Raw genomic sequence first — 47559 nt, forward strand, 5'->3', positions numbered from 1 at the left:
CCGCCGCAATTTCGAGCTGCTCAACGCCAATTTCGAGGCCGAGGGCGTCCAGTATCAGGACATCACCGACAACGAGACGCTGGCCGGGTTCATCATATGAGCGCCCGGGCGAAGATTTTCGTTGCGTTGTTTTCCGGCATCAATGTCGGCGGCAACCGCATCGTCAAGATGGCGGAGTTGCGGTCGTTCTTCGAGGAACTCGGCTTTGGCGACGTCGCCAGCTATGTGCAGAGCGGCAACGTCGTGTTCCGTTCGGCAAAGGGCGATGTGGCCACGCTGACCAAACAGCTGGAAGCGAAATTCGAGAAAAAATGGGGATTTCACTCGCGCGTCATGGTGCGCGATCTCGGCTGGTTCGAGCGGCTGGTGGCGGAAAATCCCTATCCGGAAATCGCCGGCGAGCCGACGAAGCTTCACGCCTATGTGTTGGAGCGCCCGCCGACCGCCGACGAGGTCGCGCGGCTGGCCGAAAAATGCACCGGTCCCGAACGGTTCGAGATCAGGGGCGACGTGCTTTACCTGCACGCACCGGAAGGCCTCGGCAAATCGGTATTTGCCGACCTCATCCCTCGCACGCTGAAAGTGCCCGCCACCGCGCGCAACTGGCGCACGGTGCTGATGCTGCTGGCGATGGCCGGCCGCAATGGCGGAGCGTAGTCGCCTACGCTGCCGAAGCCTTTCTCCAATCGAAGGTCAGCTCTTCGCGGAAAGCGAAGCGTTTGATGTGGTCGGCGACGACCGTCTCCAGGCGCTCCAGCGAGCCGGCTTCGTCAGCGGTCACCGCGATATGCAGCGCTGCCGGGTCGGCATCGAGAACCGTGCGGCCCAGTGAGAGATCGATCGTGCCGTGGTTCGGATCGAACTCGACGGGAAACTTGTGCGCCCAGTGCTTGCAGAGCTGCTGCAGATAGCGGCTCGCATGTTCAGTGACGACATCGGCATGGCTGGTCGGCATGAATGAATTCTTCCCCAATGCGGCCCGTTACCAGCTTCCGGTATTGGGCATCGACGCCCAGGGCTCGGCCTTGGCCTTGGCCGGGCCTTTCTGCAAAAGCTCGATCGAGATGCCGTCCGGCGATTTGACGAAGGCCATGTTGCCGTCGCGCGGCGGCCGGTTGATGGTGACGCCCTTGTCCATCAGATGCTGGCAGGTGGCGTAGATGTCGTCGACCTCGTAGGCGAGGTGGCCGAAATTGCGGCCGCCCTTGTAGTCTTCCGGATCCCAATTGTAGGTGAGCTCGATCAGCGGCGCCTTGTCGGTGATGCCGCTTTGCTCGTCTTCGTCCGCTGCAAGGAAGATCAGCGTGTAGCGCCCCTGTTCGTTTTCGTGGCGGCGCACTTCCTTGAGGCCAAGCTTGTTGCAGTAGAAATCGAGCGAGGCATCGATGTCGGCGACACGGACCATGGTGTGGAGGTAGCGCATGTGGTTTTCCTCGAAATGTTGCTTTGCGGCGGAACATAGGGGCCACCCGGCCAAAGGGCAATTCCCGATAGCCGCTCCTGCCGGCAAACAACAAATCCGGTATTCCCGCAATGAACCGTGAAAAAACGCAGCTCAGGTCTTGCACACACCGGAAACGGAAGTGTTAATCTAACGTCAAGAATCAGTTGCGGTATTCTTGGAAAAAGGGGGCGTTGTTATGGGGGAAAAAGCCTCTTTCATGGGGCGGGACGGAACCGGTCACGACGCCTTGCAAAGAGACGAGAGCGGCGACACGGCCGGTCTTGTCGAGATTGCTGGCGCTATCAAATGGTTTGACGTGGCCAAGGGTTACGGTTTCATTCTTCCCGATGACGGCTCTTCCGGCGATATTCTCCTCCATGTGACATGTCTTCGAAAAGACGGTTTCCAGACCGCCTTGGAAGGTGCGCGCGTCGTCTGCCTTGTCAAGCAAGGTGAGCGCGGATTGCAGGCGTTCCGCGTACTCTCCATGGATCTCACCACCGCGACCCATCCGGCGGAGATGCAGGAGCAGCGCACCCACGTCTCGGTGACGCCGGAAAGCGGCCTCGAACGGGCGCTGGTGAAATGGTTCAACCGCACCAAGGGGTTTGGTTTCCTGACCCGGGGCGAGGGCACCGAGGACATTTTCGTCCACATGGAGACGCTGCGCCGTTACGGTATTACCGAACTCAGGCCGGGGCAGGTCGTGCTGGTCCGCTTCGGGCGCGGCGACAAAGGCCTTATGGCTGCCGAAATTCACCCGGATATGGGGACCTTGCCCGTCTCGCATTAGGGTGCGTTGATATTCAGGCCTTACTCAGATCTTTTCGAACGTTTGCGCTGCCCCTCACCTGCCTGCCGGCATCCTCTCCCCGTATAGTGACGGGGAGAGGGGCGCTGTCATCAATGATTTCGCCAATTTCCGGCCGTTGTAGAAATGTATGCCACCGTTGCGGCCGGCCCCTTCTCCCCGTCACTATACGGGGAGAAGTGCCTGGCAGGGCGATGAGGGGCAGCGCTGAGATCAACAATTGGTGGGTCGCAAGCGCAGGGAACTATATACAGGCTGGAACCACCTGAATTTCAACATACCTAGGACGATGGCCGAGGAGTCTGAATGACTTACAGGAACTGGCTGACAACGGGCGTAGTCTGCGCCGCGATCGCCTTTGTCGTCGCCGCAGGCGCTTTCTTCCATTCGCAGCGACCGGCTTCGGCAGACAGCCGGGCGATGATCCTTGCCGTCGACCCGCAGCCGCTGGTCGCGGTGACGAAAGGCGGCGAACGCTCTTTTTCGATCGAAATCGCCGACACCTCGGCCGAGCGCGAGGCCGGGCTGATGTTTCGCGAGGAGATGGCCGACGATCATGGCATGCTGTTCGTGTTCGAGGAGGCTCGGGATGTCAGCTTCTGGATGAAGAACACGCCGATGCCGCTCGACCTGATCTTTGTCGATCAGGACGGCAGGATCCGGGCGATCAAGCAAGGCGAGCCGCAATCCGAGGCGATGATCTCGCCCGGCGAGCCGGTTCGCTTCGTGCTCGAGCTCAAGGCGGGCACGGCCGCCAGGAGCGGCATCGAGGACGGCGACCTGTTGCGTCACCCGGCAATCGGCACTGCGCACAACTGAACGCGCAGGATCCATCGCAGATGCAGTTTTTCTCCCATGACGGTTTTGACCTTGCCTTCCTCGACCGCCAGCCGGCATCGGGGCAGGGCGATCCGGTGCTCATGATCCACGGCTTTGCCTCGACCCATTACGTCAACTGGGTGTCGCCCGGCTGGTTCAAGGCGCTGAACGATGCCGGCTACCGCGCCATCGCCTTCGACAATCGCGGCCACGGCGCCTCGTCGAAGAGCTATCAGGAGGCCGACTATACGCCGGCAAGAATGGCCTCCGACGGGGCAGCGTTGCTGAACCATCTCGGCATCGAACGCGCCCATGTCATGGGCTACTCGATGGGCGCGCGGATTTCCGCCTTCCTGGCGCTTTCCGATCCGGACAAGGTGGCGACGCTGGTCTTTGGCGGTCTCGGCGTCGGCATGGTCGACGGCGTCGGCGACTGGGATCCGATCGCCGCCGCCCTTCTGGCCGACGATCCAGATAGCACCAGCCATCCACGCGGCCGCTCGTTTCGCGCCTTCGCCGACCAGACCCGCAGCGACCGCCGGGCGCTGGCCGCCTGCATTGCCACCTCGCGGGAATTGCTGGCCGAGGCCGACATTGCGCGCATTGCCCAGCCGACGTTGATTGCCGTCGGCACCAAGGACGATATCGGCGGTGCGCCCGACGAACTGGCCGCCTTGATGCCGAACGCCAGGGCTTTCCATATCGAGGGCCGCGACCACATGCTGGCCGTCGGCGACAAGTCCTTCAAGCAGCGGGTGCTGGAGTTTTATGCCGATAATCCGCTGTGAGTACATCGGTGGTTGAGTTGGGGTGACCCAAGGCCTGAAGGATGCAGCGGCTCAGGATAAAGCCGATCCGTAGCGATCCTTCGCGCCGGCATCAAAGGTGCAGCAGCAGCGCTCACGCCCCGAGCGCTTCGAGCGAACGCGCCATGTTTTGCCGAGCCTGAGCCTCGAACCGCTGCCTGAACTCCTCGGTGTGGAAGATGTGCGGGCGGGCGAGGAAGCCCTTCAGGACAGCACTGCGGCCGGCACGCCACATCGGCTCTTCCACCCAGCCATATTCGCGGCGAACCGCCTGTTCATAGGCGTCGAACGCATCAGGCGGCGCCCCCAGGATCGCAAGGTCCATGTCGAGGAACAGCGCTGCGTCGCGGGCGGCATTTTCGTCGGCAAACTGCGGCAACTCATGCGTGGCGGTGGCTGATATCATCGCGGTGATGCGGCCAAGGCGCTGCGCATCGGTGCGGCCGGCGAGCTTTTTCTCGGCAAGGGCGGCACTCCTCGCCTCGTTGTCCTTGGCCCGGCTGTCATAGATGGCGTCGTGGAACCAGATCGCCGCCTCGACCGCCTCGGGGTCGTGCAACGATGCCCGATAGTGGCGAGCCAGCGCCACCATCGCCGAGATATGGGCAAGGCTGTGATAGTGGCGGCCTTCGGCCTGGTAGAGCGCGGAAAGCTCGCGCTTCAGCGGCTCGTCGATCAAGGCTTGGTTTTCCATGGCCGCTTGAATTTCCGTGAACCAAATCCATTTGACAATGCACTAAGGAAAATTGAGTTCAACCGTGCTATGATCTGGCTTATAGAGCATGTCGCGCAAAACTGCGCAGCGGTTTTGGTGCCAAGCCGGAGACATTAGGCCGGAGACCATTGATGAACAGCGTTACGATTGCCCGCCCGACCATGGTGAAGCCGATCGACCCGATCTGGCGCTCGATCCGCGACGAAGCGATGGAGGCGGTCAACCGCGATCCGCTGCTGGCGGCGTTCCTCTATTCGACCATCCTCAACCAGGAAAGCCTGGAGGAGGCGGTCATCCATCGGCTGGCCGAGCGGCTCGCCCATCAGGATATCGGTTCCGATCTCATCCGCCAGACATTCAAGGCGATGGCGGCCGACGACAAGGATTGGGCATCGACGGTGCGTGTCGACATCCAGGCCTATTACGACCGCGATCCGGCCTGCGACCGCTTCATCATGCCGGTGCTCTATTTCAAGGGTTTTCATGCCATCCAGACGCACCGGCTGGCGCATTGGCTGTGGAACCAGGGCCGCCAGGATTTCGCGCTCTACCTGCAGAGCCGGTCGTCCTCGGTGTTCCAGACCGACATCAACCCGGCCGCCCGCATCGGCAAGGGCATCTTCCTCGACCACGCCACCGGCCTCGTCGTCGGCCAGACGGCGGTGATCGAGGACGACGTGTCGATCCTGCACGGCGTGACGCTGGGCGGTACGGGCAAAGCCGGCGGCGACCGCCATCCAAAAATCCGCTACGGCGTGCTGATTGGCGCCGGTGCAAAAATCCTCGGCAACATCGAAGTCGGCCATTGCTCCAAGATCGCGGCAGGCTCGGTGGTGCTGTCGCCGGTGCCGCACAACAAGACGGTTGCCGGCGTGCCGGCCCGCGTCGTCGGCGAGACCGGCTGCGACCGGCCCTCGCGGCAGATGGACCAGCTTTTGCCGTCGCAGTCGATGGACCACGTCGTCAGCTTCGATATTTGAGCGCTCGGGCAGGGGCCCTTTGCAAAGGCGTCTTTCTCCCTCACTATACGGGGAGAAATGCCCGGCAGGGCAATGAGGGGCAGCGCAAACCTCAAGCGATTGCCCTGTCTCTCTCGCCGGCTTGCCTTTACATCGCCATTGTCGACGTGCCAGAAGCGCGCTCAAACGAGCAAGACCGACGATCGGAGAAGACTTTTGAAGCCGGACGAAATCAGAAAGCTGGACGCCTATTTCAAGCGCGTCTTCCAGAACCCTAAGCTTGAAGTGAAGGCGCGGCCGCGCAAGGATGATTCGGCCGAGGTCTACGTCGGCGACGAATTCCTCGGCATCGTCTTCAAGGACGAGGACGACGGCGACTATAATTTCTCGATGGCGATCCTCGACATCGACCTCGCCTGAGCCGGGAGGCGATCGGTGCCGGCCGACCTTGAGCCAGCTTGCTCGCCGCACCCTCTTCTTCAACGTTGGCGATTGGCGAAAGAAGAACGAATAGCCAATCTCCCCCTTTGAGGGGGAGATGCCCGGTAGGGCAGAGGGGGTGCTGTCCCGCCGACGTCGCGCAAATTTCTGCGCTGCTGCGCGATCAAAAGTCACTGAGCAGATTCTCGCACGGTTCGCTTCATCATCATCCTAATGCCCGGCCTTCAGCATTCGCGCAGCCTTGGCGGCGATGGCTGCGTCGAGCGCCTGCCAGTCGCCCAGAAATTCCATGGGAAAGCGGTAGGTGAGGCTGAGATTGTCGCCGACCAGAATGTCGAGTTCGCAGGGCGCCAGCGATTGCGCAGCACTCGGGCCGCTCAGGCAGCGGGCCACGAACGGGTCCTTGCCGCGGCGATTGCCGACCGCCAGCACCTCGTTGAAATAGCCCGATTTTTCATTGAAGCCGTAAAGCGTCGTGCCGCCCGGACCGGGCGTGCCGGGCTCGACGATCAGGGCGCTGTAGATCGGCGCGAAGCGGCCGCTCATGTCACGCGACATGACCTGTCGTTCGAACGACAGAAAAATGATGCTCCTGCTGGGTCCAGTGTGGTTGAAATCGTCGCGGGCCGCCTCGCTATAGCCGTCCATTTCGGGATAACGCAGATAGAGGTCGAGGCGCGAGGCGATGCCGTCGCGCCGCGCCTGGTCGAAGCGGATGACATTGGCCGGCACGGCGATGACGTTGTTGCCGATCACCACCTCGTGGACTGTCGTGTCGTCGGTATATCCGGCCATGGCGATCGAGCGGCCCAACCATTTGCCGCCAAGGCTGATCGTCATCGAAAGCACTGCCAGCGCAGCGAACACGTAGAACACCCGCTTCATCAGCTTGGAATCGACGACGGTGAGTTGCGGACCGTTGGCGGTGGCTGCCTGCTTCATCGCGATCCCCGATTATCGCGTGGCACGGCTCTTGCGGCACGCCTGTCGAAACACGACTGTGCGATTTCATGGTAAATGGAAGGTGAAGATGGGTCCGGTTGGACACACACTCGTTGCTTTTAGTGTTGCCTGACGGCGCTGATCTCTTGCGGTTGCACGGCGACGATCTTTGGCGTTGGGCGTCGTGCTGATCGACATTGCATCCCAGGCAGGCACTCACCTAGGGTCGACCGATCTTTCAGCCTGAGACGATTCGGAGGAGAAAAATGCCGCTCTATGCGATCGATGGAAAAGCCCCTGGTTTCGAGCACGCCGACAGCAATTGGATCGCGCCCGACGCTACCCTGATCGGCGACATACAGATCGGCCGCAACGCGGGCTTCTGGTTCGGCGTCGTCATCCGCGGCGACGACGAGCCGATCATCATCGGCGCCGATACCAATGTGCAGGAACACACGGTCATGCATACAGATGTCGGTTTTCCCCTGACCATCGGGCAAGGCTGCACGATTGGCCATCGCGCCTTGCTGCATGGCTGCACGATCGGCGACAACAGCCTGATCGGCATGGGCGCCATCGTGCTGAACGGCGCGAAGATCGGCAGGAATTCGCTGGTCGGCGCCGGCGCCCTCGTCACCGAAGGCAAGGAATTCCCCGATAATTCGCTGATCATCGGCTCGCCCGCCCGCTTAGTGCGAACACTGGATGATGCCGCGGTGGCAAGCCTGCGCGCTTCGGCCGCCCACTACGTCGCCAACGGCAAACGCTTCAAGGCGGGGCTGACGAAGACCTGAGGCCAGCCTTGGTCAAATCTTCGGCTATATGGTTCACCGGCATCGTCGCCCAACTCACCGTCCATTGGAGCCGCGCCTGGTCATTGCATCGCGCAGCAACGAAGCGCCGGCTTCAAAGCCGGCATTGTCGGCGTCCTCGAGGGCTGTCGTATAGTCGTCGATGCGGGTTTCGAGCGATGGGTCGGCGCCCGCCGCCAACAGCAGGCGGATGGCATCGACGCTACGGATGGCGACCGCATAGTGAAGCGGCGTCCAGTCGTTTACGCCCCGCATGTTCAGGTCTGCGCCCCCATCGATCAGGGTTCGGACTATTTCCAGTCTGTCAGCCCGGTCGGCGAAGAGTGCCGCAATGATTGCCGGAAAACCGCCGTGGTGGTGATAGTTCGGGTCCGAGCCCGCATCCAGTAAGATCGAGATGAAAGCGGCGGGGCTCCAATAGATCGCATACTCCAGTGGATGCCCAAGGCCGAGTTCAAAGGGCATCTGCTCGTCGAACCAGCCGGGTGAGCCGCCGAGAGCCACACCGAGGGCCTCGAAGTCGCCCGCCTTGAACGCGTCGTCGATGGCCTTGAACAGGCGGTGGCGCTCGCATCGATCTTCCGGGATTTCCAACATCGCAGCAATCCGGAGGTTGAATTGGCCGCCATATTGCTCCCATCCGCCGCTGCCTGAAAGCCCCATGGGCGGGTTGCGATTGGAGAGCAGGTCGATAGCTTTGCGCAGCCGTACGCCGAACTTATCGCATCGACATCAAGTTCGTGATCAGACCTGCCTTGATGTCGAGTGCGGGTCGATGGGCCTCCGGATGACCGATGTCGTTCAGCTGATCGGCCGTCAAGTCGGCTAGTGCCCTGCGTCTTGCGACGGTCCGTCGCCACCCCCTGAAATCGGCGATCATCATTGTTACGCTTTTCAGGCTGGGTCCAAACAGATGTCTTTTCGACGTGCGGGCGGCGCGAGTTTGCGTGTCAGCCATTTTTAGTCTCCCATTTCGAGATTTGCGGATGAGAGCGTGCCACGCGGGTGTTTTCGGGCTGTTCGGCTGTGCGTAAAAAAAACCGAAAAGCCCGACGAGCTGCCGTTAAATCGGTGTTAAAACTATCCTCCGAAATGTATTCCGCCGCGGCGGTCAAAGTCTGGAGACCATCTGTGCGCATCAGGTTGCTGGGCGGCCTCGAGGTTACTTCGCCGGAGCGCCGGCCCGTCCGTTTCGCCACGCGCAAGACTTCGCTTCTTTTTGCTGCCCTGGTGCTGGCGGGCCACCGCGGCCATCGTCGCGAGCAGCTTTCCGAGGCCTTTTGGCCGGGACGAAGCAATGGCCAGGCCCGCAATAGTTTGCGGCAAGCGCTGGTCGACATCCGGCGCTCGTTCCCGACCAGCAAGGATGCCACCCTCTACATCGATGGGGATCAGGAAGCCATCGCGCTGATTGCCGGTCCGGATGACGCGGACATTTCGATCTTCGACCGGAAACTGGAGCAGGGCGGGGCGGCCGATCTCGCCGTCGCCGCCGACCTCTACCGCGGTGGGGTGCTTGCGGGGGAAGCCATTCCTGAGGAACTGGATGAGTGGTTTGGACCCTATCTGGACAGGTATCAGCGCAAGGCCCTGCAGTTGGTCGATCGGCTGAGCCTCGCGCTGCCGATACCCGGCTCAGCGGAAGAGACGGCCTGCGAAGGGCTCGCCGAGAGATTGCTCGCCTCAGATCCTACCGCGGAGGCCGCCCATCGGGCGCTGATCCGGATCCACGCGCATCGCGGCCACGAAAACGCCGCCTTGCGCCAGTTCGAACTTTGTCGGACTGCCCTGAAAAAGCAGCTGGATGCTGAGCCGGAGGCGCAGACAAGCTCGCTGGCGGCTTCTCTGCAGTCCCGCGAACGACCTGGGGATCAGCAGCCGGGGCCAAGCTCTGGCGTCGCGGCGCCGGCACAGGTGCTGGCAGTCCTAACGAGACACGGCGACCAGCCGTCAATTGCGGTGCTGCCGTTTCAGAATCTAAGCGGTGATATCGAGCAGGAATATTTCGCCGACGGAATGGTGGAGGACATCGTCACCGCCCTGGCTCACTTTCGTGCCCTGTTCGTAGTCGCACGGAATTCGAGTTTTACCTACAAGGGACGGTCGATAGACATAAAGCAGGTCGGGCGTGAACTGGGCGTGCGCTATGTGGTCGAGGGAAGTGTGCGGAAAGCGGGTGAGCGCCTGCGCATCACCGGACAACTCCTCGACGCTTCGAGCGGCCTCCACCTGTGGGCTGACCGTTTTGAAGGTACTCTAGCCGAGGTTTTCGATTTTCAGGACCAGATCGCCTCGAGCATCGTCGGCGCGATCACCCCAAAGGTCGAGGAGGCCGAAATTGAGCGCGCCAAGCGCAAGCCGACTGAGGACCTCGACGCCTACGACTATTATCTGCGCGGGTTGGCGTCCCACGACCGAGCGGTCAACACCAAGGAAACCATGGATGACGCTCTGCGGTTCTTCATGAAGGCGATCGGCTGTGACCCGGTGTTCGCTGCCGCCTATGCCCGGGCGGCGCGCTGCTATGCGGCGCGAAAGAGCAACCGCTGGATGATCGATCGCCTAGAAGAGACTGCCGAGGCGACCCGACTGGCAAAGAGAGCGATCGAACTTGGATGGGACGATGCAATTGCCCTTTCGTACGGCGGATACGTGCTCGGCTATGTAGGCGGCGATGTGGAGGAAAGCGCGGCGTGCGTCGAACGCGCGCTTGGCCTGAACCCGAACTTGGCTGCGGCGTGGGGTTACAGCGCCTGGGTTCAAGCGTGCTTAGGTGAGCCGGAGAAAGCCGTCGAGCGCGCCGCGCAGGCAATGCGCCTCAGTCCGTTCGATCCTCGCTTTTTTGTTTGGGAATTTTGCACTGCACTCGCTCACTTTTGTGCCGGGCGCTACAACGATGCTGCTGAGTGGGCGAAAAGGTCTTTGCGCTCGCAACCAAACTACGCGAGTGCGACGCGTGTGGCGACGGCAAGTTACGTCTTGGCCGGTCGGCTTTCGGAGGCCGAGAAGATGATGGCCCGCCTGCGCGAACTCGACCCTACGTTGCGGCTTTCGAATCTCGCTGAGGTGCTGCCGCCGTTTTGTCGACCGGACGATCGCAGCAGATATATCGAAGGACTTCGCAAGGCGGGCCTGCCCGATTAACGCGGTGTCAGCGTGAAGCGAGGCAAACGGCTTCGGCACCAGATGGCCGACGTACTGCCGATGGATGCTAACTATAAGGTGACGGTTGACCGTGGAGGCCTGTGACCTAGCTTAAAGCTTAGCCGGACCGTCCAGAGCCGGAAATGGTGGGATGGTGCGCTACCGTGGGAGAACTCTGGGGACGTTGAGATGCAGAGGTGCAAGTCGGCTTTTCAGAGCCTGTGCGCCCTTGGCGGCCGACAATCGGCGGCCACGGCCTGTCAAGTTTCGTTTCAAACAAAAGTCATCTGCGCCGGCACGCCTATCAACGCGCGACCGCCGCTCCGCCATGCAACAACAATTCGAGCACTGGAGGGACCTCGAAGCAAGTGACAGCTTCGAACGCGACCAAAGGCTTTAGCCAGCACCAAGGCGAGGGGCCAACAACGCTTCACGATCTTAAGATTACACCCAAAACCGCACAGGCACGGCAATGCCAAATCATCTTGCCGAAATTTACGCAAACAGCGCAGATCTCGCCGTCCTGGGCGGGATAGCAGCATTTGCCTCGATGGGCCTCTATCTTGTGCTAAGGCGTATCCTTATCGGGGTGCAACGGCGTCGCCTCAAATCAGATGTGAGCGAACGCGGATCTGACCTCCCCGAGGAGGAGGTGTCTTGGGATTGGGAAATCCCGGTCGACCTTGCAACCGAGCCTGCTTCTTCTTCTCAGATTGCCGTGCCCTCAGACGCGGCAGACCTGGATATTCGGCGTCAGGATGCCAATTGCCTTCGGTTCGGGGTGCGAATCGAGTATTTCGACGTGATCTCCGAAGCTTGCGAGAGCTCGTCTGTCACCCAGACCAACGCTGTCGCTTCCGCGACGAACATAGCGCAATCCGGCCGACTTGCGACATCGATCAGGGAAATCGCTGGCTATGTTCATAGGCAGGTGGCGGCAAATCTTGCCGCCCTAACTAGTCCAGTATTGACGGCTCTGAGCCGTATGCCAACACAACTCGCCCTCGCGGAGAATCCCGACCCCACCACGGCGACGGCCTCACCTCCTCGCATTCGCAGGCCGATCGGTCTTGTGCCCCGCTTTGGCGTCGCAGCAATCTGTCTGGCCGTGCCGCTTAGCTATGCGATGACGAGACAAAACTGGGTCGAAAGCGCCCCCGCCATTTCGCTGGTCCAGGGCAACGTCAATCCGGAGCTTTCGCGATCCTTCGAGCTTCCGGCGAGTGCTGCATTGGATGTGCGTAGGCCAGCCCAGGGAGACGAGCGCACGAGTGTCGAATTGCTCAGCCCGGATCTCACGGCTGCCCGGGCGCAAGTCGAAGCAGCTGGTGCTCAGGCAGCCGCAGCGAAGGAATTGGACGGCCAGGAGCGCCGGGCGGCGGAAGGTGAGCGCGCCAGGAGCGCCGCTCTGCAGCGAGCGCTGCTCGAATCGCGCAAGGAGATCGACGCGCTGAGGACAAGCATGGCAGCCGCCGCCAACGCACGCCAGGAGCAATTGCGCAACGAGCTCGCGGCAGCCCGTACAGCTGACGCATTGCGGCGCCTTGCGGGAGATGCCCGCACGATGCTGAGCGAGGCCACCAACTATGTCTTTACGGAGATGCCCGCTGCTCACCTGGAGCGTCAGCGAGCCGGATGGGTGGCGCGCGATCTATCGCGAGCGCAGGCGCAAAATGAGCGGCTTGAGACCGAGGCCGCCGAGGATCGCGCCAAGGCCAAGGCTTCGCTGGCGCAAGCGAGCGGAATGCTCGATGACGAACGCCGAAAGTCAGACGAACTTCGTGGCGAGCTCTCCAAAGTGAAACTGTCCAATGCTGCGCTCATGGAGCGCGCGGACGCGGCTGAGCAGGAATTGACCGGTGCCGTCACAGCGAGAGAACGAGTGGAGCAGACGGCAGCCGAGACGGAGCGGGCGCTGGCGCGACAACAGGCGGCAGCAGCGTCGACGCGTGAGGAGCTGAAAAAAGCTCGCCTCGAGCGCGACGCGGCTGAACAGGAACGAGCCAGGGCAGTCTCAGCGAGAAAGCGTGCCGAGCAGACTGCAACCGAGACATCGCAGGCTCTGGCAAGAGAACGCGCTGCAGCAGTCTCGACGGGGGAGGAGCTGAAAAAAACTCGCATCGAGCGCGACGCGGCTGAACAGGAACGAGCCAGAGCAGTCGCAGCGAGAGAACGAGTGGAGCAGACTGCAACCGAGACGGCGCATGCTCTGGCACGAGAACGCGCTGCGGCAGTCTCGACCCATGAGGACCTCGATAAAGCTCGCCTCGAGCGCGACGCCGCCCGAGCACTTTTGCTACAGGTCGCCAAGCTGAAGGAGGCTTTGGACAAGCAACGTGACGTCACTGTTTCTCTTTCCCGCGACCTGGCCGCCGCGCGCGCGGACAATGACAGGCTCAGGGCTGAGCGTCGCAGCGCCAAGATTGAGCCGCCGCTGAAGCGGCGCGCTGGCCGCGCAGCCGCCGCTGCCGGCGGGGTGAAGGCTGTCAGCCAGAAGACTGCACGCAGCAAGGCTCGCGACCCGGCGCGGATTGCGGGGGTGCGTTCTCTCACACTTCCCTATCCCCTCAGGCCAAGACAGGCGACATTGGAGTGATTTCCAAAACGACTGCGCGGTCCTCCTGTTGAAGGCCCAAGCTCTTTGAGATCATTGCGACACGTGTGTATTGCGAGAGTAGACTAGGATGAATCGAATCACCCCAGTCGAATTCATTCTGCTCTCGTCGGCGAGTAGTTCTGCGCGATACGCTATGTCAGCCCGATCACACTGCCTGTAGCATTCAATTCGCATTTGATCGGCGCCTGCCGCGTCTCCACGTTGCCTTGCCGTCCATAGTCGATGCTGACCTCGACGGGAGCTGAGATCGTATCCGGGGTCAACCGACGCATGGAACCTGCGCTGCTGACGCGCACACTGGTCGCGCCAAACGGGGCGGCGGCTGACTCGATTGCGTCATGGCAGGCGCGAACGACTTCATACGGGACGCCCGGCAGGGCGTTGATTGGACTGACCGTTGCTGGACTGTCGACGTCACCAGGAGGCTGAAGGCTGGACGGAAGGTCGAGCGACCGTCCACTTGCGGACCGGGCGACACTGACGGCAGTGGCGGCCGTGGCTGCCGCAACTGCCGCCGTTGCAGTGGTGCTGGTCCCATCGTCATCCACCGGTGACCTGCTGCTGGAGCCGCTGGGTCCTTTGTGCGCGCCGTCTTTGCGGCCTTCACCGTGATGGCTGGCAGCGCTATTGCCTCCGACACCATGGTTGCCACCGCTTTTGCCTCCGCCGCGCTCGCCGCCGGCGGTAGCTCCTGCGCAAGCTACCGCGATCGAGCAAACGAATACGAAATATGCCCAGCTGGATTCAGAGGATTGACGCACGACCACCTCCATAAAGTGCGTCGGTCGAACCGTCTTTCCGCGCCATGCAGTCAGAAAAGCGCAACCGCCGCCGCCCCCAGGCAAACCTCGCGACTAACCGCCCACGGAGGGTAACTAGGGGATCAATCCGGTGTATCAAGGACGCTGTACGCGGTACGTGCGTCGTCCCGGCTACCGGCGGGAGGGGAGGCCACGATGTGACCACGTCGCTGACATTCTGAGGTGCAGCGTTAGAGAACTGCAAGCGTCTCTACAACTAGCCGACTCGCCTTTTGATGAGATGGTCTGCGAGGCCGGCCGCCTCGTCGGCGATTGCCGGTATTGTCCCCCGATTTCCGCGTCGATCCGGAAAACGAGGCCGGCAAATAGAGGCCGGGAAGAATGCCCACATTCGTGTGCACGCCCGCCTCGCTGTCGCAGGAAGTCTGGCTTGGGCTTGGCGCCCAGGCCGGCGAGGCGAGGTTGCGCAAGGTGGTGACCGGCGGTGGCTTCAAGCGCTTCCGTCGCGCCGCCGAGACGCCGTTCAACATGGTGCTGGAGGCTCGCCCCTAATGCGAAACAACGACCTAAAGCGCGTCGCATGAGGCCGCTCAAACGCGACGCGCTTTAGAGTGCGGACGCTATCTGGCGCGGCCGTCGCAAATGCATGTCGCGCAAAAACGCGCGGGGCTTCCGGGACAGCGTGCCGCTTCAAAAAAGTGGAGCCGGCCCGGGGACGGGGCCGGCTCCTAAACCCGGTCGTTGGGGACGGGGAGGTGGGGCTCGACCGGGCTTTTGCGTCGCGTCCTTAGCGGACGCTGGCAACCGCGCCGGAGCGGCCGTCGTTGATCGTTACCCAAGCGCCAGAATTCTGGCTCGATTGGCGCTTCAGATAGGTGTAGTCGGTGTTGGTCCAGGACAGCACCCTGGTTTCGAGATTGTCGAGGATGAACTCTCCGAGGCTGGTGCGCACGGTCAGCACCGCGTGGCCGTCTCCGTTCGGCTGGCGCGCAACCGTCATCAAGAGGTCGCCGGCCGGAACGCCGATGTTCATCAACGCGCGGCGCTTTTCCAGCGCATAGTCCTCGCAGTCGCCGAATTCGCTGTTGGAATAGGACCAGACCTCTTCCTTGCCCCACAGTTCCATATCGGTGCGCGGCGCGATCCTGCTGTTGACCGAATTGTTGATGCTCACGATCTTCGCCCACAGCTTGCGGGTCAGTTCGATCGGCGCCTGCTTCGGCGTCCGCTGATTGCATTCCTGCGGAATTTTCTGGCAGAACTCGTAATGGCCGACCGGCTGTGTGGTGCGGCTGCCGGTGTGCATGAAGGCAGGTCCCGCTGCATACGCTGTTCCCCAGGCGGTAAGCTGCGTCGCCATTGCCAAGAGCAACAGCTTGCCCCTCGTCTTCTTCATCGTCCAGTCTCCCCGTTTGAGGAGACAATGACACGATTGGATTTATTCGACGCAAAGGCTCGAAGTAGACATTAAGTAAAACGCCCGTAGAATAAACATAAAATTTGAATCATTTCAGTATAAAATTGTTGAGGTGGTTTTCGCCGAGATCACATCGGCGCGGCGCCTTGGCGCGGCATCGGTGGCAGGCTGCGTTGACCGGCGCTCCAACAAAAAAACCGGCCGAAATGGGCCGGTCGATTGCGGGAATGTGCGCTGTTTGTCAGGTGCCGGATGCGTTGAATTCGGAATCGAGCGTTTCCGGCCGCTGGATGACCGCGAACTCGATGGCGATGCCGTCCTCGAAATGGCGCACCACCTGGCCGCGCATGGTGCCCAGCATGACTTGGATGCCGATTGCCGGCTTGACGTCTATCTCGACCGCGGCGCCCGAAAGCGACAGGTCGATGATGCGGCACTGGTACTGGCGCCCGTCGCCGAGCTGAAGCACGCTGGTCGGATTGCGCGGCGCCACGCGTTCGTGGCGGCGGTCTTCCGGCAGATCGAGCTCGTGCTTGTTGGCAAGCCAGGTCAATTGCGCTGCAAGCTTGTCCTTCTTGCGTTCCGACGCGATGACCGTCATCGCGAAACCGTCCTGCAGGATGCGGGTGACGACGCCTTCGATGCGGCCGATGTGATCGATATAGGCGATGACTTTCTCGCCCGGCATGCCGATGCGCTCGGTGCGAAGCGCTACATTGCCCGGCGACATGTCGACCACCTGGCACGGATGTTCGGTGCGATCCTCCAGCATGAAGCGTCCATAGATCTTCACGGGGACGCGCTGAAAGTTGCGCCTTTCAGCTTGGGACGGCGCGGTGTCGACCGCCGCTGACCTCATGACTTGCCTACACCCCGTTTGGCATTCCGCGCGTTGATGCGAGGAACTTCGCCGGAAAGCTACAGCGAAGCGGGTTAACAAAGGGGAAAGCCTGACGCCGCTACTTTAGGATTTTGGATTATTCCCCGCGCCCGCCGTCGAATACGACCAGATGACGGATGCGGCGTGCCTGGCCGAGCGCCGAAATCGTCTGGGACGGATCGAGTTCCGACGGGACAAGCGAGGGAACGTCGATGGCCGGCCGGTTCTTGAGGAATTTCGGTTCCTTCTCCGGATCGACGAGACGGATCGAATCGATCAGGGCGTCGGCGATCGGATCCGCGCCCAGCCAGAAGGGTTTTTCAGCGGCGCTTATCACGCCGAGGCAGCGCGGATTGTCGACGCCGCCGTCGAGCGGCAGGGCGAGCAGCTCGAACTTGCTGGAACGGTCGGTGCGGCTGAAACCTTCATAGGTGATGAGCACGACGGATTTTTGATCGAAGACGCCCTGGATCAGTTTCGAGATAAGCCGCTGGTCCTTCTCGCGCCACAGCGAGGGAAAGGAAAACCCCTTGAGTTCACGGCCATAGATCGCGCAAAGCCTGGTGCCGGCGAGCCGGAATACCGCTTCGCCGCGCGTATCCTTTTCCAGGATGAATGTGTCGGCCAGCAGCGACTTGATATCGGCCGGCTCGACTTCCGAACGCTTCGGGGCAGGGCGCCCGTCACGCAACCGGTTCCAATAATGGAACAGCGTGATCGATCCGTTCTGGTTCATGTTATGCTGCTCCGCGCAATCTGTCGTCTGATGTCCCATCGGTGAACAGAAGGGCGCCCTCCGAGGACCTACATGCGTTGCGGAGCAGGATGCGTGCCAGCATCGTTAACACTTGTTCACGGGTCGGGGCCGTTAAGGTTAACAAGTGGTTTACGTTGCGCTCCGCCCAGGCCCGTGGCACGTTAAAACCACTCCAGAAGCGGTCGTTTCGCAGCGATCGGCAGCATTTCAGTCAAGAGTTTGGGGGAGCATGGGGGCTCGACCAGCCGTTCAAGGGCAACCTTGGACGGCTTCTTTTTGATTCGCGCCAATTTTGATTCGCGCCGTTTTGATTTGCGTGGGGCGATTCGCCCTTTGTGAATCGGGTGACCGTGATCTACATGCTCGCGAAGTCGAAACCAGCGACTGAGTGCGAGCCATATGAGCGAACCAGCAAGCCCCTCGGAAATCGAACAGGGCGAGGGCGGACCTGTCGGCCATGAGCCGGAGCCGCGCCGCGAGCCGGTGTTCAACATGCCGCCCGTTGTGCTGGCGGTGATCGGCACCTGCGTCGTCCTCTATCTCATCCAGGAATACGTGCTTAGCCAAAGCCAGTTGCTGACATTGTTGTACGATGCGGCCTTCATTCCAGTTCTTTATACTGGCCAATATGGCTTCGACTGGTTCCTGTTTTCCCGGCCTTTCACCTATGCCTTCCTGCATGGCGGCTTTGCTCATCTGGCCGTCAACATGGTGTGGCTGGCGGCTTTCGGCTCACCACTGGCGAACCGCTTCGGCGCGCTTCGTTTCAGCCTGTTCTTCGCCGCGACCGGGCTGGCGGCCGTGGTGCTGTTCTGGGCCGTGCATCCGCTCGGCGAGGCGCCGCTGGTCGGCGCATCGGGGGCGATTTCCGGCATGATGGGGGCCGCCGCGCGCTTCGGCTTCCGCACCGACCGCTCGTCCGGCAAAGCCGCCTTCGCCGGCGCGCCGCTGCCGATGGCGGCGGTGTTCCGCTCGCGCGGCGTTGTGACTTTTCTTGCCATCTGGATGGTGATCAATCTCGCCACCGGCCTCGTTGCCTTCGCGCCCGGCATCGACAGCCAGATCGCCTGGGAGGCTCATATTGGCGGTTTTGTCGCCGGCTTCTTCGGCCTGCGGGCTTTCGATCGGCGGCAGCAGGCCGACGAGTTCAGGGCCTGAGCCTCGCCGCACTTGAAAACCAATCGATCGCGGCGCACGATGTCTGGCACTAGGGAAAGCCGGTCAGGGCAGGAACCGGCAAGGTGAACTGAGGAGGACGCCATGACTGTTAAGGCAATTCTCGAGCAGAAGGGCCACGACGTGTTGACGCTCGGGCCGAACGAAAAACTGAGCGAGGCCATTCGCATCTTGGCCGAGCACAGGATCGGTGCGCTGGTCATCACCAATGGTGATCACAAGATCGTCGGCATCCTTTCCGAGCGCGACGTCGTGCGGGTCCTCGCCAGGGAAGGGACCGCCGCATTGGATATCGCGGTGCGTTCGGCGATGACCCCCAAGGTGAAGATCTGCAATGAGAACCACACCGTCAACGAGGTCATGGAGATCATGACCAGTGGCCGTTTCCGCCATCTGCCGGTGGAAAAGGACGGCCTGCTCGACGGCATCGTGTCGATCGGCGACGTGGTCAAGCGGCGCATCGAGGATGTCGAGCGCGAGGCCGCAGAGATCAGGGCCTATATCGCGACGGCGTGAGATCGCCAGCAAGTTTTGTCGAAGTCGGCGCCGCCCCCTCATCGCCCTGCCGGGCACTTCTCCCCGTATAGTGACGGGGAGAAGGGGCCGGCCGCAGCCTTGGCGGCTTTTCTTGCTACAATGGAGATTGGCGAAATCGTTGATGCGGGCGCCCCTCTCCCCGTCACTATACGGGGAGAGGATGCCGGCAGGCAGGTGAGGGGCAGCGCAAACGTTTCCAATAACGGTTGCCCCTACCAGCCTGCGGCTTCACGCTTGTCTCCTTTTGCGGTTTGCATTAGCGGATGACTTCACGTTTAACGTCGAATTCACGTGAATTCCGTCACCGATAACGCGCAGGCCGCCATGACCCTCATCGACACCCGCACACCCGACGCCAAGCGCCTGATATCAGGCGCCACCGGCGACTGGGAGATCATCATCGGCCTCGAGGTCCATGCGCAGGTGACCTCGCAGGCAAAACTGTTCTCCGGCGCCTCGACGGCGTTCGGTGCGCCGCCAAACGCCAATGTCAGCCTTGTCGATGCGGCGATGCCGGGCATGCTGCCGGTCATCAACGAGGAATGCGTCAAGCAGGCGATCCGCACCGGCCTCGGGCTGAAGGCCGAGATCAACCACAAATCGGTCTTCGACCGGAAAAACTATTTTTATCCCGATCTGCCGCAGGGCTATCAGATTTCACAGTTCAAGCAGCCGATCGTCGGCGAGGGCAAGGTGATCGTCTCCGTCGGTCCCGACCGGCAGGGCGAGTTCGAGGACATCGAGGTCGGCATCGAGCGCCTGCATCTGGAGCAGGATGCCGGCAAGTCGATGCACGACCAGCATGCGACGATGTCCTATGTCGACCTCAACCGCTCCGGCGTGGCGCTGATGGAGATCGTCTCCAAGCCCGACATGCGATCCGCCGACGAGGCCAAGGCCTATGTCACCAAGCTGCGCACCATCGTGCGATATCTCGGCACTTGCGACGGCAACATGGACGAAGGCTCACTGCGCGCCGATGTCAACGTCTCGGTACGCCGGCCCGGCGGCGAATTCGGCACGCGCTGCGAGATCAAGAACGTCAACTCGATCCGCTTCATCGGCCAGGCCATCGACTACGAGGCGCGCCGCCAGATCGCCATCCTTGAGGACGGTGGCAGGATCGACCAGGAAACGCGGCTGTTCGATCCCAACAAGGGCGAGACCCGCTCGATGCGTTCCAAGGAAGAAGCGCACGACTACCGCTATTTCCCGGATCCCGACCTGTTGCCGCTGGAATTCGACCAGGCCTATGTCGATGCGCTGGCAAAGGATCTGCCTGAACTGCCCGACGCCAAGAAGGCGCGGCTGATCTCCTCGCTCGGCCTGTCGACTTACGACGCCTCGATCCTGGTGTCGGAAAAGGCGGTCGCCGACTATTTCGAGAAGATGGCCGCTGGTCGCGACGGCAAGCTTGCCGCCAACTGGGTCATCAACGATCTGCTCGGTGCCTTGAACAGAGCCGGCAAGGGTATTGAAAATGCTCCGGTTTCGCCCGATCAGCTCGGCGCGGTCATTGACCTGATAAAAGAGGGCACCATCTCCGGCAAGATCGCCAAGGATCTGTTCGAGATCGTCTGGAACGAAGGCGGCGATCCGCGCCAGCTGGTCGAAAGCCGCGGCATGAAACAGGTCACCGACACCGGCGCCATCGAAAAGGCGGTCGACGAGGTGATATCAGCCAATCCCGACAAGGTCGAGCAGGCGCGCGCCAAGCCGAGCATGGCCGGCTGGTTCGTCGGCCAGGTGATGAAGGCGACTGGCGGCAAGGCCAACCCGCAGGCCGTCAACGACCTCGTCAAGGCCAGGCTCGGGATCGAATAGGATGATGTTCGTTCGCACCGCTGGCGAGCGCGATCTTGCCGCGGTACGGGCGTTGCTGGTCGAAACGTGGCACGCCACCTACGACGCCATCTATGGTGCTGCCAAAGTCGCTGAGATAACAGATGAATGGCATTCGATCGCCTCGCTCAAGGCGCGGCTGACACGGCCGAACTCCGAATTCCTGGTCGCAGACGATGGCAACCGCATTGGCGGCATGGCGTTCGCCGCAGCCACCACGGATGCGAGGATCGTCATGCTGAACCAGCTCTACGTGCATCCGGCCTGCCAGAGGCAAGGGATCGGCCAGGCGCTGCTGGAAGAGGTCGAGGCCAGCTTTCCCGAGGCGCGGACGCTGCGTGTCGAAGTGGAAGAGGCAAATGCTCCCGCCGTCGCCTTCTATCGCTCGAAAGGGTTTTTGCCAGCCGGGAACACTGCTGACTGTGGCGGTGGCTCAGGGCTGCCGGCGCTGATTTTGGAAAAGGCGATCGAATAGATTTGCCTGGCCTGGCAGGTCGCAGTCAGTTGCGTTTTTACGGGGCTGCGCCGGCCGGTTGCGGGCTGAATTGCGGAATCGCGGTTCGCAAAAAACACGCCCGAAGGTAGAAATTCACCGGTGGCTAACGCTGAGGCAAAAAGCATGGTGCGACGCACAAAAATATTGCAATGCACTGCAGATGCCGTAACGTCAGGTTCTAGATGAACGAGACGGCCTTTCTACAAAGGTCGCCCACCGCAAAGGATGGAAACTATGACCAAGACCGCTGATAAAACTGCTGAAAACGTTGAGAATGCAGAAGTCCAGACCGAGGTAACCGATCAGTTCCGTGCTGTCGCCGAAAAGGGCGTCGAGCAATCGAAAGAAGCCTTATCGAAATTGGCGACCGGCGCCGAGGCGACCCAGAAGGCTCTCGAGTCATCCTTCGAAACAGCCAAGACCGCTAGCAATGAGCTGTCGCTGAAGACGATCGCCGCTTTGCGCGCAAATGTTGAGGCCAGCTTTTCTCACCTCGAAGCCCTGGTTACCGTGAAATCGCCCTCCGAGTTCGTCGAACTGCAGACAGACTTCTTGCGCAAGCAGGTGGAAAAGACGGTCGAGCAGAGCAAGGAGCTTCAGGCGGCGGCGACGAAAGCCGCCGAAGACGTATCCAAGCCGATCAAGGATGTCTACGAGAAGGCGATGAAGGATCTCAAGGTCGCCTGATTGGCCTTGATGCCTGATTGGCCCTAAGCATGTCGCGCAAAAGCACGCCCTCGGGCTTGAACCGAGGGTGCGAAGCGGTTTTGCAATAGCGACATGCATCAAAGCAACAACCTGAAGCGCGTCGCATGAATCCATCCAAACGGCACGCGCTTCAGGCGGAGGGAACTTCCACATTGTCGATCAGCCGGGTCTTGCCCAGCCAGGCGGCTGCGAGCAGGCGTCCGTCGCGGTTTGGCCGCCACGGGGCGAGCGTCAGGCTCTCGCGCGCCGCGACATAGTCGACTTTGTCGAAGCCGGCCTCGACCAGCGCGCGGCTGGCCTCGGCGGTCGCACTGCCTTCATCCGCGCCTGCCGCGAGTGCCGCCGCCGTTCGGCGCAAGATGGCGTTGAGCTGGCGCGCCACCGCGAGCTCGGTTTCGCCGAGATAGGCGTTGCGTGACGACATGGCGAGCCCGTGCGCGTCGCGTATTGTTGGCGCGCCGATGATGTCCACCGGCAGATCAAGATCGCTGCAGAGCTGCCTGACGACGCAAAGCTGCTGATAATCCTTTTCGCCAAAGACCGCGCAGTCGGGCGACGCCTGCAGGAAGAGCTTTGCCACGACGGTTGCGACGCCGTCGAAGAAGGTCGGCCGGAAATCCGATTCCAGCCCGGCGGCTGGCCCGCCGACCGAGATCCTGGTGGCGAAGCCGGCCGGGTACATCTGCGCCACACCAGGGGTGAAGGCAAGTTGTGCGCCGGCCTCGGCCAGCCGATCGAGGTCGCGGCCGAGCTGGCGCGGATATTTGTCGAGGTCTTCGCTCGGCGCGAACTGGGTTGGGTTGACGAAGATCGAGACAACGCAGCGATCGGCCTTCTCCAGCGCGATCCTGATCAGCGAGATATGGCCGTCATGCAGCGCACCCATGGTCGGCACCATGGCAAGGCTAAGGCCATCGCGACGCCAGTCGCGGATTTGCGCGCGAAGGGCGGCGACGCTGTCGACGACGAGAGGTCGGCTCATGCTTCGCCCCGGCTCATGCTTCGCTCTTGTCGGCTGCGGCCGAAAAAACGTGGCTCGGGCCGGGGAATGTCCGGCTGCGCACCTCCGCTGCATAGCTGGCTGCCGCCTGCGATATGACGCTGCGCAGGTCGGCATATTGCTTGACGAATTTCGGTACCCGGTCGACGGTCAGGCCGACCATGTCGTCGATGACCAGGATCTGGCCGTCGCACTCGCCGCTGGCGCCGATGCCGATGGTTGGAATGGAAATGTGCCGGGTGATATCGGCGGCGACGGTCTCGACGGTGCCTTCGATGACCACCGAAAACGCGCCGGCTTTTTCGACCGCCTCGGCGTCGCGATAAAGCGCAGCCACATTCTCGTCGGTCCGGCCCTTGATCCTGTAGCCGCCGTCGCTTTCCACCGATTGCGGCTGCAAGCCGATATGTCCCATGACCGGAATGCCGGCAGCGACAATCGCCGCAATCTGTCGGGCAACTGTGACGCCACCCTCCAGCTTGACGGCTTGGCAACCGGTTTCGCCGACAATCCGCCGCGCCGAGGCGACGGCTTGGCGCGCCGTCGCCTCATAGCTTCCGGCCGGCATGTCGACCACCACGCAGGCCTTGGCTGACCCTCGCATCACCGCTTGACCGTGGGCGATCATCATCTCCAGCGAGGCGCCCAGCGTGGTCTTGTGGCCATGGAGAACCATGGCCACGCTGTCGCCGACCAGAAGCAGGTCGACATGATCGTCGAGCAGGCGAGCGATGGGGTAGGTATAGGCGGTGAGGCAGACGATCGGCTCGCCGCCCTTGCGTAGGCGAATGGAGCTGGCACTGATCCGCGGATCGGCGCCGGATGCGTCTGGGGCCATCATTCCCTCCCTCAACCGTCAATCAGGCTGGTTCCTGCATGCGGCGCGCTGAGCTTTAGAAAGACCCGGCAGCCTTGGCAAGGCATGCCTCGAAAGGACGCGAAAGGCTTGCCACTGTCCGTCGGTTTTCCGACGGCCATTTGCGTGGCTCGTGCTGCAAAACCCTTGCCTTGGCGACGGCCTGACGCCATAAGCAGGAAACAGGCGCCGCCGCTGTCGCCACCGCGGGGATTTGCCACAGGGATTTTGGATGAAGACTTTCCTTCTGCAGTTTTTCACCTGGTGGAACAGCCAGACGCTGGGCACGCGCTTCTATACCTGGCGGCATGGCAAGAAAGTCGGGCAGGACGAGGCTGGCAACGTCTACTACGAGGGTGGTGTCGATTCGGAAGGCCGCACCCGCCGCTGGGTCATCTATCGCGACTATTCGGAAGCCTCGATGATTCCGCCCGGATGGCATGGCTGGATGCATCACCGCGTCGATGTCCCGCCGACGAGCGACACCTACAAGCCACGCGACTGGCAGAAGCCGCATCAGCCGAACCTCACCGGAAGTGCCGCGGCCTATCGCCCCAAGGGCTCCATACTCAGCAATCAGCACCGCCCGCAGGTGACCGGCGATTACGACGCCTGGACGCCGGGGTCGTAAGAGACTGTTTCGAAATTCGCTCTGGCGAGTCATATGGTGGTGGTTTCGAGAACCGGCGCGGAGCGGACATTTGGGTCCGTGAGCCCGCGCATGACCCCGAAAATCCGAAAGATTTTCGGAAAGGTTCATGCGCAAAACCAAAAGTGCTACAGCGTCCTTTGCGCGTCCAAAGGACGCGCGGCGCTGTAGGTAAGCGCAGAAAACGCCGTCAGATGGCCGCCAGAGTAGAGTTTCCAAACGGTCTCTAACCGCTCGCCAAGGGCGGATCGATCCTTTATCGCCACAATTGGCGTTTAGCTGCTTGTCGATCTGACAGCAGCGACTAGCCTTGGGCGCGACAGAATCACCCCGGGCGCAAACCACCGGATCCCTGCATGAGCATTTTCAGCCGAATTTCGATGGGCGGACTGACGACGGCCGCCGCTTTTGTCGCTTGCGCCATGGCCGCCGCTCAGACGCTGGAGGCGCCAGTGGACCCGGGGGCGCCGACGGAATTTGAGGCGCCAGTGGACCCGGGGGCGCCGACGGAATTTGAGGCGCCAGTGGACCCGGATGCGCCAATGGAACCGGATGCGACAGTGGAACCGGATGCGACAGTGGCGCCGGCGGCACCGGCCGCACCACAACGCATCACCAATCCTGTCGCCGAATTCGCCGGCATCGACAAGATCACCGGCCGCATCATCACGTTCGATGTCTATATCGACGAAACGGTGCAGTTCGGCGCTTTGCAGGTGACGCCGCGCATCTGCTATTCGCAGCCGCAAACCGAAGAGCCGAAGACCGATTCTTTCGTCGAGGTCGACGAGATCACGCTGGATCGCAAGATCCGCCGTATCTTCACCGGCTGGATGTTTGCCGAAAGCCCCGGCCTCAACGCCGTCGAGCACGCCGTCTACGACGTCTGGCTGAAGGGCTGCAAGCAGAAGTCGGAGGTGCCGGCACCCGACGCGGCCAAAACCAATTAGCCAGACCAGTTATAATCCCTGGCGTGCGGGATCGCCCGTTCGCAATCACTTACTGAGCCTTCCGGAACCGCCTTATTCTCCGTGCGTTGGTCATGGCTGGCGTTACGGAGATGTTCCCATGATGGCCAACAAGAACGAACTCCTCGATCTCGAAAAAGGGTTCTGGACCGGCGACGCTGCCTATTTCAAAGCCAATGCCGACACCAAATGCCTGGTGGCTTTCCCACAGATGGCGCAAACGATGAGCAACGCCGATCTGGCCGAAACCGCGACGGACCCAAATCGCTGGCGCGATCTCGACATCGACCTCAAGGGCATCATCGAGCCGGGCAGCGACATTGTCATGCTTACCTACGAGGCCCATGCCACGCGCGAGAATGGCGAGCCTTATGCGGCGCTGGTCAGCACCGGCTATGTCCATCGCGTCAATGGCTGGAAGATGATGTTCCACGCGCAGACGCCGCTTGAGCCTGCCGCAAAAACCTGACCAAAAACCCGACCTTTGGCTCAGATCATGGGAAAAAGACCGCTTCGCCCTTCAGCGCGTCAGCCAGCATCTTTTCATACTTGCCCCTTGGCACGTCGACCGCGCCGAAGCGTTTGAGGTGCTCGGTGGTGAACTGCGTGTCGAGCAACGCAAAGCGCCGTTCCTTCAGGCGTTCGACCAGGTGCACCAGGCAGACCTTCGACGCGTCCGTTTCCCTGGCGAACATGCTTTCGCCGAAGAACACCCGGCCGAGAGACACGCCGTAGAGGCCGCCAACCAGCCGACCCTCGCGCCAGGCTTCGACCGAATGGCAATGGCCCATCCGATGGAGTTCGACATAGGCCTCGCGGATCGGCGCATTGATCCAGGTCGACCGCCGTTCCTCGCGCCTCTCGGCGCAGCCGTCGATGGTCGCCTCGAAATCAAAATCGAAACGGATATCGAACAGGTTTTTCCGGATCGCCTTCCTCAGGCTTTTGGGCGTGTGAAATCCGTCCAGCGGGATGATGCCGCGCGTCTCCGGCCGCACCCAGAACACTTCCGGATCGGTAGCGCTTTCGGCCATCGGAAAGACCCCCGAGGCGTAGGCCTTGAGCAACAGGTCGGTCGGGATGCGATAGCCTGGCGCGTAGGGACGGGTCATCGCGTCATTATATTCTATAAGTTCACGTCCTAATCCTCATCGGCCAGATATTTTTCTAGCCAGTGGATGTCATACTCGCCATTGGCGATATCGGCATTGCCGACGAGATCGCGAAACAGCGGCAGCGTCGTCTTGATGCCGTCGACGACGAATTCGTCGAGCGCCCGCCGCAGCCGCATCATGCATTCGACGCGATTGCGGCCGTGCACGATCAGCTTGCCGATCAAACTGTCGTAGTAGGGCGGGATCTTGTAGCCGGAATAGACGCCGGAATCGACACGGATGCCGAGGCCGCCCGGCGTGTGGAAGTGGGTGATCGTGCCGGGCGAGGGGGTGAAGGTGCGCGGATCCTCGGCATTGATGCGGCATTCGATGGCGTGGCCCTGAAAGCGGATCTCTTCCTGGCGCATGGAAAGCCCGCCGCCCGAGGCGACGCGGATCTGCTCGTGCACGAGGTCGATGCCGGTGATTGCCTCAGTCACCGGATGCTCGACCTGCAGGCGCGTGTTCATCTCGATGAAGTAGAACTCGCCGTTCTCATAGAGGAATTCGATGGTGCCGGCGCCGGAGTAGCCGAGATCGGCAATCGCCCTGGCACAGACGCCGCCGATATGTGCGCGCTCCTCGGCATTGAGCGCCGGCGAGGGCGCCTCTTCCCAGACCTTCTGGTGGCGGCGCTGCAGCGAACAGTCGCGTTCGCCGAAATGCACGCCGCGGCCGGCACCGTCGCCGAACACCTGGACCTCGATGTGGCGCGGCTTTTCGAGATACTTCTCGATGTAGACGGCGTCGTCGCCGAATGCGGCACCGGCTTCCGAGCGCGCCGTCTGCAGTGCGACCACAAGATCGGCTTCGCTGCGCGCCACCTTCATGCCGCGCCCGCCGCCGCCGGCCGACGCCTTGATGATCACGGGGTAGCCGATCTCGGCGGCGATGCGTCTGGCTTCCTTTTCCTCGGTGACCGCCCCGTCGGAGCCCGGCACCACCGGAATGCCGAGGCGCTTTGCGGTGCGCTTGGCCTCGATCTTGTCGCCCATGATGCGGATGTGATCGCCGGACGGGCCGATGAACGTGATGTTGTGCGCGGCGAGGATATCGGCGAATTTGGCATTCTCCGACAGGAATCCGTAGCCCGGATGCACTGCGTCGGCGCCGGTGATCTCGCACGCCGCGACGATCTGGTGGATGTTGAGATAGCTGTCGCGCGACGGCGGTGGGCCGATGCAGACGCTCTCGTCGGCGAGCCGCACATGCATGGCGTCGGCGTCGGCGGTGGAATGCACCACCACCGTCTGGATGCCGAGCTCCTTGCAGGCGCGCAACACCCTCAGAGCGATTTCGCCGCGATTGGCGATGAGGATTTTCTGGAACATTTTTCGGCTGTTCCCGGCTCTACTCGATCACGACGAGCGGCATGCCGTATTCGACCGGCTGCGCATCCTCGAACAGGATCGCCGTCACCGTTCCGGCACGCGGCGAGGGGATCTGGTTCATCGTCTTCATCGCCTCGATGATCAGCAGCGTCTGGCCTTCCTTGACCTGTTGGCCGACTTCGATGAACGCCTTGGCGTCGGGCGATGGCGCCAGGTAGGCGGTGCCGACCATCGGCGAGGCCACTGCGTTCTTGGACACGTCGGCCGCTGCCGGGGCGGCTGCGCCAGCCGGCTGCGCTGCCGGCGGCGCATAGGCGGGCTGCGCTGCGGCGACCGCATGGACGGCCGGCGCCTGTCGCGACACACGCACCTTCAAGTCGCCCAGCTCGACCTCGATCTCGGTGAGGTTGGTGTCGTTCAGTATGCCCGCCAGATCGCGGATAAGCTGCTGGTCAACACCATTCTTTTTTATCGACATTTTCGAGCCTTCTGTTTGTTGGCCGGTCATAGGCGTGCGGCCAGCGCCTGCAGCGCCAGTGTGTAGCCGAGCGGCCCGAACCCGCAGATCACGCCGACGGCGACCGGCGAGACCATGGAGACGTGGCGGAATGATTCCCGCGCATGGATGTTGGAAAGATGAACTTCGGCGACGGGCAATGGCGCGACGGAGCGGATGGCGTCGTGAATGGCGATCGAGGTGTGGCTGTAGGCGCCCGGATTGATGACGATGCCGACAGCCTTGTCGGCGGCTTCCTGTATCCAGTCGACGAGGTCGCCCTCATGGTTCGACTGACGGAAATCGATCTCGAGCCCAAGTGCCGCACCTGCCTGCTTGCAATCGTCGGCGATCGCGGCCAGCGTCTTGCCGCCATAGATGCCGGGCTCGCGTTTGCCGAGCGCGTTGAGGTTGGGACCGTTCAGGACGAAAACCGTTTTCAAAATGCCGACCTTTCCCGGTGTGGTTTCGAATCCGAAATTCGCAATACCTTGGAGCAGCGCTTTGAACGAATTTCGGCTTCAAAGCCACACTGGCAATTTATACATTTCTGATGTGGTGGATTTAAAGTTCCTGAACGCTGACGCCGCCAAAGCAGCAGGAACTTCAAATCCACCACATCAGCGCCGGCATCAGTCGGCGCACCGGGCCTCTATAATGGGCTTAGACGCCTGCGAAAAGAGCGCAAGTGGGTTCTTTCGCTGTCCACAACAGGCGGAAAATGGCTTGCGCCGAAAGCCAGCCGCCGATCAGAGTGCGGCCTTGGCCGCTTCGATCTTCTCCGCCAGCACGTCCTGGCCGAGCGCACCGAACACCACCTCGTTGCCGACCACATAGGAAGGCGTTCCGGTGATGGCCAGCTTGTTGGCAAGATCATAGGTCTTGGAGAGGGCCTCGGCGATCGACGGATCCTTCATCTTCTCGCGCAGCGTCGCTTCGTCGGCGCCGAGCGAAAGCGCTACCTTGATGGCCGCCGCTTCGGTGGCGCGTCCCTGGGCGCCGAGCAGCGCGTTGTGGAACTCGCCGTATTTCTCCGGCATCATCAGGTGGAAGGCCATCGAGACGACGCTTGCCTTCTGCGAATCCGGGCCGAGGATCGGGAACTCCTTGAGCACGAAGCGCAGATCCGGATCGGCTGTCGTCAGCGTCTGCATGTCCTCCATGGCGCGTTTGCAGTAGCCGCAATTGTAGTCGTAGAATTCGACGATGGTGACCTTGCCGTTCGGATTGCCGACGACGCCGTCGAAGGCCGAGTTGAAGATCTGGTCCTTGGCATCCTTGATGACGTCGAGACTGGCGACGCGCTGCGCCTCCTTCTGCTTGGCCTCGAGCGCCTCCTGAGCTTCCAGCAGCACTTCCGGGTTCTTCAGCAGATAGTCGCGGATGATGCCTTCGACTTCAGCCCGGTCGATCTTGGTGTCGGCGGAGGCTGCCTGGGCGATCTGCGCGGCATCGGCCTTTGCCGTCTGCGGACTTCCGGTCACGAACCCGAAACCCAGCATGGCGAGAGCGACCGCCACGCCCGTGGTGCCCAGCAGAATTGCCTTTTTCATCATCCTGATCCTCTTGCCTGGTTTCCGGCCGGGTTGTCCGACCCGATTGGCCCGACTACCCGATTGGTTCGACTACCCGATTGGTCCAACCACTTGTCGCCGCGCACGGCCGGAAGGTTCACTTTTTCTTGCCTGATGGTGCGTAGTTTATGATGTCCTGCGCGCGGATCCAGCCCGGCTCGCCACGCTTCATTTTCATCTGCGCGCGCATTGCGAAGATCTTGGCATCCTTGTAGGCGCCGGAATAGAAATGGCCTTCGGCGGTCGCAAGGTCGGCGGCCGGAATGTTGCCAAGCTCGCCATAGGCCTGCGCAAGATGGCGGTAACCGACGGCGTTTTCTCGGTCGCGCGCGAGACCCTTGTTGATCTGCACCACCGCTTTCTCCAGGGAATCGGGCGTGCCGACTGCCATCAGCGCCTGGCCGTAGGAAACCGGCAGCAGCCCGGATCGCGCTGGGTCGAGGCTGACCGCCTTGGCATAGGCTTCCGCGGCAGCCTTCGGTTTGTTCGCCTTCATCAGGATGTCGCCGCGCAATTCCTGGAAATAGGGGTTCTTCGGCTGTGCCTTGATCAGCGCGTTGGTCTTGGCAAGCGCCCCGGCCAGATTGCCGAAAAGATAGCTCGTCTGCGCGTCGCCATATTGCGAGGCGAGGCTGCCCGGCATCTTGCGCATCAGCCGCGATGCGGCGGCCTGACCTCCCATATAGGCGGCGATCTTGATGCGCATCATGTCGTGCCGCTGCTGCAGCGCCGGCGGATCGACCTTTTCGACGTAGGGGCTTTTTTTGACCAGGACTTCGAGGTTGGCGATGCGTTCGCGCGGCAGCGGATGGCTGATCCGGTAGGGGTCGACCTGCGCCCCCGACAGCGAAAGTGCGCTCTGAAAGCGGCCGAAGGTCTTCAGCATGCCCAGGCCGGATTGGCCGGTGGCATTGAGATAGGTTATCGCCGAGCGGTCGGCGGTCATCTCTTCGGTGCGCTGATAAGCGAGGATACTGCGCTGCGCCATCTCGCCACCGCCAGCGGCAACCCCCATGCCGGCGCCGGCCAGGCCCCGGCTCTTGCTGGTGGCGCCGGCAACGATGGCACCGGCGCCAAGCAGCGTCGCGATGATGGCCATCGTCTTGGCGCGTTCGAGCTGGTTGCGCAATTTTTGCTGGTGGCCGCCGGCGATGTGGCCGGCTTCATGGGCGATGACGCCGATGATCTCGTTGGGCGTCTCCGCCGACATCAGGGCGCCGGTGTTGATGAACAGGCGGGACCCGGCAACGAAGGCGTTGAAACTCTGGTCATTGACCAGCACGATGTCGACGCCGTCTTCCGGCAGGCCCGCGGCCCTGAAGATCGGCCGCGCATAGGCGCGCACCAGCGCCTCGATCTCGGCATCGCGCACCACCGGCACGTTTTGCGCAAAAGCGCTGACGGTGCTGCTCACAGCGACCGTCGCGGCAAGCGAAAGCGTCGCGAAGGCGCGCGCTGCCCTGGCTATCGTCGATTTGGGTCGGCTCAACATGGCAGGTCCACTGGTAGACGAGCGGGTGAAGGATGAAAAGTCGGCACTGAAACTTTTACTGAACTTGTGATCCTCACATCAATCGGGCATTTGTGCGGCGCGGGACGCCAAAGCTCGGCGCCGGCAGCCGGCAAGCGCCGGCCCGAGGGCCGATCTCAAAGGGCCGACCCAAAGGGCCAACAAGGAAAATGAAGTCAAATGGTTGTATCGCTTTCGCGTCGCGGCGACGTCGAGCCGTTCCACGCCATGGACGTTCTGGCGGAAGCGAATCGGCTGAAGGCCAGGGGCGTGCCGGTCGTTTCCATGGCCGTTGGCCAGCCGTCCGATCCGGCGCCGGCCGGAGTCAGGCAAGCGGCGACGAACGCATTGAAGATGGGGCGCATCGGCTACACCGACGCATTGGGTCTTGCGGGCCTGCGCGAGGCTATCGCCCAGCACTATGCCGACCACTACGGGCTGGCCGTTTCACCCGGCCGGATCGCCGTCACCACCGGATCGTCGGCCGCCTTCAACCTGGCATTTCTGGCGATGTTCGATCCAGGCGACCGTGTCGCCATCGCCGCACCCGGTTATCCGGCCTATCGCAACATCACGGCCGCGCTCGGCATCGAGATCGTCGAGATCGAGCTCGACGGTGATGCCTATCTCCACGCCGAACATCTGAAGGCTGCGCATCGCGAAAAGAATCTGAAGGGCGTGTTGTTTGCCAGCCCCGCCAATCCGACCGGGGCGATTATCCCCGCCGACGAGCTGTCGGCGCTGGTGACGACGGCACAAGAGCTCGGCATCGCCGTGATCTCCGACGAGATCTACCACCGGCTGGCTTACGCTGCGCCGGACAGCACAGCACTTGCCTGCGGCCCTGACGTGACGGTGATCAATTCCTTCTCGAAATACTACTGCATGACCGGTTGGCGCATCGGCTGGATGGTGCTGCCGGAACCATTGGTGCGGCCGGTCGAGCGCATCGCCCAGAGTCTCTACATCTCACCGCCGGAACTGTCCCAGATCGCCGCGATCGAGGCGTTCAAGGCAACCGCGGAATTGGAAGCTGTGAAGGCGCGCTACGCGGGCAATCGCGAGCTTTTGATGAAACGCCTGCCCGAACTCGGCTTTACCCTGGCGGCACCGATGGACGGGGCGTTCTACGCCTTCTGCAATGTCACCAGGCACACCAACGACAGCATGGCCTTCGCGCGCAAGATGCTGGCCGAGGCGCATGTGGCGGCGACGCCCGGCCGCGATTTCGATCCGCTTCAAGGCCATCGAGCCATGCGCTTTTCCTACGCCGGCAGCCACGACGAGATGGTCGAGGCGATGATGCGCATCGAGCGCTGGCTGAGATAGCGTGATGCCGGACCTCGAGCAGGCTTTGACCGAGATTGCCGCCGAAATGGCCGAGCGCACGGATCGCGGCGACGTCGCGACCTACATACCGCAGCTCGGCAAGGTCGATCCGAAAAAGTTCGGCATTGCCGCGGTGACCAATGACGGTCGCGTGCTGATGGCGGGCGACGCCGATGAGCCGTTTTCGATCCAGAGCATTTCGAAGGTGTTCACGCTGACACTGGCGCTCGGCAATGTCGGCGACGCGCTGTGGCAGCGTGTCGGGCGCGAGCCTTCGGGCAACCCGTTCAACTCGATCGTCCAGCTCGAGCACGAAAACGGCATTCCGCGCAATCCGTTCATCAATGCCGGCGCCATCGTCATTTCCGACATTCTGCTCGCCGGTCACCAGCCGCGCGAGGCGATCGGCGAGATCCTGCGCTTCATCCAGTTCCTGGCCGACGACGAGACCATCATCATCGACCGCGAGGTCGCGGCTTCGGAACGAGCCACCGGTTTTCGCAACTTGGCGCTCGCCAACTACATGAAGTCCTTCGGCAATCTCAGCCACGCGCCGGATCTGGGCGCTGGGCGTCTATTTCCACCATTGCGCCATCGCGATGAGCTGCCGGCAACTGGCTCTGGCCGGCCGCTTCCTCGCCAATGGCGGCAAGAACCCGGCGACTGGCCATTCCGTGGTGTCGGCCGAGCGCGCGCGCCGCATCGGCGCGATGATGCTGACCTGCGGCCACTATGACGGCTCCGGCGATTTCGCCTTCCGCGTCGGCATCCCCGGCAAGAGCGGCGTCGGCGGCGGCATTTTGGCGATCGTCCCGGGCGTGGCCTCGCTCGCCGTCTGGTCGCCCGGCCTCAACGCCAACGGCAATTCCAGGCTGGGTTCGATTGCGCTGGAAAGGCTGGCGAAGATGATGAACTGGTCGGCCTTTGCGCCATAGAGATTTGGGGGCGCCATAGAGATTTGCCCGCTTCAGACAAGAAAATCCCGCGCTGTCGACAGGACAGCGCGGGATTTTTTTATTCAAAAGATCAGGCTAAACTACCGAAAAGTTTAGAAAAAGCCTTTCCGCTGCCACCAGCCGGCACGCTTCGGCTTCTCCTCGGTCTTTTCCTCTTCGGCAACAGTCGAGGACACGATCGGCTCAACCGGAGCATCGACCGGTATGGGCTTGCGTCGCGATGGGCGGACCTTCGGTTTCTCGTCGACGGCGGCCACGGCTGTTTCCTCCGAAACAGCTGCGGGAGCCTCGGCAGAAATTTCCGGCTCGGCTACCGGCGTCTCGGCAACGACGTCCGCCGCAGCCTTCTTCGGCTTGGCGGCGCGGCGCGGCTTCTTCGGCTTTTCGGCGCGTGGCATGTCGTCATTGGCCGGAGCAAGGTCCACAGGCTCTTCGACCGGCGTGGCTTCGACCGGCGTTGCTGCTGCCGGTTCGCCGGAGACGGCCTCCAAGACCTCGGGACGGTCAGCCGACTCGGCAGTGCCTGCATCGACCTCGCCTTCGCCGTCTTCACGGCGATTGCGCTTGCCGCCGCGCTTGCCGCGCCGACGCTTCTTGCCCAGACCTTCATCAGGCTCCGGACCTTCATCAGGCTCCCGACCTTCAGGCTCTTGCCCCTCATCCGACGCTTCCACCGCCTCGGTGACGCCGACCTGGTCCTCGTGGTCTGCTTCGGCGCCTTCATCGCTTGCGGCTTCGGAGACGCCATCGGCAGCGGCCGAGATGGACGCGCCTTCCACGGGGGCGCCATGCTCGCGGTCGCGATCCTTGCCGCCGCGCCGTCTGCGGCGCTTGCGGCGCTTGCGGTCGCGGCCTTCGCCATCCTCGCTGGGCCTTGGCTGCTGCGGCTGCTGCGCCTGGCGCGGTTGTTCCGCCGGTGCAACGACCTCGTCTTCCTCCTCCTCGATGACGATTTCGTCGGCGGGCTCTTCCGGCTCGACATAGGCGGGCAAGGTCCGCACCTCGACGAAGCCTTCAGGCTTTTCGGCCAGCGCGCCGCGGAAGATCGCATAGTGCTGGGCGCCGACCGTGTCGTCGGCCTCGACGGTGATGGTCAGGCCGAAGCGGTTTTCGAGCTCCACCAGCGTGCCGCGCTTGTGGTTGAGCACATAGAGCGCGGTCGCCGCCGGCGTCCGCACCGTGATGTGGCTGCGCGAATCCTTGAGCAGGAATTCCTCGATCGCCCGCACCACCATCAGCGCGACGGACGAATCGGACCGCACATGGCCGGTGCCGCCGCAATGCGGGCAAGGCTTCATCGTCGATTCCAGCACGCTGGCACGGATGCGCTGGCGCGACATCTCCATCAGGCCGAAATGCGAGATGCGGCCGACCTGGATGCGGGCGCGATCGTTCTTGAGGTGATCCTTCAGCCGCTTCTCGACGGAGCGGTTGTTGCGGTTCTCCTCCATGTCGATGAAGTCGATGACGATCAGGCCGGCGAGATCGCGCAGCCTCAGCTGCCGTGCGACCTCCTCGGCCGCTTCCAGATTGGTGTGAAGCGCTGTGTCCTCGATCGAGTGCTCCTTGGTGGAGCGGCCCGAATTGACGTCGATGGCGACCAGCGCTTCGGTCTGGTTGATGATGATGTAGCCGCCGCTCTTCAGCGTCACCTGCGGCTGCAGCATGCGGTCGAGCTGCGCCTCGATGCCGTTGCGCACGAAGATCGGCGTCGTGTCGCGGAACGGCTGCACGACCTTGGCGTGGCTCGGCATCAGCATGCGCATGAAATCCTTGGCCTCGCGATAGCCCTCTTCGCCGGAGACCAGGATCTCGTCGATGTCCTTGTTGTAGAGGTCGCGCACCGAGCGCTTGATCAGGCTGCCTTCCTCGTAGACGAGGGCAGGGGCCGTCGACTGCAGCGTCAGGTTGCGGACGTTTTCCCAAAGCCGCATCAGATATTCGTAGTCGCGCTTGATCTCGGCCTTGGTGCGGCTTTCGCCGGCCGTGCGCAGGATGACGCCCATGCCCTGCGGCACTTCGAGATCGGCGACGACCTCCTTCAGCCGCTTGCGGTCCTGTGCGTTGGTGATCTTGCGCGAGATGCCGCCGCCGCGCGCCGTGTTCGGCATCAGCACCGAATAGCGGCCGGCAAGCGACAGGTAGGTGGTGAGCGCCGCGCCCTTGTTGCCGCGCTCTTCCTTGACGACCTGCACCAGAAGGATCTGCCGGCGCTTGATCACTTCCTGGATCTTGTACTGGCGGCGCACCGGCTTGCGGCGGTTGCGCGCTTCTTCCAGCGCATCCTCGGCGCCGACCGATTCGACCTCATGGTCATCCGAATGCGATGACTGCACCTCTTCCAGCATGCCGCGATCATTGTCGGTGGAGGTGGCTTCGCCGGCCGCCTCAGCCTGCGGCACGGCTTCGGAAATCACATCCGATTCGATGCTGGCGGCGATGGAGTTCGGACTGCCTTCGGAAGGCCCAGTTTCGTCACCGCCAGTTTCGTCACGGCCATGGCCCGTCTCGTCACGGCTCGTCTCATCAGGACTTGCCTCGCTATGACTGGCGACATCCTCGCCATGTTCCGAAGCAGCGGACGGCGTGTCGACGTTTTCTGAGGCATCGACGTTCTGCGCGACCGCATCCTCGCCGTGTTCGCCGCCCTCATTGGAGCCGCTGTCGTTGGACCCGCTGTCATTGGACCCGCTGTCATTGGAATCGCCAGAAGCGTCCGAATCGGCCGCACCTGCATCACGCTTGTGTTCGCCTCGGTCGCGGCTCTTGCCGCCGCGGCGGCGTCCGCGCCGGCCGCGATCGCGGTTCTGGCGATCGTCGCCATCGCCGTCCTCATCGTCCTCGTCTTCAGCCTCCTGCGCTTCCGCGCGCAACAGCGCCTGACGGTCGGCGACCGGAATCTGGTAGTAGTCGGGATGAATTTCACTGAAGGCGAGGAAACCGTGACGGTTGCCGCCGTATTCGACAAAGGCTGCCTGAAGCGAGGGTTCGACGCGGGTTACGCGGGCGAGGTAGATATTTCCTTTGAGCTGCTTCTTGTCCTGGGATTCAAAGTCGAATTCTTCAATACGGTTACCGCGAACGACGACAACTCGTGTTTCCTCCGGGTGGGAGGCGTCTATCAGCATTTTGTTGGGCATTATTTCGTTTCCCCCCGGCAGCCGTCAGCCGCAGCTTGCGAGGCAAAGCCCGCCGCTGTGAGTGTGGATGAACATGGGTACCGGGCAATTGAATGTCCGCCGGCCGCTGCCTGAGCGCCATGGCGGTGCCGCCCGCAGCCATAATGGCGCGGTTTGCTGCGGACCTTTCCATGATTGCGCTTGAAGCCATCGTAACCAGCAGAACCTTTTTGAACCAAAGCCCGGGAAAACCGGACCAGCTTGTTTGCTCGTACAGAGCCGGCGCGGGACAATCCCGGCCGTTTTCCTCACGCAGGCGCTTCCCCCGCCACGGGCTTACACCTGCGAAATTCGTCGCGATCACCTGTTGCCTTTTCGCCTGACGCGAAAGGAGCCGTCGTTCATCTCACCTGTAGCAGGAAGCTGCGGAGAAGGACGGTTCCAGGATTGCAGTGATCCACCATCGCTTTTATGATTTGGCGGGTTGGAAGGCAACCCCGATTTCCGATGCCGGCAAAATGCAGTTCCGCAACGGAAGCACGGCTTTAAGCTTTGCGTGAAAAGGCTTGGTTAACCTTCTCTGGTTACCAACCGTTAATCGAGTTCGCGGCCTGACCGGCGTTTCGACAAGACGACGACACTCCGACAAGCAAGATTGGCCGACAACAGGATCGGGCGCCTCACGCCAAACCGGAGCGACTGGAAGAGATGGCACTGGCAGTCTTCACGCACATGAGTGGTCGCGCCGGAGGCATTTTTTTCTACGCCGCCCGCTTCCACGCCGCTTGTCTGCTGTTGCTGGTTGTCGCTTGCCTGGCTCTTTCGCCAGTTTCCTTTGCCGCCGACGCGCCGCTGGCAGTGACGAGCTACAAAATGGCCGGTGACGCCACCAAGATGCGCATCGTCATGAATTTCGATCGTGAGCCCGACGTCAAATGGTTCCTGCTGCGCGGCCCCCACCGTCTGGTCGTCGACCTACCAAGCACGAGATTCGCCATCAAATCCAAGGACGTGAAGGCGCGCGGCCTGGTCAGGAGCGTGCGCTACGGCGATCTCGGCGAGGGGGTGTCGCGGCTGATTCTCACCGGCAAGGGCCCGTTCGCCGTCGACAGGTTCGACGTGCTCAAGAACGATGACGGCAACGGCTACCGCATCGCCATCGACATGTCGGCGGCGTCCGTGCGGGAGTTCGACGCCGCTCTTGCCAATCAGGCGTTGACCACCGGCTCGACGGTCTCCTCCGACAAGGGCGGCAGGGTCGGCACCGGCCCGGTCTCCAATCCAGGCCATCGCTTCACCGTCGTCATCGATCCAGGCCATGGCGGCATCGACGGCGGCGCCGAGGGCATGAACGGCACCGTCGAGAAAAACGTCACGCTCGCTTTCGCCACCGAATTGCGGGACAAACTCGCCGCAGTCGGCAAATACGACGTGTTCTTGACGCGCGAGACGGACCAATTCCTGCGGCTGGACGACCGCGTGCGCATTGCCCGCCAGCACGAGGCCGACCTGCTCATTTCGATCCACGCCGACACCATCAGGGTCAAGGGCCTTCGCGGCGCAACCGTCTACACCGTCTCCGACAAGGCTTCCGATCCCGAAGCGCAGGCGCTCGCCGACCGTGAAAACCTTTCCGACCAATTCGCCGGCATGGAAATCAAGGACGACAACAAGGAAGTAACCGACATCCTGATCGACCTGATTCGCCGCGAGACGCACAGTTTCTCGATGAGTTTTGCCCAAACGCTGGTCGGCCAGCTTTCCACCAGTGTCGGCCTCATCAACAATCCGCAGCGTTCGGCCAGCTTCAAGGTGTTGAAGGCGCCGGATGTTCCCTCCGTGCTGGTCGAACTCGGCTATCTGTCGAATGCCAAGGACGAGGCACAACTGCTCAGCGCCGATTGGCGCAGCAAGGCGGCCCAGAGCATAACCAATGCCATCGCCCTGTTCGCTTCAGCCAAGGCCGGAGCCGGAACCGGAGGCTGAGATGCCAGCCCTCGCCACAACCAGAGGCAGCGTTGCACGACGACAACACTTTGCACTTATATTTTCGCCATTCGAAGCCGAAATTCCAGGCTGCCGCATTTTGCCCACATGGTGGCGACATGGATTTTCGATTACCGGTCGGGATCGTCTCGAAAGCTTGCGCGAAAGGCGGCTTCGTTTAGGCAATTCCCGAACCAAGGACTGGAGCGGGCATGATTCGTCTCATTGGCTATTTCTTCGGCATCGGCACCGCGCTGGCCCTTTTGGTCGCGGCCGGGGTGGCGATCTATATCAGCCATTTGTCGAAGGATTTGCCCGATTACGAGGTCCTGGCCAAGTATGAACCGCCGGTGACGACCCGCATCCATGCGTCCGACGGTGCGCTGATGGCCGAATATGCGCGCGAGCGGCGCCTGTATTTGCCGATCCAGGCGGTGCCGGATCGTGTCAAGGCGGCCTTCCTGTCTGCCGAGGACAAAAACTTCTACAATCACCCCGGCATCGATATGACCGGCCTTGGCCGCGCAGTCATGGTCAATCTGCAGAATGCTGGCTCGGGCAAGCGCCAGGTCGGCGCCTCGACGATCACCCAGCAGGTGGCGAAAAACTTCCTGTTGTCCTCGGACCAGACCTACGAGCGCAAGATCAAGGAGATGATCCTCGCCTTCCGCATCGAGCAGGCCTATTCGAAGGACCGCATCCTCGAGCTCTACCTTAACGAGATTTTCTTCGGGCTTGGCGCCTATGGCGTCGCCGGCGCAGCACTCACCTATTTCGACAAGGCGGTGAATGAACTCACCGTGGCGGAGGCAGCCTATCTGGCGGCTTTGCCGAAAGGCCCCTCCAACTATCACCCATTCAAATATGCCGACCGCGCCATCGAGCGCCGCAACTGGGTGATCGACCAGATGGTCGGCAACGGCTACGTCACGCAAGAGGAAGGCGCCAAGGCCAAGGCCGAGCCGCTCGGCGTCAAGCCACGCCGCTCCGGCACCTATCTGTTCGCCGGCGAATATTTCACCGAGGAGGTGCGTCGCCAGATCAGCGCGCGCTACGGCGAGAATGCCCTCTACGAGGGCGGCCTGTCCGTCCGTACGACGCTCGATCCCAAGATGCAGCTCATCGCCCGCAAAGCCATGCAGAACGGCCTGATGAAGTTCGATACGCTGCGCGGCTATCGCGGGCCGGTGAAGACCATCGACGTATCCGGCGACTGGGGCGTGCCTTTGAGCGAAGTCAAGGGACTGGACGACGTGCCCGAATGGTCGCTCGCCGTCGTGCTCGACAGCTCGGAGAGCGGCCTGTCGATCGGCCTTCGGCCGACCCGGCAGATCTCGGGCGAACTCGTCAAGGATCGCATCGAAGGCACCGTCAGCCGCGAGGACATGAGTTTCGCCATGCGTCATGTGGTCGGCGGCAAGACCGTCAAGGCCAAATCGCCGGCGGACGTGCTGAAGCCTGGCGACGTCATCTTCGTGCAGAAGAAAGAAGATACGGATGGGGCCTATATCTTGCGCCAGGCCCCCGAAGTGGAGGGCGGCCTGATCGCCATGGATCCGCATACCGGGCGCGTTCTGGCCATGGTCGGCGGGTTCTCCTATTCGCTATCCGAATTCAACCGTACCACGCAGGCCATGCGGCAGCCGGGTTCGTCGTTCAAGCCGATCGTCTATGCGGCCGCTCTCGACAATGGCTATACGCCGGCTTCGGTGATCATGGATGGCCCGATCACCATCAAGAGCGGCAACACGACCTGGACGCCGAAAAACTACGATGGAAGGACTGCGGGCCCGGCGACCTTGCGGTCCGGCATCGAGAGGTCGCGCAATCTGATGACTGTGCGCCTGGCCAACGACATGGGCATGAAGCTGGTCGCCGAATATGCCGAGCGCTTCGGCGTCTATGATCGACTGGCGCCGTATCTGCCGATGGCGCTGGGGTCGGGCGAGACGACCGTGATGCGCATGGTATCGGCTTATTCGATCATGGCAAACGGCGGCAAGTCGATCAAGCCGACGCTGATCGACCGGATCCAGGACCGCTACGGCAAGACGGTCTACAGGCAGGACGAACGCGGCTGCAAAAATTGCAATGCGGCTGAATGGCAGAACCAGCCTGAGCCGGAACTGGTCGACAATTCCGAGCAGGTGCTCGATCCGATGACCGCCTATCAGATCACTTCGATGATGGAGGGCGTCGTCGAGCGCGGTACCGGCGCTACCGTTGCCGAACTCGGCCGCCACATCGCCGGCAAGACTGGAACGACAAACGATGAGAAGGATACCTGGTTCATCGGCTATACGCCCAACCTCGTTGTCGGCCTTTATATGGGCTATGATCAGCCCAAAGGTCTTGGCAAGGGCGCGACCGGCGGCGGCCTTGCTGCGCCGATCTTCAAGGACTTCATGCGCGTGGCGCTGGATGGCACGCCCAATATCGATTTCCAGATTCCCGAAGGCATGAAGCTGATCGCCATCAATCGCAAAACCGGCATGCGGGCCAACCCGGACGACGCCGGCGCCTTTATCGAAGCCTTCAAGCCGGGCACCGGCCCCGCCGACAGCTATTGGGTGATCGGCATGGGTGAGGACGGCTCCAACGCCTCCGGCGGCGCGCTGTCGCCACAGGCCAACCAAGCCATCCAGTCCGGCGGCGGCGGGCTGTACTGACATAGGATAGGGTATTTGGGCCGGTTTTCGAGCCGGCCCATTTCGCTTTACAGGCGGCGGTGCCGTCCCTATGTATCGCGCCAACCCAAGCTCTGCTTAAGCGACAGGGCACCATTTCAGCACAGGACAGAACGGCCAGCCATGCGCGCGGAAACGCAGAATATTGTCGACGAAATCAAGCAGGCGATAACCCTGCTGAGGAGGCATCTTTGACTGGGATCAAGCCATAAAGCGGCTTGAATACCTGAATGTGCGTGCCGAGGATTCGAGCCTCTGGAACGAACCGCTGGAGGCGCAGAAGCTGATGCGTGAGCGCCAGGGCCTCGAGGAAGGCATCGCCGCAGTCAAAGGCCTCACCCAGGCGCTGGAAGACAATATCGGCTTGATCGAGCTTGGCGAGGAAGAAGGGGATGAGGGCGTCGTCGCCGAGGCGGAAGCGGCGATCCGCTCGATGCGCGGCGAAGCAAAGGCCCGCCAGATCGAGACGCTGCTTTCCGGCGAGGCCGACGCCAACGACAGCTATCTCGAAATCCATGCCGGCGCCGGCGGCACCGAAAGCCAGGACTGGGCCTCGATGCTCCTGCGCATGTACACGCGTTGGGCCGAGCGGCGCCGCTTCAAGGTCGAGGTGCTGGAAGTGCATGACGGCGAAGAGGCCGGCATCAAGTCCGCCACGCTGCTGATCAAGGGCCACAACGCCTATGGTTGGCTGAAGACGGAATCCGGCGTTCACCGTCTCGTGCGTATTTCGCCCTATGACAGCAATGCGCGCCGTCACACCTCCTTCGCCAGCGTCTGGGTCTATCCCGTGATCGACGATACGATCGAGATCGACGTTTCCGAATCGGATGTCCGCATCGACACCTATCGTTCGTCCGGATCGGGCGGCCAGCACGTCAACACCACCGATTCAGCGGTCCGCATCACCCATCTCGCCACCGGCATCGCGGTCGCCTGCCAGGCTGAGCGCTCCCAGCACAAGAACAAGGCGAAGGCCTGGGAGATGCTGCGTTCGCGGCTCTACGAGGAAGAACTGAAGAAGCGCGAGGCGGTGGCCAACGCCACCGAAGCGTCGAAAAGCGATATCGGCTGGGGCCATCAGATCCGCTCCTACGTTCTGCAGCCCTATCAGTTGGTGAAGGATCTGCGCACGGGCGTCGAGAGCACAAGCCCGTCGAGCGTGCTGGACGGCGACCTCGACGATTTCATGGAGGCCTCGCTATCGCAGCGCATCGAGGGCGGCGCCGGCGAAGTGGTGGCCGATATCGACTGAAGCTTCTAAGCCCCAAGCAGCAGGAACATCACGCTAGAGTAACAGGCTCTTCACTGTAATTGAGCGGGTGCTTTATCGCTCTGTTTTTTCATCGAATTTTCGACAATTACTTCTACCTCCGGGTTCATTGTTGCAGGCCTGCCGTCGCCTGGCCCGGAACCACTGCGAGTTCAATCTCGTTATCCGCGCGATCCCACTGCCGGGGTTGATGAGTCACTCTCGTCAGCCCCGGCAGGCTGGTTCCGGCTGCAGATGCGGCGCTCGATTGCACAGCAATTTCTTGCGCCAGCAAAGGAATCAGGCCAGCATCCGAACGTTGGGGGAAAAAGCATTTATGGCCGGACGCGGCGTATCTGCGACCTGACGAGCCGGCCACTGGGAAGATACGTTCCAAGAACGGGCAAGCGAAACGCTTGATAACTCGGTGATAGGAATTGCGCCCATGCCTGCTTCCACAACCCGACTGGCCTCTGCCGTCAAGACGGCGCGCCGCCTCCTGAATTCGATCAATGCGGTGGTGGTTCTGACGGCCGCCACCATTGTATTTGCAGCGCCGGCTTTGGCGCACGACGCCACGCCGACTGCAGCGAAGCCGCAAGGCTGGAGTTACCCATTCTCCTGTTGTTCCGGCTACGATTGCCGCGCGGTCTCGCAGACGTCGATCAGCGAGCGTCCGGAGGGCTATGTCATCAAGGGAACAGGCGAGGTCGTGGGCTACAGCGATGCACGGATCAAGAATTCGCCCGACGGCGAATATCACTGGTGTTCGGTCGCCGGCGCCAATGACGGAAAGACCATCTGCCTGTTCGTGCCACCGTCGTCGTTTTGATGCATGTCGCCCAAAAGCTTGCTCCGAGGGCCATGGCCTGACCCGAGGCTGCGTAGCGGTTTTGGGATACGACATGAATCAAAAAGAGTGAAGCGCGCCACGCGTCCGACGCAGGTAAGCCGAGTCTGCTGACAGACGGTTGTCAACGGCGCCTCTTTATGTTGCCTTACCGCGCTGGCGCGAAGCAATCGCGAGGGAGGAGTCATGACCATAAAGGCAAGCTGCCACTGCAGGGCGACAACGTTCGAGGTTTCGGAAGCGCCGCTAACCGTGACGCAATGCACCTGCTCCTTCTGCTCGAAACGCGGCTCGTTGTGGGCCTATTACGTCCCGTCGCAATTCAAGCTCACCAGCCCGCTCAAGAATGTCTCTTTCTATCAATGGGGCTCGCAAACGGTAAAACATGGTTTCTGCGCCACCTGCGGCTGCGGCACCTTCACCGAAACGCCGGACTGGTCGACCGGCAAGCCGGATTTCGACAATCCGAAAATCAGCGTGAATTCTCGCCTGTTCGACGATTTCGACCTCGATCAGGTCGAGGTCGTCGTCATCGACGGCAAGAATCTCTGGTAGCCGACAGTCTCTGCCAGCCGATCGGAATTGCGCAAATAGCGGCGGTTGAATTGACCGGGAAAAGCCGTGGCCAGCCGCTTTTCCCCTTCCATTTTTCGCCGCAATTCATGTTACAAGCAAAGAGCGACGTGCGTGCACTTGGACGCACAAGGGATGCGGCGCCCCACTGGTGGGACCGCGGACTGGAGAGGGACTACCTGATGAAAAAGACTGTGCTCGTCGCAGTGGCGACGGCTGTGCTCGTGAGTGCCTGCACCACCACCGATCCGTATACCGGACAACAGAAAGTTTCCAACACTGCGGCCGGCGCCGGCATCGGCGCGCTGGCGGGTGCGGGGCTCGGCCTGCTCGCCGGCGGCAACGATCGCCGCAATGCGCTGATCGGCGCTGGCGTCGGCGCTCTCGCTGGCGGCGCCATCGGCGCCACGATGGACCAGAACGAGGCCGAACTGCGCCGGCAGCTTCAGGGTTCCGGCGTCAGCGTCACCCGCAGCGGCGACCAGATCATCCTCAACATGCCGTCCGACATCACCTTCAACGTCGACCAGGACGCGGTGAAGCCCGGCTTCTATCAAGTGCTGAATTCGGTCGCGCTTGTGCTGAACAAGTTCCGCCAGACCACCGTCGACGTGTTCGGCCACACCGACTCGACCGGTGGCGACGAACACAATTTCGACCTGTCGCAGCGCCGCGCGCTGGCGGTCGCCAATTATCTGTCCGGGCAGGGGGTCGATACCCGCCGCTTCGCCGTCACCGGCTTCGGCAAGACGCGTCCGATCGCCTCCAACGCGTCGGCCGCCGGCCGCGCCCAGAACCGCCGCGTCGAGATCCAGCTCTCACCGCTCACCTGAGCAAGACACGCAAGAAGACGGCTTTGCACATGAAAACGGCCCCGCAAGGGGCCGTTTTTGCTGGTCTTTGAGAATTTCTGCTGTGATCAGCCCAATTTCTGCTGTGATCAGCCCTTGGCGACGATGCGCATGAACGCGGGCATGTCGTCACCGAATCCGACGGTCCCATCGTTGTCTTCCTGGCGATGGCGGGCCGGGCGATTGCCGTCGCGCTGCGGCCTGGTGTCGCCACGTTCCGGCGCGCGCTGTTCGTTGCGATGGCGATCGGGCGAAGCCTTGCGATCGGGGGAAGATTGGCGTTCGGGTGAAGCTTGGCGTTCGGGTGAAGTGTGGCGCTCGGTGTTTTCCGAGCGGATCGCTTCCTTGCGCGCGCGCCGCTCACCGGCATCGGCGACCGGGGGCTCGGCTGCCACCGGCTGTTCCTCGCGCGCCGCATCCGGTGCTGCAGCTTCCCTTTGCTTGGCGTGGCGTTCGCGTGGCCTGCGTTCGCCCCTCTCCTTGCCATCGTCCTTGCGGCCGGGGGGGGGGGGGGGGGCGCCGCCCCCGCGGGGGGGGGGGGGGGGGGGGGGGGGGCGGGGGGCCCCCCCTCCCCTCCCCTGGGGCTGGGGGGCGGGGGGGGGGGGGCCCCCCGCGGCCACGGCGGGGAGCATCGTCGTCCCCGCTCTCGCTCGCGACGACTGTCGACAGATCTCCGTCATGCCACTCGATCTTGTTGCCGATCAGCCGTTCGATCGCCTCGATGTATTTGGTGTCGGACTTGGTGGCGATGGTGAAGGATTTGCCCGAGCGGCCGGCGCGGCCGGTGCGGCCGATGCGATGGACATAGTCCTCGGCATGGATCGGCACGTCGTAATTGAAGACGTGGCTGACGTCGGGGATGTCGAGGCCGCGCGCCGCGACGTCCGACGCAACGAGGTAGCGCAGTTTGCCGTCACGGAAATTGGCCAGCATCTGCATGCGCGCGCGCTGGTCCATGTCACCATGCAGCGCGCCGGCGTCGAAATCATGTTTCAGCAGCGAGCGGAAAAGCTCCGAGACCTCGATCTTGCGGTTGCAGAAGATGATGGCGTTCTTCAGTTCCGCATCCTCGGCCTTTATCAGATTGCGCAGGGTCTCGCGCTTGTCCCAGGGTTTCGAGCCGGATTTCACCAGCCGCTGGATGATGTTGGTCGCGGCGGACGCCGCCTTCGAAACCTCGACGCGCACCGGCGCGTGCAGGAATTTCTCGGTGAGCTTGGTGATCTCAGGCGGCATCGTCGCCGAGAAGAACAGCGTCTGCCGCGTGAACGGGATCATCTCGCAGATGCGCTCGATGTCGGGAATGAAGCCCATGTCGAGCATGCGGTCGGCCTCATCGATGACCAGGATCTCGACGCCGTTGAGCAGAAGCTTTCCGCGCTCGCGATGATCGAGCAGGCGGCCTGGCGTCGCGATCAGCACGTCGGCGCCGCGCTCCAGCTTCTTGTCCTGCTCGTCGAAGGATACGCCGCCGATCAGCAGCGCGATGTTGAGCTTGTGGTTCTTGCCGTATCTGATGAAGTTCTCTTCAACCTGCGCGGCAAGCTCGCGCGTTGGCTCAAGGATCAGCGTGCGTGGCATGCGCGCGCGCGCCCGGCCTTTTTCGAGGCGGGTCAGCATCGGCAGCACGAACGAGGCCGTCTTGCCGGTGCCGGTCTGGGCGATGCCCAAAATATCCTTGCCGAGCAAGGCGTGCGGAATGGCGCCGGCCTGGATCGGTGTCGGTTCGGTGTAACCGGCATCGGTAACTGCGGAAAGGACCTTCGGCGACAGGCCGAGGTCTGCGAAGGTCAACACGTCTTGAGCGATCTGGGTGTCTGAGGACAAGTTTGGCTGTCTTTGGCTGGTTCGGGGGCGCAACGCAAGCGGTCGCGGCAAGCGCCGCGCGCCTGCAAGATTGGCATTGCAGGTAGGCGCAAGCCCACGATTTGTCAACACAAACAGGCGGGGGACGGCACGATTGTGAAGTCGTAACCTTAATCGCGATGCTTAATCGATCTGCTGTCGCTGCGCCGGCTCAATAGCGGAACTGTTCGGCGAGAATGCGCTCGTTCCACGAGTGGCTCGGATCGAACAGCAGCGTCGCTGTTACCGTAGGCGATTCCTGCACCGTAACCGAGGTTACGGCCTTCACCTCGGTGTGGTCGGCGGCGGCGTTCACCGGCCGCTTTTCCGCCTCCAGAATGTCGAAACGAACGGTCGACTTGTTGGAGAGCAGCGCGGCGCGCCCCCCGGGCGGGCGGGGCGGCCGGGCCCGGGGGCGCGCCCCCCCCCGCCCGGGGGGCGGGCGGGGAGGGGCGGGGGCCGGCCCGGTGGTGGGCGGGGGGGTTTTAA

General features: G+C 62.2%; 44 protein-coding genes and 3 pseudogenes (1 of these 47 only partly in view). 27 read left to right on the forward strand and 20 right to left on the reverse strand.

Going from position 1 to position 47559, the window contains the following annotated elements:
* Together ilvA and AC0L2K_RS19980 are read left to right on the forward strand one after the other, a co-directional pair.
* Window positions 1–100: the final stretch of a threonine ammonia-lyase IlvA gene (ilvA, locus tag AC0L2K_RS19975; RefSeq protein WP_027156051.1), read on the forward strand. 1157 nt of this gene lie to the left of the window's left edge; the window shows 100 of its 1257 coding nt (coding positions 1158–1257); its start codon lies off the left edge, out of view; it ends in the stop codon at window positions 98–100.
* The gene (locus tag AC0L2K_RS19980; protein ID WP_287228988.1) at window positions 97–657 is read left to right on the forward strand and encodes a DUF1697 domain-containing protein; all 561 of its coding nucleotides are present in this window, start codon (window positions 97–99) and stop codon (window positions 655–657) included. Before ilvA ends, AC0L2K_RS19980 begins: the two co-directional genes overlap by 4 nt.
* Window positions 658–661: 4 nt before the next feature.
* On the opposite strand, the gene AC0L2K_RS19985 is transcribed toward AC0L2K_RS19980, so the two are convergent.
* The gene (locus AC0L2K_RS19985) at window positions 662–955 is read right to left on the reverse strand and encodes a DUF2218 domain-containing protein (protein WP_287228990.1); all 294 of its coding nucleotides are present in this window, start codon (window positions 953–955) and stop codon (window positions 662–664) included.
* Between the two features lie 27 nt (window positions 956–982).
* Complete coding sequence (gene gloA / locus AC0L2K_RS19990; RefSeq protein ID WP_236378228.1) at window positions 983–1423, reverse strand: lactoylglutathione lyase; 441 nt, start codon at window positions 1421–1423, stop codon at window positions 983–985.
* 238 nt (window positions 1424–1661) lie between these two features.
* Here gloA and AC0L2K_RS19995 point away from each other — a divergent pair, with 238 nt between their 5' ends.
* From AC0L2K_RS19995 to AC0L2K_RS20005, 3 genes are all read left to right on the forward strand, one after another.
* Window positions 1662–2237: a cold-shock protein gene (locus tag AC0L2K_RS19995; RefSeq protein WP_329608822.1), complete on the forward strand. Its 576-nt coding sequence runs from the start codon at window positions 1662–1664 to the stop codon at window positions 2235–2237.
* A gap of 324 nt (window positions 2238–2561) precedes the next feature.
* The gene (locus AC0L2K_RS20000) at window positions 2562–3074 is read left to right on the forward strand and encodes a DUF192 domain-containing protein (protein WP_128173235.1); all 513 of its coding nucleotides are present in this window, start codon (window positions 2562–2564) and stop codon (window positions 3072–3074) included.
* A gap of 20 nt (window positions 3075–3094) precedes the next feature.
* Window positions 3095–3862 (forward strand): alpha/beta fold hydrolase, encoded by a 768-nt coding sequence (locus AC0L2K_RS20005; protein ID WP_287180538.1) that lies wholly within the window; start codon window positions 3095–3097, stop codon window positions 3860–3862.
* Window positions 3863–3974: 112 nt separating this feature from the next.
* Here AC0L2K_RS20005 and AC0L2K_RS20010 read toward each other — a convergent pair whose 3' ends face one another.
* Window positions 3975–4574: an HD domain-containing protein gene (locus tag AC0L2K_RS20010; protein ID WP_128173237.1), complete on the reverse strand. Its 600-nt coding sequence runs from the start codon at window positions 4572–4574 to the stop codon at window positions 3975–3977.
* A gap of 152 nt (window positions 4575–4726) precedes the next feature.
* On the opposite strand from AC0L2K_RS20010, the gene cysE reads away from it, so the two are divergent.
* Both cysE and AC0L2K_RS20020 read left to right on the forward strand, forming a co-directional pair.
* On the forward strand, window positions 4727–5575 hold the full coding sequence (gene cysE, locus AC0L2K_RS20015) for a serine O-acetyltransferase (RefSeq protein ID WP_023798183.1): 849 nt from the start codon (window positions 4727–4729) through the stop codon (window positions 5573–5575).
* 195 nt (window positions 5576–5770) lie between these two features.
* Window positions 5771–5974, forward strand: coding sequence for a DUF3126 family protein (locus AC0L2K_RS20020; protein WP_013531334.1), 204 nt, complete (start codon window positions 5771–5773; stop codon window positions 5972–5974).
* 231 nt (window positions 5975–6205) lie between these two features.
* On the opposite strand, the gene AC0L2K_RS20025 is transcribed toward AC0L2K_RS20020, so the two are convergent.
* Window positions 6206–6937: a hypothetical protein gene (locus tag AC0L2K_RS20025; RefSeq protein ID WP_287228992.1), complete on the reverse strand. Its 732-nt coding sequence runs from the start codon at window positions 6935–6937 to the stop codon at window positions 6206–6208.
* A 266-nt stretch (window positions 6938–7203) separates the two neighbouring features.
* Here AC0L2K_RS20025 and AC0L2K_RS20030 point away from each other — a divergent pair, with 266 nt between their 5' ends.
* On the forward strand, window positions 7204–7731 hold the full coding sequence (locus tag AC0L2K_RS20030; protein WP_128173238.1) for a gamma carbonic anhydrase family protein: 528 nt from the start codon (window positions 7204–7206) through the stop codon (window positions 7729–7731).
* Between the two features lie 54 nt (window positions 7732–7785).
* On the opposite strand, the gene AC0L2K_RS20035 is transcribed toward AC0L2K_RS20030, so the two are convergent.
* A complete protein-coding gene (locus AC0L2K_RS20035; RefSeq protein WP_287180541.1) occupies window positions 7786–8346 on the reverse strand; it encodes an ankyrin repeat domain-containing protein in 561 nt (186 codons plus the stop codon).
* 534 nt (window positions 8347–8880) lie between these two features.
* On the opposite strand from AC0L2K_RS20035, the gene AC0L2K_RS20040 reads away from it, so the two are divergent.
* The 3 genes and pseudogenes from AC0L2K_RS20040 to AC0L2K_RS20050 form a co-directional block, all read left to right on the forward strand.
* Entirely contained in the window at window positions 8881–10893 is a 2013-nt protein-coding gene (locus AC0L2K_RS20040) for a BTAD domain-containing putative transcriptional regulator (RefSeq protein ID WP_128168514.1), read from the forward strand.
* A 1126-nt stretch (window positions 10894–12019) separates the two neighbouring features.
* Entirely contained in the window at window positions 12020–13489 is a 1470-nt protein-coding gene (locus AC0L2K_RS20045) for a hypothetical protein (protein ID WP_473532118.1), read from the forward strand.
* Between the two features lie 1169 nt (window positions 13490–14658).
* A pseudogene (locus AC0L2K_RS20050) lies at window positions 14659–14823 on the forward strand (SAM-dependent methyltransferase); the annotation flags it as partial.
* Between the two features lie 235 nt (window positions 14824–15058).
* Here the strand turns inward: AC0L2K_RS20050 and AC0L2K_RS20055 are convergent.
* The 3 genes from AC0L2K_RS20055 to AC0L2K_RS20065 form a co-directional block, all read right to left on the reverse strand.
* Window positions 15059–15667 carry a transglutaminase-like cysteine peptidase gene (locus AC0L2K_RS20055; RefSeq protein ID WP_023798174.1) on the reverse strand — a complete coding sequence of 203 codons (609 nt, stop codon included), beginning with the start codon at window positions 15665–15667 and terminating at the stop codon, window positions 15059–15061.
* 262 nt (window positions 15668–15929) lie between these two features.
* Window positions 15930–16547, reverse strand: a complete 618-nt coding sequence (locus AC0L2K_RS20060) for a PilZ domain-containing protein (RefSeq protein ID WP_473532119.1) — start codon at window positions 16545–16547, stop codon at window positions 15930–15932.
* Between the two features lie 118 nt (window positions 16548–16665).
* Window positions 16666–17304 carry a PAS domain-containing protein gene (locus tag AC0L2K_RS20065; RefSeq protein ID WP_287363249.1) on the reverse strand — a complete coding sequence of 213 codons (639 nt, stop codon included), beginning with the start codon at window positions 17302–17304 and terminating at the stop codon, window positions 16666–16668.
* Window positions 17305–17724: 420 nt separating this feature from the next.
* Here AC0L2K_RS20065 and AC0L2K_RS20070 point away from each other — a divergent pair, with 420 nt between their 5' ends.
* The 5 genes from AC0L2K_RS20070 to AC0L2K_RS20090 all read left to right on the forward strand — a co-directional run bounded on the left by AC0L2K_RS20070 (window position 17725) and on the right by AC0L2K_RS20090 (window position 22063).
* The gene (locus AC0L2K_RS20070; RefSeq protein ID WP_287363248.1) at window positions 17725–18483 is read left to right on the forward strand and encodes a rhomboid family intramembrane serine protease; all 759 of its coding nucleotides are present in this window, start codon (window positions 17725–17727) and stop codon (window positions 18481–18483) included.
* A 102-nt stretch (window positions 18484–18585) separates the two neighbouring features.
* Window positions 18586–19017 carry a CBS domain-containing protein gene (locus AC0L2K_RS20075; protein ID WP_128168516.1) on the forward strand — a complete coding sequence of 144 codons (432 nt, stop codon included), beginning with the start codon at window positions 18586–18588 and terminating at the stop codon, window positions 19015–19017.
* 345 nt (window positions 19018–19362) lie between these two features.
* Window positions 19363–20862, forward strand: coding sequence for an Asp-tRNA(Asn)/Glu-tRNA(Gln) amidotransferase subunit GatB (gene gatB, locus AC0L2K_RS20080; protein ID WP_287363247.1), 1500 nt, complete (start codon window positions 19363–19365; stop codon window positions 20860–20862).
* A gap of 4 nt (window positions 20863–20866) precedes the next feature.
* Window positions 20867–21355, forward strand: a complete 489-nt coding sequence (locus AC0L2K_RS20085; protein WP_128168559.1) for a GNAT family N-acetyltransferase — start codon at window positions 20867–20869, stop codon at window positions 21353–21355.
* A gap of 255 nt (window positions 21356–21610) precedes the next feature.
* A complete protein-coding gene (locus AC0L2K_RS20090; RefSeq protein ID WP_027154463.1) occupies window positions 21611–22063 on the forward strand; it encodes a phasin in 453 nt (150 codons plus the stop codon).
* 151 nt (window positions 22064–22214) lie between these two features.
* Here AC0L2K_RS20090 and panC read toward each other — a convergent pair whose 3' ends face one another.
* Both panC and panB read right to left on the reverse strand, forming a co-directional pair.
* Window positions 22215–23066, reverse strand: coding sequence for a pantoate--beta-alanine ligase (panC, locus tag AC0L2K_RS20095; RefSeq protein ID WP_128168518.1), 852 nt, complete (start codon window positions 23064–23066; stop codon window positions 22215–22217).
* 13 nt (window positions 23067–23079) lie between these two features.
* Complete coding sequence (gene panB / locus AC0L2K_RS20100; RefSeq protein WP_128173246.1) at window positions 23080–23922, reverse strand: 3-methyl-2-oxobutanoate hydroxymethyltransferase; 843 nt, start codon at window positions 23920–23922, stop codon at window positions 23080–23082.
* Between the two features lie 250 nt (window positions 23923–24172).
* Here panB and AC0L2K_RS20105 point away from each other — a divergent pair, with 250 nt between their 5' ends.
* From AC0L2K_RS20105 to AC0L2K_RS20115, 3 genes are all read left to right on the forward strand, one after another.
* Window positions 24173–24571: an NADH:ubiquinone oxidoreductase subunit NDUFA12 gene (locus AC0L2K_RS20105; protein ID WP_287363246.1), complete on the forward strand. Its 399-nt coding sequence runs from the start codon at window positions 24173–24175 to the stop codon at window positions 24569–24571.
* Between the two features lie 374 nt (window positions 24572–24945).
* Window positions 24946–25539 carry a DUF2155 domain-containing protein gene (locus AC0L2K_RS20110; RefSeq protein WP_473495175.1) on the forward strand — a complete coding sequence of 198 codons (594 nt, stop codon included), beginning with the start codon at window positions 24946–24948 and terminating at the stop codon, window positions 25537–25539.
* A 118-nt stretch (window positions 25540–25657) separates the two neighbouring features.
* A complete protein-coding gene (locus tag AC0L2K_RS20115; protein WP_128173247.1) occupies window positions 25658–26026 on the forward strand; it encodes a hypothetical protein in 369 nt (122 codons plus the stop codon).
* A 25-nt stretch (window positions 26027–26051) separates the two neighbouring features.
* On the opposite strand, the gene aat is transcribed toward AC0L2K_RS20115, so the two are convergent.
* The 6 genes from aat to AC0L2K_RS20145 all read right to left on the reverse strand — a co-directional run bounded on the left by aat (window position 26052) and on the right by AC0L2K_RS20145 (window position 31604).
* Window positions 26052–26669 (reverse strand): leucyl/phenylalanyl-tRNA--protein transferase, encoded by a 618-nt coding sequence (aat, locus tag AC0L2K_RS20120; RefSeq protein WP_027154458.1) that lies wholly within the window; start codon window positions 26667–26669, stop codon window positions 26052–26054.
* Between the two features lie 29 nt (window positions 26670–26698).
* Window positions 26699–28042 (reverse strand): acetyl-CoA carboxylase biotin carboxylase subunit, encoded by a 1344-nt coding sequence (accC, locus tag AC0L2K_RS20125; protein WP_027154457.1) that lies wholly within the window; start codon window positions 28040–28042, stop codon window positions 26699–26701.
* Between the two features lie 19 nt (window positions 28043–28061).
* Window positions 28062–28520, reverse strand: a complete 459-nt coding sequence (accB, locus tag AC0L2K_RS20130) for an acetyl-CoA carboxylase biotin carboxyl carrier protein (protein ID WP_023798158.1) — start codon at window positions 28518–28520, stop codon at window positions 28062–28064.
* Window positions 28521–28546: 26 nt separating this feature from the next.
* Entirely contained in the window at window positions 28547–28981 is a 435-nt protein-coding gene (aroQ, locus tag AC0L2K_RS20135; RefSeq protein ID WP_031254564.1) for a type II 3-dehydroquinate dehydratase, read from the reverse strand.
* Between the two features lie 306 nt (window positions 28982–29287).
* Complete coding sequence (locus tag AC0L2K_RS20140; RefSeq protein ID WP_128168521.1) at window positions 29288–30091, reverse strand: DsbA family protein; 804 nt, start codon at window positions 30089–30091, stop codon at window positions 29288–29290.
* 118 nt (window positions 30092–30209) lie between these two features.
* A complete protein-coding gene (locus AC0L2K_RS20145; protein WP_023798155.1) occupies window positions 30210–31604 on the reverse strand; it encodes a M48 family metalloprotease in 1395 nt (464 codons plus the stop codon).
* A 198-nt stretch (window positions 31605–31802) separates the two neighbouring features.
* On the opposite strand from AC0L2K_RS20145, the gene AC0L2K_RS20150 reads away from it, so the two are divergent.
* Together AC0L2K_RS20150 and AC0L2K_RS20155 are read left to right on the forward strand one after the other, a co-directional pair.
* Window positions 31803–32951: a pyridoxal phosphate-dependent aminotransferase gene (locus AC0L2K_RS20150; RefSeq protein ID WP_287363245.1), complete on the forward strand. Its 1149-nt coding sequence runs from the start codon at window positions 31803–31805 to the stop codon at window positions 32949–32951.
* A gap of 4 nt (window positions 32952–32955) precedes the next feature.
* Window positions 32956–33886 (forward strand): annotated as a pseudogene (locus AC0L2K_RS20155) (glutaminase).
* Window positions 33887–33999: 113 nt separating this feature from the next.
* On the opposite strand, the gene AC0L2K_RS20160 reads toward AC0L2K_RS20155, so the two are convergent.
* Window positions 34000–37047, reverse strand: coding sequence for an Rne/Rng family ribonuclease (locus AC0L2K_RS20160; protein ID WP_473532120.1), 3048 nt, complete (start codon window positions 37045–37047; stop codon window positions 34000–34002).
* Window positions 37048–37734: 687 nt separating this feature from the next.
* On the opposite strand from AC0L2K_RS20160, the gene AC0L2K_RS20165 reads away from it, so the two are divergent.
* From AC0L2K_RS20165 to AC0L2K_RS20190, 6 genes are all read left to right on the forward strand, one after another.
* The gene (locus AC0L2K_RS20165) at window positions 37735–39012 is read left to right on the forward strand and encodes an N-acetylmuramoyl-L-alanine amidase (RefSeq protein WP_473479079.1); all 1278 of its coding nucleotides are present in this window, start codon (window positions 37735–37737) and stop codon (window positions 39010–39012) included.
* Window positions 39013–39224: 212 nt separating this feature from the next.
* The gene (locus AC0L2K_RS20170) at window positions 39225–41681 is read left to right on the forward strand and encodes a penicillin-binding protein 1A (RefSeq protein WP_473532121.1); all 2457 of its coding nucleotides are present in this window, start codon (window positions 39225–39227) and stop codon (window positions 41679–41681) included.
* 141 nt (window positions 41682–41822) lie between these two features.
* A protein-coding gene (prfB, locus tag AC0L2K_RS20175) for a peptide chain release factor 2 (protein WP_473532122.1) occupies window positions 41823–42954 on the forward strand; the annotation gives its coding sequence in 2 pieces (ribosomal slippage) (window positions 41823–41888 and window positions 41890–42954; 1131 coding nt in all).
* 442 nt (window positions 42955–43396) lie between these two features.
* On the forward strand, window positions 43397–43783 hold the full coding sequence (locus tag AC0L2K_RS20180; RefSeq protein WP_128168528.1) for a hypothetical protein: 387 nt from the start codon (window positions 43397–43399) through the stop codon (window positions 43781–43783).
* A gap of 204 nt (window positions 43784–43987) precedes the next feature.
* Entirely contained in the window at window positions 43988–44356 is a 369-nt protein-coding gene (locus tag AC0L2K_RS20185) for a GFA family protein (protein WP_473532123.1), read from the forward strand.
* A 200-nt stretch (window positions 44357–44556) separates the two neighbouring features.
* Entirely contained in the window at window positions 44557–45207 is a 651-nt protein-coding gene (locus tag AC0L2K_RS20190) for a YiaD family glycine zipper/OmpA-like lipoprotein (RefSeq protein WP_031254560.1), read from the forward strand.
* A 107-nt stretch (window positions 45208–45314) separates the two neighbouring features.
* On the opposite strand, the gene AC0L2K_RS20195 is transcribed toward AC0L2K_RS20190, so the two are convergent.
* The 3 genes and pseudogenes from AC0L2K_RS20195 to AC0L2K_RS20205 all read right to left on the reverse strand — a co-directional run.
* On the reverse strand, window positions 45315–45620 hold the full coding sequence (locus AC0L2K_RS20195) for a hypothetical protein (RefSeq protein WP_473532124.1): 306 nt from the start codon (window positions 45618–45620) through the stop codon (window positions 45315–45317).
* Window positions 45586–47022 carry a DEAD/DEAH box helicase gene (locus AC0L2K_RS20200; RefSeq protein ID WP_473532149.1) on the reverse strand — a complete coding sequence of 479 codons (1437 nt, stop codon included), beginning with the start codon at window positions 47020–47022 and terminating at the stop codon, window positions 45586–45588. The genes AC0L2K_RS20195 and AC0L2K_RS20200 overlap by 35 nt, the downstream gene beginning before the upstream one ends.
* Before the next feature lie 220 nt (window positions 47023–47242).
* Window positions 47243–47559, reverse strand: a pseudogene (locus tag AC0L2K_RS20205) (hypothetical protein); the annotation flags it as partial.

The sequence above is a fragment of the Mesorhizobium sp. WSM4817 genome (assembly GCF_055811135.1).

What these genes read in the sequence shown, in the direction of transcription:
- AC0L2K_RS20165 (WP_473479079.1), top strand. Translation starts at nt 37,735, where the DNA reads ATGGCACTGGCAGTCTTCACGCACATGAGTGGTCGCGCCGGAGGCATT.
- AC0L2K_RS20070 (WP_287363248.1), top strand. Translation starts at nt 17,725, where the DNA reads ATGAGCGAACCAGCAAGCCCCTCGGAAATCGAACAGGGCGAGGGCGGA.
- AC0L2K_RS20110 (WP_473495175.1), top strand. Translation starts at nt 24,946, where the DNA reads ATGAGCATTTTCAGCCGAATTTCGATGGGCGGACTGACGACGGCCGCC.
- AC0L2K_RS20055 (WP_023798174.1), bottom strand. Translation starts at nt 15,667, where the DNA reads ATGAAGAAGACGAGGGGCAAGCTGTTGCTCTTGGCAATGGCGACGCAG.
- AC0L2K_RS20010 (WP_128173237.1), bottom strand. Translation starts at nt 4,574, where the DNA reads ATGGAAAACCAAGCCTTGATCGACGAGCCGCTGAAGCGCGAGCTTTCC.
- panB (WP_128173246.1), bottom strand. Translation starts at nt 23,922, where the DNA reads ATGGCCCCAGACGCATCCGGCGCCGATCCGCGGATCAGTGCCAGCTCC.
- AC0L2K_RS20160 (WP_473532120.1), bottom strand. Translation starts at nt 37,047, where the DNA reads ATGCCCAACAAAATGCTGATAGACGCCTCCCACCCGGAGGAAACACGA.
- AC0L2K_RS20085 (WP_128168559.1), top strand. Translation starts at nt 20,867, where the DNA reads ATGTTCGTTCGCACCGCTGGCGAGCGCGATCTTGCCGCGGTACGGGCG.
- AC0L2K_RS20180 (WP_128168528.1), top strand. Translation starts at nt 43,397, where the DNA reads ATGCCTGCTTCCACAACCCGACTGGCCTCTGCCGTCAAGACGGCGCGC.
- AC0L2K_RS20030 (WP_128173238.1), top strand. Translation starts at nt 7,204, where the DNA reads ATGCCGCTCTATGCGATCGATGGAAAAGCCCCTGGTTTCGAGCACGCC.
- accB (WP_023798158.1), bottom strand. Translation starts at nt 28,520, where the DNA reads ATGTCGATAAAAAAGAATGGTGTTGACCAGCAGCTTATCCGCGATCTG.
- AC0L2K_RS20025 (WP_287228992.1), bottom strand. Translation starts at nt 6,937, where the DNA reads ATGAAGCAGGCAGCCACCGCCAACGGTCCGCAACTCACCGTCGTCGAT.
- AC0L2K_RS20140 (WP_128168521.1), bottom strand. Translation starts at nt 30,091, where the DNA reads ATGAAAAAGGCAATTCTGCTGGGCACCACGGGCGTGGCGGTCGCTCTC.
- AC0L2K_RS19985 (WP_287228990.1), bottom strand. Translation starts at nt 955, where the DNA reads ATGCCGACCAGCCATGCCGATGTCGTCACTGAACATGCGAGCCGCTAT.
- AC0L2K_RS19995 (WP_329608822.1), top strand. Translation starts at nt 1,662, where the DNA reads ATGGGGCGGGACGGAACCGGTCACGACGCCTTGCAAAGAGACGAGAGC.
- AC0L2K_RS20185 (WP_473532123.1), top strand. Translation starts at nt 43,988, where the DNA reads ATGACCATAAAGGCAAGCTGCCACTGCAGGGCGACAACGTTCGAGGTT.
- aat (WP_027154458.1), bottom strand. Translation starts at nt 26,669, where the DNA reads ATGACCCGTCCCTACGCGCCAGGCTATCGCATCCCGACCGACCTGTTG.
- panC (WP_128168518.1), bottom strand. Translation starts at nt 23,066, where the DNA reads ATGAGCCGACCTCTCGTCGTCGACAGCGTCGCCGCCCTTCGCGCGCAA.
- AC0L2K_RS20065 (WP_287363249.1), bottom strand. Translation starts at nt 17,304, where the DNA reads ATGAACCAGAACGGATCGATCACGCTGTTCCATTATTGGAACCGGTTG.
- AC0L2K_RS20045 (WP_473532118.1), top strand. Translation starts at nt 12,020, where the DNA reads ATGACGAGACAAAACTGGGTCGAAAGCGCCCCCGCCATTTCGCTGGTC.
- AC0L2K_RS20190 (WP_031254560.1), top strand. Translation starts at nt 44,557, where the DNA reads ATGAAAAAGACTGTGCTCGTCGCAGTGGCGACGGCTGTGCTCGTGAGT.
- AC0L2K_RS20005 (WP_287180538.1), top strand. Translation starts at nt 3,095, where the DNA reads ATGCAGTTTTTCTCCCATGACGGTTTTGACCTTGCCTTCCTCGACCGC.
- AC0L2K_RS20060 (WP_473532119.1), bottom strand. Translation starts at nt 16,547, where the DNA reads ATGAGGTCAGCGGCGGTCGACACCGCGCCGTCCCAAGCTGAAAGGCGC.
- AC0L2K_RS19980 (WP_287228988.1), top strand. Translation starts at nt 97, where the DNA reads ATGAGCGCCCGGGCGAAGATTTTCGTTGCGTTGTTTTCCGGCATCAAT.
- cysE (WP_023798183.1), top strand. Translation starts at nt 4,727, where the DNA reads ATGAACAGCGTTACGATTGCCCGCCCGACCATGGTGAAGCCGATCGAC.
- gloA (WP_236378228.1), bottom strand. Translation starts at nt 1,423, where the DNA reads ATGCGCTACCTCCACACCATGGTCCGTGTCGCCGACATCGATGCCTCG.
- AC0L2K_RS20150 (WP_287363245.1), top strand. Translation starts at nt 31,803, where the DNA reads ATGGTTGTATCGCTTTCGCGTCGCGGCGACGTCGAGCCGTTCCACGCC.
- AC0L2K_RS20115 (WP_128173247.1), top strand. Translation starts at nt 25,658, where the DNA reads ATGATGGCCAACAAGAACGAACTCCTCGATCTCGAAAAAGGGTTCTGG.
- AC0L2K_RS20090 (WP_027154463.1), top strand. Translation starts at nt 21,611, where the DNA reads ATGACCAAGACCGCTGATAAAACTGCTGAAAACGTTGAGAATGCAGAA.
- AC0L2K_RS20105 (WP_287363246.1), top strand. Translation starts at nt 24,173, where the DNA reads ATGAAGACTTTCCTTCTGCAGTTTTTCACCTGGTGGAACAGCCAGACG.
- AC0L2K_RS20145 (WP_023798155.1), bottom strand. Translation starts at nt 31,604, where the DNA reads ATGTTGAGCCGACCCAAATCGACGATAGCCAGGGCAGCGCGCGCCTTC.
- AC0L2K_RS20035 (WP_287180541.1), bottom strand. Translation starts at nt 8,346, where the DNA reads ATGTTGGAAATCCCGGAAGATCGATGCGAGCGCCACCGCCTGTTCAAG.
- AC0L2K_RS20170 (WP_473532121.1), top strand. Translation starts at nt 39,225, where the DNA reads ATGATTCGTCTCATTGGCTATTTCTTCGGCATCGGCACCGCGCTGGCC.
- AC0L2K_RS20000 (WP_128173235.1), top strand. Translation starts at nt 2,562, where the DNA reads ATGACTTACAGGAACTGGCTGACAACGGGCGTAGTCTGCGCCGCGATC.
- AC0L2K_RS20075 (WP_128168516.1), top strand. Translation starts at nt 18,586, where the DNA reads ATGACTGTTAAGGCAATTCTCGAGCAGAAGGGCCACGACGTGTTGACG.
- accC (WP_027154457.1), bottom strand. Translation starts at nt 28,042, where the DNA reads ATGTTCCAGAAAATCCTCATCGCCAATCGCGGCGAAATCGCTCTGAGG.
- gatB (WP_287363247.1), top strand. Translation starts at nt 19,363, where the DNA reads ATGACCCTCATCGACACCCGCACACCCGACGCCAAGCGCCTGATATCA.